Consider the following 54,830-nt stretch of genomic DNA (forward strand, 5'->3'; position numbering starts at 1 on the left):
GCCTTGGATTCCTCGGTGACCGCGGGGATATCGGCGACCCGGCGCGGGCGGCGGCGTCTGCCCGGCGTGAACGACCACAGCAGGGCGTCGAGCTCCCCGTCCAGCTCGAGCACCGCCCGCGCGTTCCCGATCGCCGCGTCGATCTTGGCCCGGTTGCGGACGATGCCCGCGTCGGCGAGCAGGCGCTCCCGGTCGGCGTCGGTGAACGCGGCCACCCGATCGGGATCGAATCCGGCGAACGCGGTGCGGAAGGCCTCCCGCTTGCGCAGGATCACCGCCCAGGAAAGCCCGGACTGAAAGGCTTCCAGACACAACCGCTCATACAGGGCCTGCTCGCCGTGCAGCGGGCGGCCCCATTCGGTGTCGTGGTACTCGGCCATGTAGCCGCCCTCGCCCGCCCAGCTGCAGCGCCGCAACCCGTCCTGGCCGGTCACCAGGTCAGCCATGGTGGGCGTCCTCCCTGCTCTGCTGCCCGGTGTTCTCCAGCTCCGCGCGCAGCTGGTCGACCTCATCGGCGAGCCTGCTGATCACCCAGTCCACTTCGGACATCCGGTAACCGCGCAGCGCCTGCTGAAAGCGCACCGCGCGGGCATCGGTCCCGGCGATCCTGTCCACCGGCAGCCTGGTCGGCGAGGATCCGGGCGGCAGCGGGGCGAGTTCCTCTCCCCTGCCGAACACGAACACCGCGATCAGATAGACGACGGCCGCCACGAGCAGCAGCACGAGCAGATAGATCAGCGCGGTGGTCATCGCAGCGGTCCCTTCCCGGATGGCTCGGTCTTCCCGGGTGGCACGGCGGTCATGGCTGGCACGGCGGTCATGGCGTCGATCGTGGCATGCCCGCGCGCAGACTCGCCATCGGCGGGCGCTCGGCGAGTTCGATCTCGGTGTGCTCGGCCAGCCATTCCCCGCCGAGCTGCACGAACTGCGGAAAGCTGACCGGGTCGACGCCGTGGCCCACCCTGGCCAGCGCGGTGCCGAGGATCTGCCGCGCGGTGATCCCGAGCTCCAGCAACGTCCGGTGCCTGTGCTTGCGCACCCCGAGGTTGACCTGGGCGATCCCGCTCAGCCCGTAGCGGGAGTGCGCGTCGAGCAGCAGCCCGATCTCCACTCCGTAACCGACCGCGAACGGAACCGCCTCGGCGAAATCCCTGCGCAGCGCGTACTCCCCGCCGAGTGGCTGCACGATCCCGGCGAGTTCCGGGCGCAGCGCGTGCAGCACTGGCCGGGCCAGCAGTTCGGTGACCCGCCCGCCGCCGGTGTCCTCCTCGTGGGTCTCCAGGCGCAGCGGACGCCGGTAGAAGCCCTTCACCAGGTGCACCTGGTCATCGGTGAACAGCGGGCCGAGCAGCGCGGGTACGAATGCCGGATCCGGATCCACCAGATCGGCGTCGAGGAACACGAGGAAGTCCCCACTGGTCGCCGCGAGCGAGCGCCACAGCGCCTCCCCCTTGCCGGGGAGCGGTTCCAGCTCGCCGAGTACCTCTTCGCGGCGCACCACGCGGGCGCCTGCCCGGGCGGCACGGGCCGCGGTCTCGTCGGTGGACCCGGAGTCGAGCACCACGAGCTCGTCCACGAGCGAGCCACACCACGGTGTGACGGCTGCAACAACTCCGGCGACGGTCTCCTGCTCGTCCAGCGCGGGAAGCACCACGCTCACGGTGCGATTCCCTTTATGGCGCAACAGTTCTTCCGGCGTCCACACCGGCCGCTGCCACGTGTGGGTCGCGAACCACTCGGTGTAGGGCACGGTTGCCGATAGTGCCACACTGGCCGGGTGCTGCAGTGGCTCATCCGTCATACGCTCCGCCCGCTCGCCCATGCCGTCTACCGGCCGCACATCAGCGGGGCGATCCCGCCGAGGGGTCCGGTGATCCTCGCCGCCAATCACCGCTCCGCCATCGACACCGCCGCGCTCTCGCTCGCCGTGCGCAGGCCGGTCGCTTTTCTCGGCAAGGCGGAGTACTTCGAGGGCACCGGGCTGCGCGCCAAGATGCTCGCCGCCTTCCTCGGCGCGCTCGGCTATGTACCGGTCGACCGGGGCAACGCGCACGCCGCACTCTCGGCGCTGAGCGCGGCGCGCACCGTGCTGGACAGCGGCGGCGTGTTCGGGATCTACCCGGAGGGCACCCGTTCGCTGGACGGAAAGCTGCATCGCGGGCACACCGGGGTCGCCTCGCTGGCGCTGGCCACGGGCGCGGTGGTCGTTCCGGTCGCGCTCAGCGGAACCGAAAAGGTGCAGCCGATCGGTACGAAGCTGCCCCGGCTGGCCAGGATCGGCGTGCGATTCGGCGAACCGCTCGACTTCGCCCGCTACGACGGTCTCGAGCAGTCACCGGCGATCCGGCGCGCGGTGACCGACGAGATCATGTACGCGATCCACGAGCTCTCCGGCCAGGAATACGTGGACTCGTACCACAAACTGCCCGACGCCGCCTGAGGGCGGTCAGGCGAATTTCCCCTCCGGCGGGGCGTAGTCGGTGAATTTGTCCACCAGCACTGCCGGATCGGGATCCACCAGCAGCATGTCGCGGTGTTTCTGCCGCAGGAAACCCTGCTCGACCATGTGATCGGCGAACCGCAGCAAATGCGTGTAGAAACCGTCCACGTCCACCAGGCCGATCGGTTTCTCGTGCAGCCGCAATTGCCCCCAGGTCCACACCTCGAAGAATTCCTCGAGGGTCCCGATTCCGCCGGGAAGGACCATGAATCCGTCGGAAAGCTCGGCCATGCGCGCCTTGCGCGTGTGCATGTCCGGCACCTGCTGCAGTTCACTGAGCCCGGGGTGCGAGATCTCCACGGACACCAGGTGGTCCGGGATCACCCCGATCACCTCGCCGCGCCCGGCGAGCGCTCCGTCGGCGACCGCGCCCATGGTGCCGATGGAAGCACCGCCGTAGACGAGGCCGATTTCCTTGGCGGCCAAGGTCTTCCCGAGTTCGGTCGCCACCTCGAGATAGCGCTCGCCGTTCCCGGCCGAGGAACCGCAGAACACACAGATCCGCATCAGTGCACGTCCTCCCACGCTTGGTATGACTCCTGCACGACGCGTACCGCGTCGTCGATCGAATCGGTAAGATACAGCAATCGCGCGTCCGCGTCACCGATTTTCCCGGCATCGAGCATCGTCGTGATTATCCACTCGTAGAGGCCGCGCCAGTATTCGCTGCCGAACAGCACGACCGGGAATTTTGTCACCTTTTTGGTCTGCACGAGTGTGAGCGCCTCGAACAATTCGTCGAGGGTTCCGAAACCGCCGGGAAGGCAGATGAATGCCTGCGCGTACTTCACGAACATCGTCTTGCGCGTGAAGAAATACCGGAAATTGACCCCGAGATCCACCCAGGGATTGAGCCCCTGTTCGAAGGGCAGCTCGATACCGAGCCCGATGGAGAATCCGCCCGCTTCCGAGCAGCCCCGGTTCACCGCCTCCATCGCCCCCGGCCCGCCGCCGGTGATCGCGGCGAACCCGGCCTCGGCGAGCGCGGCGCCCAGTTCCCTGCCGGTCTCGTACTCGGGGTGCTCGCGCTTGGTGCGCGCCGAACCGAACACAGTGACCGCGGCGGGCACCTCGGCGAGCGCGCCGAACCCCTCCACGAACTCCGCCTGGATGCGCAGCACCCGCCAGGGATCCGTGTGCACCCAGTCGGTCGGCCCGCGCGAGTCGAGCAGCCGCTGATCGGTGGTCGTCGGCTCGGCGTAACGCGAACGGCGCAGCGTCACCGGCCCGCGCTGGCGTTCGCGCGGTCGCTCGTCTTCGGATCCGTGTCCGTGTACAACTTCAGCCACGCCTGCCGAGTCTATTCTCCCCGGTCGCCGCTACCTTGCGCGCACACGCTGACACGGGAATGCGCACACGAATTCCCGGTGAACTCGGGCCTCAGCCGAAGCAGTACTCGCGCAGCACCCGCGCGCATTCGGTGATCTGGCTCGCGTACGCGTGCTCCTGTTTGGTGTGCGCGAGCGTGGGGTCACCCGGCCCGAAGTTCACCGCGGGCATGCCGAGCGCGGCGAACCGGGCGACATCGGTCCAGCCGAGCTTGGCGCGTGCCCCGCCCGCGGCCTCGACCAGTTCGGCGGCGGCGGGGGCGGTGAGCCCGGGCAGCGCGCCCGGTGAGACGTCCACAAAGGACAGTTCGTGCCCGGCGAACACCTCGCGCAGGTGGTTCTGCGCGTCCTGGACCCCGCGATCGGGGGCGAACCGGAAGTTCACCGCGAGCACGCACTCGTCCGGGACCACGTTGCCCGCGACCCCGCCGCCGATGCGCACCGCCTGCAACCCTTCCCGGTACTCGCAGCCGTCGATCTCCACGGTGCGCGCCCGGTAGTCGCGCAGCGTGGCGAGCACCTCCGCGGCGCCGTGGATCGCGTTGCGCCCCATCCAGCCGCGTGCGGTGTGCGCCCGTTCCCCGGTGAGCGTGATCTCGAAGCGCATGGTGCCCTGGCAGCCGGCCTCGATCACGCCGTCGGAGGGTTCGCCGACCACCGCGAGATCACCGTGCAGCCATTCGGGAAGTTCGCGTTCGATGCGGCCGAGGCCGTTGCGCGCGGCGTCGACCTCCTCGCAGTCGTAGAACACGAAGGTCAGGTCCCGCAGCGGGGGCCGCTCGGCGGCGAGCGCGGCCAGGTGCAGTAGCACCGCGTCCCCGCCCTTCATGTCCACGGTCCCGCAACCGTGCAGCACCAGGTCCTCCCCCGAACCGGTGCGGCGCACCGGAAGGTTCTCGTTGACCGGAACGGTGTCCAGGTGCCCGGCGAACACCGTGCGGCTGCCGAGCCCGAACGAAGTCCTCGCCAGTACCGCGTTCCCACTGCGGCGCACCTCGAGACCGGGCAGCTGCAGGGCGGCGTGCACCGCGTCGGCGATCTCCTCCTCCGCACCGGAGACGCTGCGAATGTCCACCAGTGCGGCGGTCAGGTCGACGGGATCACTGTGCGGGTCGAGGAAGGCCATATCGGGCAACCGTACTGGCATGCCGCGCGCCGGTACCCGGGCCCCGGTGCGTACCGTGGACCGCATCCGAAAGGAGTCCCACCCGATGCGTCGAGCGACCGTCTTCCTCGCGGGTCTCGCCCTGCTGCTCACCGGTTGCGGCGGCGTGGGCAGCGGCGGCACCGCACCGCACCAGCAGCACAACACCGATCCGGTCGCGCTGCGCGGCAAACTCGAGGCGATGATGGCCGACGAGTGCTTCACATCCGACCCACGCAAGGTCTACCCCGCGTGCAACAAGTTCTTCGTCGAACTGGTCGGGACCGCCAACGCGGTCAAGGACGCGCTGCCCGGGAAACCGGCCTCGGTGCGCGCCGCCTCGGACAAGCTCGGCAAAGGGATGCACGCGTACAACGCGAACCAGTGCGGTCCGGCGGACAAGCGGATCATCCCGAGCAAAACGGATGTCTGCGCGACGGCACTGCAGACCACCCGGGCTGGCATGCAGAACGTCTACGATCAGCTGTACCCGGCGCCGGGCAAGTAGGAGCACGCCTGGCGACCCCATGTCCTGTTGCGCGAGGCCAGGTCGGCGCCTCGCGGCGTTGTCGTCAGTCGCCAGAACCCCGCTGTGACTGCTTCCTCCACCTTGCCGATCTCGGGCGCGGGTGCCCCGTAGGACACCGCCGATCTGTGTCCCGTTCGCGACGGACGAGGGGCCCCAGACGCACTCCAGCCCAACCAGCTACCGTTTCCTACCGTGACTGCCGAAACTGCGAGCGCGCACGGCGTCGGCCTGGCCACCATCGCCGACGACGGTTCCGTGCTGGACACCTGGTACCCCGCACCCGCCCTCGGCGCCGGAGCGGACGCGAAGGCCGGGACCACCCGGCTCTCCCCGAGCGAGACCGAGAGCGAACTCGGCGCGGCGGGCGCGGGGCTGCTCGGCGAGGACACCTCCCGCGAGGTGACCGTGGTCGCGGTACGCACGGTGATCACGGATCTGGCCGCCGCTCCGGTGGACGCGCATGACGTGTATCTGCGCCTGCACCTGCTCTCGCACCGTCTGGTCGGCCCACGCACGATCAACATGGACGGGGTGTTCGGCAAACTGTCCAATGTGGTCTGGACGAACCACGGACCGTGTCCGGTGGACGGTTTCGAGGCGACCCGGCTGCGGCTGCGGGCCAAGGGCGCGGTGACCGTGTACGGAGTGGACAAGTTCCCGCGCATGGTCGACTACGTCACCCCGGCCGGGGTGCGGATCTGCGATGCGGACCGAGTCCGGCTCGGCGCGCACCTTTCCCCGGGCACCACGGTGATGCACGAGGGCTTCGTCAACTACAACGCCGGCACCCTCGGCGCCTCGATGGTCGAGGGACGCATCTCGGCCGGTGTCGTGGTGGGCGACGGTTCGGATGTCGGCGGCGGGGCCTCGATCATGGGCACCCTCTCCGGCGGCGGCAAGGAGGTCATCTCCATCGGGGAGCGCTGCCTCATCGGCGCCAACGGCGGGGTGGGCATCTCGCTCGGTGACGACTGCGTCGTGGAGGCCGGGCTGTACGTCACGGCGGGAACCAAGGTCACCCTCCCGGACGGCACCATCGTCAAGGCCCGTGACCTCTCGGGGAGCAACCTGTTGCTGCGCCGCAATTCCGCGAACGGCGCGGTCGAGGTCGTACACCGGGAAGGCGCCGTCGTGGAGCTGAACGAGGCCCTGCACGCCAACTAGACTGGCGGCCATGGACATCCGGACGGTGCGCGAGCGGCTGGGCGAACCGGCCGAGCAGACCAAACAGGCCGGGGTGCCCGGTCATGTCCACGCCACGCTGGACCGCAGGCTGCACGATCTGCTCGACCACGACCCGGGNACCAGGGACGGTTCGGATCCCGAGGACCTGCACCAGATGCGGGTCGCGGTGCGCCGGATGCGTTCGGTGCTCGGGGAGAACAAGGCGAGCCTCGACCCGGAGTGGACCGATGAGCTGCGCGCCGAACTGGGCTCGCTCGGCCGCGCACTCGGACCGGTCCGCGATCTCGATGTGCTCATCGAACGCTTCCGGGCGCACATCGCCGAGCTCCCCGAACCCGATCGGCGGCCCGCGCGCGCCCTGGTGACCAGGCTTTCCCGGCGCCGCGGTTCGGCACGGCGGCGGATGCTGGCCGCACTCGACGCGCCGAGCTACCCGGCCCTGCTCGCGAGGCTGGTGGACACGGTGAACACCGGGGTGCCCGTGCGCCAGGAGAAGAAGACTAAACCAGCCAAGGCCGTCACAGCCAAGGATGTACTCATCAGGCCACACCGCAAGCTGCGCCGCGCGGTCGACGCGCTCGGCCCCGAGTCGGCGGACGAGGACCTGCACGCGCTGCGCATCAAGGTGAAGAAACTGCGCTACGGCACCGAGATGATCCGCGCGACGGCGGGCAAGCCCGCGAAGCGCGCGGTCCGGGCGGCCGCCGAACTGCAGGACATCCTCGGCGAGCACCAGGACGCCTGCGTCGCCGAGGAGGAGATCCGCGCCTTCCTGCCGAACGCGGACCCGGCAGCCGCCTTCGCGGTCGGCCGGATCGCCGAGCGCGAGGAGGCGGGCAGGCGCGCCGCCCGGGACGCCTGGCATCCGGCCTGGCTCAAACTGGACGAGGCGACCCGGGTACTGCTGCGCTGACCGGCCGCTCAGCTCACCCGGATGGTGTGGTTGTGCCGGAACAGGTTCTCCGGATCATGGGCCGCCTTGAGCGCGGCGAGCCGCGCGTACCGGGCCCCGTACCCCGCGCGCACCGTGTCCTCGTCGAGCTCGTCGAAGGTGAACCCGAGCCCCGGCCCGAGCGCGGCGGACTCGAAGGGAGCGAGCGCGTCCCGGTGCATCGCGCGCACCGATTCGGCCTGCCCCGGCTCGACCGGGGACAGCACACCGAGCAGATACCTCGCCTCCCGGTGCGGAACCGCGTTGTCCACCGGCTCGGCGAGTGCCCCGCCGAGATGACGCAGCTGGGTCACACACATCACCGGCTGCTCGGGACCACTGAGCTCGGCCAGTGCCCGCGCCGCGGCCGGGTCGACCGCACTCAGCAAGCGGTTCGCCGAACGATACGCGTGCGGCTGACCGGGCTCGGCGAACACCGCGCCGGATTCGGTGTAGGGCAACTCGCGCACCGTGTCGAGCACCTGTCCCGGCAGCGCACGCAACGGCGCCAGGATCCGCTCAGCGTCCTCGGCCTCCTCCAGCAGCGCCAGCTGTAGCTGGGCGATCCGCTTGCCGCGCAACGGTTCCGGGACGCCGTCGAAGTCCGGGAAGGGCAGCATCGCCAGCGCGGAGGTGACGGTCCTCGGCACCGTCTCGGTCCAGCGAAGCCACTCCTCGATCACATCCGGGCTGTGTTCCAGATCCAGGTAGAGCACCCCGCCGTAGAGCCGGTGCACCGGCATCAGCCCGATCTCCATCGCGGTGATCACACCGAAGTTGCCCCCGCCGCCGCGCACCGCCCAGAACAGCTCATCGCCCTCGGTGAGGCGCAGCGCCGCACCGTCCGCGGTGACCAGTTCGACCGCGCGCACGTGATCGGCGGCGAACCCGTAACGGCGGGCCAGCAGGCCGATTCCGCCGTTCGCCGTGTAGGACACCGCGCCGACTCCGGGGAAGCTGCCGGACAGCGGGGCGAGCCCGTGCGGGGCGCTCGCCTCGATGACCTGCCGCCAGGTGACGCCCGCCCCGATCCGCGCGGTCCGGGTCGCCGGATCGATGCTGATCCCGGTCATCGCCCGGGTGCTGATCAGCACCGCGTCCTGAGCGGCCGAGGTCAGTCCGTGCCCGGTGGCCTGTACGGCGACGCTGAGCCCGTGCGCGCGGGCATAGCCGATGGCTTCCCGGACGTCCTGTTCCCCGTGCGCGGCGACGACGAGTTCCGGGCGGTGCGGGTCGAGCAGCTGGAAACCGGTGCGCTCTTCGTCGTAGCCCGGCTCCCCGGGATGCAGCACCGGGCAGGTCGTGGTCAGGTCTGTTTTCTCGGTCATATGGCCACGCTATGCCGACTTGCGGACAGAGAATGTCCGCAAGACTCAGGAATTCGGCGCGATCCAGCGCAGGTACTTGCCCGCCTCGTCCGCCGAAGTACCCACATAACCGAGGTAGCCGTCCGGGCGAACCACGAGCACCGCTCCGTGCTGCGCCGCATAGTGCGGGAGTTCGCCGTCCACGCGGTAGGCGTGCTCGCCCAGTGTGTCCACCTCCACTCCGAAGCCGAGCACGAGCGGATGCGGCCCGCGCAACGCGTCGAACAACCGCTCCCCGTGTTTGGTCACCAGCAGGCCATCCGGTGCCCGGTCGCCCCCGCGCAGTTCGCCGAGCGGAACACCGTGCTGCACCGACAGGACACTGTCCCGGTAGTCGAGCCCGAGCTGCTGCACATCCTCGCCGCGTTCGAGGGCGTCGTCCTCGCCGTTCTCGTACTTCGCCATGATCCCGGTGGACAGTTCGAGGACCTGGCGCGCGATCGGCAACCGCTCGGCCTCGTAGCTGTCCAGCAGGACCGGATCCGCGCCGGAGAGCACCGCGGCGAGTTTCCAGCCAAGGTTGTACCCGTCCTGTACCCCGGTGTTCAGGCCTTGCCCGCCGGTCGGCGGGTGCACGTGCGCGGCGTCCCCGGCCAGGAACACCCGCCCGTCCCGGAACCGCTCCGCCATCCGGATGTTCGGCCGCCACACGGTGCTCCAGGTCAACCCGGACAGTTCGGCCGTGCCACCCGCGGCGGCGAGCGCCTCGCGCAGCTGCTCGAGGCCCGGTTCGTCGACCTGGCGATCGAGCGGGGCGCCGAACTGGAACAACTCGGTGCCCGGCAACGGGGTGAGCGCGACCCCGCCCATCGGGTCCTCGGACGGGGCGAACCAGTACGCCGCCGAACGGTCCAGCCCTTCGGCGCGCACATCGCCGAGGAGCATCCGGAAGTCCTCCCGGGTCGTGCCCGCGAACCCGATGCCGAGCTGTTTGCGGACCACGCTGCGCCCGCCGTCCGCGCCGATGAGGTAGTCGGCCTCGAATTCCTCGCACTGTCCACTGTGTACAAGAACGGCCGAAACACCGTGCGGTGACTGGGAAAACTCCGTCAGCGCGGTACCGAACTCGACCCGCACCCCGAACTCGGCGAGCCGCTCGCGCAGGATCAGCTCGGTGTGGAACTGCGGGCAGAACCACCCGGTCGGATAGGGCAGCGCGGCGGTGGGCTCGCGCATCGGGAACAGCTCCTGCTCCCCGGTCAGCACGCCGCCAAGGTAGACGCGGGTGGGCAGCGGCGGCCCGCCCTCGGCCAGCACCCGCGGCGCCACCCCCAGATCGTCAAAGACCTCCAGAGTCCGCGGCTGCAGCCCGTCCCCGCGCGAACCGTTGAACGGACGCTCGGCCGCGTCCACGATCCGCACCGAACATCCGGTTCTGGCAAGGGAGATCGCCGCGGTGAGCCCGGTGGGACCGGCGCCGGCGATGAGAACCTGGGACACGTCAACTCCTAGTGAATCTATATTCAGTGAATTAATATTCAGCATGCCCGACTGCTAGGCTCGCGTCAAATGGAAAGCCGGAAGGTTCGGGCCGAGCAGACCGAGGCCGCACTGAAACAGGCCGCGCGGCGGGTGTTCGCCGAGCGCGGCTACCTCAACACCAAGATCACCGACATCACGGCGGCCGCGGGCCGCGCGGCGGGTTCCTTTTACAACCACTTCCGCGGCAAGGAAGAAGTGCTCTCGGCGCTGCTCACCGATCTGTTCGACGAGGGCGATGACCGGGTCCTCGATCCGGAATCCGGGCACAGCTCGGACTTCACCGATCCGGCGGCCATCCGCTGGCACATCGTGGCCTGGTGGGACTTCAGCGAGGCCAACGCGGACCTGCTCGCCGCGCTCGAGCAGGCCTCGCTGATCAACGAGGAGTTCGGGATCCGGCTGCGCGAACTCATCAGCGAGCAGCAGAGCGATCTGCTCGGCCACCTCGGCGCGGTCACCGCGGCGGGCGGCGAGTTGCCCGGGGAACCGACCGCGGTGATCAGCGCGATCTACGACATGTGCGCGCAGTTCCAGGAAAGCTGGCAGCGCAGCGCGGGATTCGGTGGCACGGTCTCCCGCGCCGAGGGGATCGAACTGCTCACCACATTCGTCCACCGCGGCCTGAACGCCCGCAGCACCGGCTAGGCTTTCCCGCCATGGGCCAGCCGAATCCGCAGCCGGGCAACCCGTACGACAACAACGCACCGAACCCGTACCAGCAGGCACCGCCGCAGCAGGGAACACCGGCCGGGCAGAACCCGTACGAGGCGCACTACGGCGGACGTGTTCCCACCCCGGTCCGGCCGCGCCATCCCGCCCGGGCCGTGCTCAGCAGCCTGCTCCCGATCGCCATCGGGATCGCCGCGCTCGTCTTCCTGGCCAAGGGTCAGGTCACCGGCGGCACGGAGGCCGAGTACGGGGTCGGCGTGTTCGGTGGCCTGTTCATCCTGATCGGCGTCGTGCTGATCGTCGTGGCCACCGTGCGCTACCGGCGCCGCTAGACAGCGCCGCTAGACCTGGCGCAGCGGCGCGAGCCAGGGATGGCCTGCGCCGTAGTTCGCCACGATGGCCCCGGCCAGCCAGCCCCGCGCGGCCGGGCCGAGCAATCCCGCGACCGCGGCGAAGTCGCTCTCGTCCCGTGCCCGTGGCCGCTGCGCCTTGTAGAACAGCCCGATTTCCGGGGCCAGATAGGGAATGCCCTGCGCGGTCCACGCGCCGAGCCTGGCACTGTTCCTGCGCAGCCGGGAATCCCGGCGGGAAACCCAGTCGGCGCCATCCGACTCGTCGAGCATGACCTGGATCCGCCATGGCCCGCCCGGACGGCGGCACCAGATGTCGTGCACTCGCGGGCCGAGCCACTCCCCTTCCCGCCACGGGCGCAGGGTTCCCGGCGGGTCGGCGGCGCAGAGCTCCCAGTCACCGAGCAGGCGAGGGAGTTCACTCTGATCGCGGCGCAGCAGGAGCACGTCGATGTCCCCGTGCGCGCGCAGCGGACGGCCCACGGCGAGCTCGATGCCGTAACCGCCCGCGATCCACCACGGCACCCGCAGCGGGCGCAGCAGCTCGGAGAGTTCCTCCGGGGTGCACGGTTCCCAGGGGCCGAAGGGATCGCTCAGGACAGCCGTCCGGCCGCGGCCTCGATGCGCTCATCGCTCGCGGTCAGGCTCACCCGCACGTGCCGGTCCCCGCTCGGCCCGTAGAAGGTGCCGGGCGCGACCAGAATGCCCAGTCCGGCCAGGCGCTCCACGGTCCGCCAGGCGTTCTCGTCCGCGCTCGCCCACAGGTACAGGCCCGCGGCCGAGTGTGTGATCTCGAAGCCCGCCGAGGTGAGTGCTTTCCACAGCCGCTCGCGGCGGGCCCGGTAGCGCTCCCGCTGTTGCGCGATGTGCTCATCATCGCGCAACGCGGCGAGCACGGCGTGCTGCACCGGATGCGGCATGATCAGCCCGGCGTGTTTGCGGATCTCCAGCAGCCGGGCGACCAGTTCCGGGTCCCCGGTGACGAACCCGGCCCGGTATCCGGCGAGGTTCGAGGTCTTGGACAGCGAATGCACGGCGAGCAGTCCGGTGTGGTCGCCACCGCACACCTCGGGGTGCAGCACCGAGACCGGTTCGGACTCCCAGGGCAGGCCGAGGTAGCACTCGTCGGAGGCGACGACCGCGCCGCGGTCCCGCGCCCAGTCCACGGCCGCCCGCAGTTCCCCGACGCCCGCGACCCGTCCGGTCGGGTTCGCCGGGGAGTTCAGCCACACCAGCGCGGGCCGTACCGCACCGAGCGCGGTGACGTCCTCGGCACGCAGCACATCCGCCCCGGCGAGGCAGGCCCCCACCTCGTAGGTCGGGTAGGCGAGCCCCGGGATCACCACGGCGTCGTCCGCGCCGAGCCCCAGCTGGGCGGGCAACCCGGCGACGAGCTCCTTCGAGCCGACCGTCGGGAGCACCGCATCTTGCCCGAGGCCGGTGATGCCGAACCGGCGCTGCAGCGCGGCTACCGCGGCCTCGCGCAGCTCGCGGGTGCCGTGTGTGGCCGGGTAACCGGGCAGGTTCGCCCCGGCCTGCAGGCCTTCCCGGAGCACCGCGGGCACCTCGTCGACGGGAGCGCCGACCGAGAGGTCGACGATCCCGTCCGGGTGCGCGGCCGCGGTGCGCTGGTGCGGGACGAGGCTGTCCCAGGGAAAGTCCGGCAGCCTCATTCGTCGTGTTCTTGCGGCGGGAGGCTCGTCACCGGCTCGACGTCCTTGTCCACCTTGCCGACCTTCGAGGCGCCGCCCGGGGAACCGAGCTCGTCGAAGAAGTCCACGTTCGCCTTGGTGTACGCGGCCCACTGGTCGGGCACGTCGTCCTCGTAGTAGATCGCCTCGACGGGACACACCGGCTCGCAGGCGCCGCAGTCGACGCACTCGTCCGGGTGGATGTAGAGCATCCGGGCGCCTTCGTAGATGCAGTCGACCGGGCATTCCTCGATGCAGGCCTTGTCGAGGAGGTCAACGCAGGGCTCGGCGATCACGTACGTCACTTGAACTCTCCTGCTTGTCGGGTTCGCACAGATGCGAGACTACGCGTCCGGTGCGAAGTCATACTCTCGTGGCTACCGCCTATTCAACTACGGTGCCCTGGCTCACAGTCGGTAAGGACCCCCTTCCAGGGCCGGACAACCGATCAGGAGCAGGACGAAGAGTGCACGCCGAGACCATCGAATCCGCCTGTGCCGACATGTGGCCCGCCGTTCAGGAACGCCCGCTCGGCCGGTGGCGGCTGCGCGCGGCGGGCGGATTCACCGGGCGGGCGAACACCGCGCTCGTCCTCGGGAGCCCTGGGATGCCCACCGGGGCAGCGCTGAAGCGGGTGCGCGCGTTCTACTCCGGGCACGGCCTCGCGCCGAAGCTCCAGGTGATCGCCGGCGCCGCGGTCGAACCCGAGCTGCGTGCCCTCGGCTGGCGCACCGACCCGGAGCACTGCGGGGACTCCGGGGTCGTGGTACTGCTCGGCCCGCTCAGCTCCGGTGCGGTCCTCGGCGGGGTACACCCGGAACCGCCGCGGACCTGGTGGCCGCTCACGATCGGTGCCACCGGACCGGATCCCGCGCAGCGGCAGGTGCTCACCGGCTATCCGCGCACCGGGTACGGGCTCATCGAGGACGGGGACGCGGCGCTGGCCGTGGCGCGCGCCGCGGTGCACGGCGAACTGCTGCACATCGCCCGGCTCGCGGTGGCGCCGGAGCAACGCCGCCGCGGACTGGCCAAGGGCCTGCTCGGCGCGCTGTACCGGTGGGGAGCCGAGCAGGGCGCGCGGCACTGCGTGCTCCAGGTGGACACGGCGAACACCGCGGCGCTGCGGCTCTACGGTGGTCTCGGTTACCACGAGCACCACCGGTACCGGTACTGGATACCCGCCGCCGCCTAGCCGTGTGGTTTCTTGGGCGGCGTGCGCAGGTCCCCGACGATGCGCATCCGCGGCGCGCCTTCTTTGCCCTGTTCGGTCTCCTCATTGTCGAAGAGTTCCTTGAGCTCCTTGACGGTGTCGCCGTTGTGCCGCTCGTCCTGTCGTTTGATGGACATACGCCAACACTAACCTGATCAGGCGTGATTGCGCTCGATCCAGCGCAGCGCCTTCCGGGAGGCCCGCTTGAGCCCGGAACGCTCGCCGAGATAGCCACCGAGCACCCCCACCACGGGGATGAGCCCGACGGCGCGGTGATACCAGCGGCCGCGTGGCCGGCGTTCGAGTTCGGCACCCGCAGCGAGCAGCGCGCGGCCCAGCCGGTAGACGGCGCGGGCCGCGGTACGCACCGGGGCACGGTGTTCGGTCCCCTCCCGCAGCTCCGCGGTGCGCTCGTCCTCGTCGTGCCGCTGCCCGCTGGCCAGTTCGGCACTGATCTCGCGGCCGAACAGCACCGAGCCGAGCAGCCGCACCCTGGTCGGGGTGTCGGTGATGCCGTGTTCCCCGGCGATCGCGCACAGCAGCAGCCCCTGCGAGGCGGCGCCGACCGCATCGGTGACCGGAAAGCGCTGCGCGAGCGCGCCACCGAGGCCCGGGATCGCCGCCACGATCGTGGTGAACCGGCCGACCCGGTTGACCCACCAGTCGGTACGCCGCCGCGGGGTCATCGCCCGCCAGGCCTCGGTGCCCGGCATGTGCACCCGCGCCAGCCGGTCGGCCACCCGGGCACCGAACGGGTCGGCCTCGCGCAGCCGGTCGATCAGCGGGGCGCAGGCGCGCACGAACGGGCGCAGTACCCCCACGATCGCGGCATCCGGGATCGCCTCAGCCACGAGCACGCACCGCGTTCCCGAGCGCCCCGCCGAGCGCGACGGCGGCGGGCAGCAGACCGAGGGCGAGCAGCGCGAGGGCGCGCCAGTCCTGGATGAGCACCCGGTCCCCGCCCGGACCGGTGAGCCCGACACCGAGCACCACGCCCAGCCACACCAGCAGCGGGGCGGCGGCGCCGACCGTGGTCGGCACCAGGGCTGCGGCCCTGCGCACCAGCAGCGGCAGGGTCACTGCGGCGAGCAGCGCGGTCACCGGCAGCGGGATCACCCCGGCGCGCAGCGGCAGGAAGAACAGTTCGAGCAGGGCGAGCAGCACGGAGTCGAGCAGCAGCAGGCCGAACTCGAACCGGACGGCGAGCTTCTCGCTCATGACAGGCCACCGAACAGGTCACCGTCCAGTCCCGCGCGGTCTCCCTTGGCGAGCACGTAGAACTCCGAACCGAGCACCGGCGCGGCGATCCCGTTGGACAGGGCGTAGCTGCACTCCCCTGCCCCACTGCCCTGCCACACCGAGACCTGGGTGGCGTGTGCCCGCAGCGCGGACAGTTTCGCCGGAATGTGGTTGGTGACGTCCACCGCCACGTCGATCCGCTCGTCCTCGGTGAGGTGCAGTTCGTCCTCGGCCGGCAGACGGTACGGCAGTCCGGCCAGTTCGCGCAGCCCGCGCAGCCCCGCCTCGGTCTCCGCGCGCGAGTTCACCGTGTGGAACACTCGGGCCACCCCGGATTCCTCCCCGGTCGCGGCCATCGCGATCTCGCTGGCGCGGATGTGGTCCGGATGCCCGTAACCGCCGATCGCGTCGTAGCCGATCACGACCTGCGGGCGCAGTTCGGCGATCACCTCGGCGAGCGCGGCGGCCTGCTCGTCGAAGGAACCGCGCACGAAACACCGCGGATGCTCGTTCGCCGGATCCCCCACCATGCCCGAATCCCGCCAGCGCCCGATCCCGCCGAGGTAGCGGTGCTCGGTGACGCGCAGCGCGGCACAGGCCGAGCGCAGTTCGCCCATGCGGTAACCGCCGAGCTGATCGGCCCGGTCCGCGGCCAGACCGGCGAGGGCGTCCGGGATGATCTCGCCCTCCTCACCGAGCGTGCAGGTCACCACGGTGACGTGCGCACCTTCGGCGGCGTACTTGGCGATCGTGCCTCCGGTCCAGATGCTCTCGTCATCCGGGTGCGCGTGCACCAGCAGTAGTCGTCTCGGATCGGTCAAGGTCACGCCGCAAGCCTACTGCCCGTGACCACTCCGGCGTCGGCGTGCCCGCGATCTCAGCGCCGGCTGCGCTTCCAGTCCGGCGCGCTCGGGAACGGCGCGACCGCGGCCGGATCGGTTCCCACGTTCTCGATCCCGGACCGGATCGCGAGCAGATCGGTCACCTGGAACAGCGGGATCGCCAGGGCTCGCTGCCAGATCCCCTTCTCGATCCCGGGCAGCGCATCGGCGAGCAGTTCGTCCCCGCGCACCACCTTGTCGATCCGCGGCTGCAGATCACGCAGGCAGACCTGTCCGGGGTTGTCCGGGTACGGCGTGTTCGTGCCCGGCTGGTTCCCCGGGCAGCCGTACCAGCCGGCGAGGGCACTCGCCGGGTCGCTGCCGGTGGTGCGCGGGGCGACGAGCAGCTGCGCCTGATCCTTCTCGTCCGCGGCCTGCAGCGAACCGTAGAGCTGCTCGGCGCCCGGGGTGCTCAGCTTCGCCGGGATACCCGCCTTCTCGAGTTCGCTGACGGCCTCCTTGGCGATGCTCAGATACGGCTCGGTACCGGCGGCGGCGACCACGGTGATCGTGGGCAGCGACCAGGTCCCGGAACCTTCGCGGTACCCGGCCGAGCTCAGCTTGCTGCGCACCGTCGCGTACGCGGGCCGCGCCCCGGGGGCGTCCCCGGGCATGGTCGAGCGGTATCCGGGCTGCGAAGGGGCGAGGGTGAGCGCATCGGCGCGGGCCGAACGGTCCCCGCCGCCCGCCTTGATCAGCTTCGTCCGGTCGAGCGCCGCGGCGACGGCGGTGCGCACCCGCTCATCGGCGAGCGGGCCGACCGGGCGCAGGTCGATCTGGGCGACCGCGTCCCTGGGCAGCGCCACGGTGCGGGCCGTTGATCCGAGTCCGGCCAGTGCCTTCGCGGTACCGCTGTCCGAACTCACCGCTGCCAGCTGCGAGTCGTCGGTGCGCAGCGCGCTCACCGCGTCGTCGATGCCCGAACGGCGGATCATGATGTGCCCGATCCCGGACGGGCGAGCCCAATAGCGGTCGTTGCGGTCCAGCATGATCTCGCCGCGGCCCCGATCCAGGCTGCCCAGCATGTACGGGCCCGCCGATGCCGGATAACCGTCGCTGAGCGCGGAATCCCAGCCGCCCGGCGCGTCTTTGAGGATGTGCCCGGGCAACAGGTTGTCGAACAGCGAACGCCAGCCGGGATAGGGCTTGGCGAACCGCACCCGGACCACCCGGCCGCCGTCCTCGGTGCCGATATCGGTGATCAGCCGGTACCCCTCGGGGTTAACCACACCGGGCTGGCTGATCATCTGGTCGCGCAGATAGAGGAAGTCCTCGGCGCGCACCGGAACCCCGTCGGACCAGGCGGCGTCGGTGCGGATCGTGTAGGAGACGGTGAACGGATCGGCCGAGGTCACCTCCGCCGACTCCATGACCGTGCGGTCCAGTTGCGGGCTGCCGTCCGCGGCCGGGCGGAACACCGACGGCAGCATTCCCGTGGCCAGCGCGGTGGTCAGCGTGGACTGATCGGCGATCCGGTGCGGGTTGAACCCCTTGCCGAACCGGTCCACCCCGAAGACCACCTGGTCCAGATCGGTCGGTTCGGCCGCGCTGTGCTGTTTCGGCGGAGCGGAGACCAGGGGCGGTGGTGGGTAGTTCGTGCACGCCGCGAGCAGGCCGAGCACGGCGAACAACACGCACGCCACGCGTAGCCTCGATCTGCGGTGCCCGGTTCTCATCGTGTTCGAAGCCTGCCAGAGCGCGTGTACGGCCGCCGCCTCGGCCCGTGCGTAGCCTGCACGGCATGCGCATCGACGAGTTTCCCCGCCACCCCTTGTTGTTCGGACCGTCCCCGGTGCACCGGCTCGACCGGCTCAGCGATCACCTCGGCGGGGCCCGGATCTGGGCCAAGCGGGAGGACTGCAATTCCGGGATCGCCTACGGCGGCAACAAGACCCGCAAGCTCGAGTACCTGCTCGCGGACGCGCTCGCCAAGGGCTGCGACACGCTGGTCTCGATCGGCGGGGTCCAGTCCAACCACACCCGTCAGGTCGCCGCGGTCGCCGCGCATGCCGGGCTGAACTGCGTTCTGGTGCAGGAGCAGTGGGTGGACTGGCCGGACGCGGTCTACGACAAGGTGGGGAACATCCTGATCAGCCGGATCGCCGGGGCGGATGTGCGGCTGGTGCGGGCCGGTTTCGACATCGGCATCCGGGAGAGCTGGCAGCAGGCGCTGCGTGAGGTGGAGGACTCCGGCGGGGTCCCCTACGCCATCCCTGCCGGTGCCTCGGATCATCCGCTCGGCGGTCTCGGATTCGCCAACTGGGCGGCCGAACTCGCCGGGCAGGAACGCGAGCTCGGCGTCTTCTTCGACACGATCGTGGTGTGCTCGGTGACCGGCAGCACCCAGGCCGGGATGCTCGCCGGGTTCGCCGCGCTCGGCGGACCGCGGCGCCGGGTGATCGGCATCGACGGCTCGGCCAAACCGGAACAGACCCGCGCGCAGATCACCCGGATCGCCGAGGACACCGCGACGCTGCTGGACACCCGCCTCGAGCAGGAGGTCGTCCTGGATGAGCGCTACCACGCGGGCACCTACGGCATCCCGGACGAAACCACCCTGGAGGCGATCCGGCTCGCGGCGCGCACCGAGGGGATGCTCACGGATCCGGTCTACGAGGGGAAGTCCATGGCCGGGCTGATCGAACTGGTGCGCCGCGGCGAGATCGGGCCGGACAGCACGGTGCTGTACGCCCACCTCGGTGGTCAGCCCGCGCTCAACGGGTACTCCGGGCTGTTCGACCGCTGAGCCACCGCCCGGGTGCCGCCGCGCACACGCAGCCACCCACCGAGCGCGGCGGCGCCCGGGCCGAACACCGCGAGCAGCAGGAAACACCAGGAGTACAGCGCGGCGGGCTCCCCCATGTTCTGCAGCGGGGCGAGTCCCACCGGCTGGTGCACGGTGAAGTAGGCGTAGGCCATCATGCCCGAGCAGAGCACCGCGGCCGGGCGGGTCGCCAGGCCGATCCCCAGGAGAACCGCGGTGACCAGCTGCACGAGGATCACCCACCAGTCGAAGGTGAACGCCTCGATCGCGCCGCCGTGGCCGTCCACGCCGCCGAACAGACCGAACAGGCCGAGTAGCGCGTGCAGCAGGTACAGCAGCGCGATGACCACGCGAAACGCGGCGAGCACCCAGCTCCGCGCATCCGGTCCGGTCGCCTTCTCCCGCAGAATCCCGATATCCATCCTCATGCTCCGTTCATCCGGTTCCGGTCACTGTTACCGGTGCGTCGAACGGAGCGGCAGAGGATCGACACCCCGCGTGGGGGAGTTTCGCGCGTTGACCGTTAACCCTGCTTCGAGCGGGAGCGGGCCTTCGCGCGTTCGGTCGCGGGCAGGATCACCTTGCGCACCCGGATCACCTCCGGGCCGACCTCGACGCACTCGTCGCCGGAGCAGAACTCCAGGGCCTCCTCGAGGCCGAGCTTGCGCGGCCGGGCGAGGCGCTCGAGCTCATCGGCGCTCGAGGAACGCATGTTCGTGAGCTTCTTCTCCCGCGCGATATTGATGTCCAGGTCCTCGGCCCGCGGGTTCTCCCCGACCACCATGCCCTCGTAGGCCTGCCAGCCGGGTTCCACGAAGAAGGAGCCGCGGTCGGCGAGCTGCATCATCGCGTACGCCGTGATCTGGCCCGCCCGGTCGGCGACCAGCGAGCCCGAGTGCCGGGTGCGGAACTCGCCCGCCCATTGCCGGTAGGAGTCGAACACGTGGTTGGCGATCCCCGCGCCACGGGTCTCGGTGAGGAATTCGGTGCGGAACCCGATCAGCCCGCGCGCCGGGATCACGTACTCGACCCGCACCCGCCCGGACTCGTGCCCGCCCATGGTCTCCAGCTGCCCCTTGCGCGCGGCCACGAGCTGGGTGATCGCGCCCAGGTACTCCTCCGGGGCATCGATGGTCAGGTACTCGTAGGGCTCGTGCCGCTTGCCGTCGATGATCCGCTCGACCACCTGCGGCTTGCCGACGGTGAGCTCGAAACCCTCCCGGCGCATCTGCTCCACGAGCACCGCGAGCGCCAGCTCCCCACGCCCGCGCACCTCCCAGATGTCCGGGCGCTCGGTGGGCAGGACCTGCACGCTGACGTTACCGATCAGTTCCTGATCCAGCCGCGCCTTGACCATCCGCGCGGTCAGCTTCTTGCCGCCGCCCTTCCCGGCCAGCGGCGAGGTGTTCACGCCGATGGTGACCGAGATCGCCGGCTCGTCGACGGTGATGCGCGGCAGCGGCTTCGGGTCCTCCGGATCCACGAGGGAATCCCCGATGGTGATATCCGGGATCCCGGCGATGGCCACCAGGTCACCCGCACTGGCCTGCTCGGCGGGCACCCGGTCGAGCGCCTCGGTGACCAGCAGTTCGGAGATGCGCACCCGCTGGGTGGAGCCGTCCGCACGGGACCAGGCCACCGACTCGCCCTTGCGCAGGGTCCCGGCGTAGATCCGGCACAGCGCGATCCGGCCGAGGAAGTTCGACGCGTCCAGGTTGGTGACCAGCGCCTGCAGCGGAGCGTTCGCGTTCCCGCGGGGGGCGGGCACGTGCTCGAGCAGCACCTCGAACAGCGGGTCGAGGTTCTCGTTGTCCGGCGCATTGCCGTCCTCGGGCGCCTCGAGGCTCGCCCTGCCTTCCCGGGCCGAGGCGTAGATCACCGGAAGGTCGAGCACCGCGGCCACGTCGATGCTGCCGGCACCTTCTGTGTTCTCGCTCTCGGCGGCCAGTTCGAGCAGCAGGTCGTGGGTTTCCTCGACCACCTCGGCGATGCGCGCGTCCGCCCGGTCCACCTTGTTCACCACGAGCACCACCGGCAGGTTCGCGGCCAGCGCCTTGCGCAGCACGAACCGGGTCTGTGGGAGCGGCCCCTCGGAGGCGTCCACGAGCAGCAGCACCCCGTCCACCATGGACAGTCCGCGCTCCACCTCACCGCCGAAGTCGGCGTGCCCCGGGGTGTCGATGACATTTATCACCACGTCACCCTGCTCGGTGACGCGGCGGACCGCGGTGTTCTTGGCGAGGATCGTGATCCCCTTCTCCCGCTCGAGCTCACCGGAGTCCATGACCCGGTCGACCGGTTCGGTGCGCGCGGAGAAGGCACCGGACTGGCGCAGCATCGCGTCGACGAGCGTGGTCTTGCCATGGTCGACGTGCGCGACGATGGCGACATTGCGCAGGTCGGTGCGGATGTCGGCATCCGCTGCCTGGTGCGCGGTGGACACGGTTGCTGTGGACACGCGAGTACTCCCCGGTGAATTCGCTGGCTTACTCAGAAATTTCGGACGATGGCCTGCCCCCACGGGGTGGCCCCACTCAGTATACGTGCCGATCACCACTCATCTCCGGCCACACTGGCCAGGTTAGCCTTACCTATGCCATCCTCTCGGTGAAACGCGGCCGATCACCCGAGGGATTGAGGAGTCGAGCCGATGGGCAAGAAGAAGCTCGGCGCCACGCCGCAGGAGACGGTGAGGCTCTGGACCAAGGCAGGCAAGGTCAAGAAGAAATGCTGCCGGTCCAAGTCGCGCTGCAAGAAGTGCCCGGTGCTCGCGCTGAAGAAGGCCCGCAAGGAGCTCGCCAAGGCGGCCTGAGCAGCGGAGTCACCCCCTGCCGAGCTGGCGCAGCAGCGCACAGGCCGCCTCATGGGTGCGCGGCAGGCGTTCCTGCCACACCCGCGGCTGCCGGTCCCGCAGATGCGGATCCACTCCGAACCGGTCCGCGGCCAGCCAGCGCACGCTCGCCGCGTTCAGCGAAAGCCGCTCGTCCCTTCTGGCCAGGGCGGCGACCGTGCACGGGCCGAGTACCGCGAGGGTCTCCCCGCCGTCGAACACCCCGCGCAGCACATCGGCGAGCAGGATCAGCGCGGCGAACCGGGACCAGCCCTCGGTGCCGTCCAGTTCCACCCCGACGAGCACCAGCACGTAGTCCCCGGTCACCGTGCTCCCGTGCAGTTCGCACTCGGCGTACACCTCGCGCAGCCTGGTGCGCAGATAGGCCGGGGTGGCCAGGCCGGTGAGCCCGTCGCACACCTCGATGCTGGTCGCCTCGCGCACCGCCACATCCGCCCAGGCCACCGCGGTCGCCCGGAGCAGTCGAGTGGGCAACTCGTCCGGATCGACCTCGAGATCCACGTCGAGCCCGCCAGGGGCACGCAGCACCGTGTGCAACGCCGCCAGGTCGGAGAGCGTCTCGGCGAGTCCGGCCCCCGTGTTCGCCCGCGCCCGGGCGAACTCAGCTGCCGGGCCGAGCAGATCCTCGTCCTTGCTCGCCGCGACACAGAGCTTGTCGACCTCGGGGAGCGCCCATTCACTGGGAAACGGCCAGCCCGCCGCGAGGCTGGTCGTGCGCCAGTGCGAACGCAATGTGCGCACGATTGCGGCCAGGCCGTCGCGTGAAGGCCGCGGGCCCGCTTCGCGCAATCCCACTTGTGTTCTGTCCTCCCCATCGTGTCCACGGAGCTCCGTGGCCGGTGTCGTTCGCGAAAGGGTGACGCACGACGGTGTTGATCATGACGCGGGTCCGCTGAAAAGAATTCACTCACGTTCGGGAGAACTTTGCGAGGTGGCGTGACGGAGCACGAACTCGTCCGTCACACTGTTGCCCACAGTGGAACGCAGTAGAGGAGAACCGTGTCGACCGTTCCGGCCCAGGCCAGCGGCCCGAGCGATGCCGAGCTGATCAACTCGGTCCGCCATGGGTCCACCACGGCCTATGGCGAGTTGTACCAGCGGCACGTCGCTGCCGCCTACAACCTGGCCAGGCAGGTTTCCCGCTCTCCGGCCGAGGCCGACGACCTGGTGTCCGAGGCGTTCGCCAAGGTGCTCGACACGCTGCGCGCGGGCAACGGCCCGGACACGGCGTTCCGCGCCTACCTGCTGACCTCCCTGCGGCACACCGCCTACGACAAGACGAGGCGGGACCGCAAGGTCGAGTACACCGACGACGTCACCACGAGCGGAGCACCCGCGGACTCGATCAGCGTGCCCTTCTCGGACACCGCGGTCGCCGGGCTGGACCGCTCGCTCGCCGCGCGGGCCTTCGCGCGGCTGCCCGAACGCTGGCAGACCGTGCTCTGGCACATGGAGGTGGAGGGTTCCTCGGCCTCCGAGGTGGCCACCATCCTCGGGATCTCCCCGAACGGCGTCTCCGCGCTCGCCTACCGCGCCCGGGAGGGATTGCGGCAGGCCTATCTGCAGGTGCATCTCGCCGAGACCGGTGAGGACCGCTGCCGCGCCACCGTGGACCGGCTCGGTGCCTGGACGAGGGGCGGGCTGGCGAAACGGGAGACCGCCCAGGTCGAGGCGCATCTCGACGAATGCGAGCAGTGCCGGGCGCTCGCCGCCGAACTCGCCGATGTCAACGGCGCACTGCGCGCGGTGCTGGCCCCGCTCGTGCTCGGCGGAGCGGCCGCGGGCTACCTGGCCGTCGCGGGCAGCACGACCGCCCATGCCGCGACCGCGGTCGGCGCGGCCTCCAGCGCCGGCGGGGCAGCCGGTGCCGCGGCCGCCATGCCGCGCCAGTTCATCGGGGTCGGCGTGGGTACCGCCGCGGTGGCCGCTGCCGTCGCGGTGGCCATGACCGCGGGTTCGGGTCCGCAGCAGATCCCCACGGCGGCACCCGCCCAGCAGCCGCCGAAACCGGCCGCGCCCGCGGCACCGAACCCCCCGGCACCACCCGCGCCACCGGCACCTCCCGCGGCCCCTCCGGCACAGCCACCCGCCGCCCCGCCACCCGCGCAACCACCGCAGGCACCCCAGCCGCCCGCGGCGCAACCGCCCGCACAGCAGCCACCACAGCAACCCGCTCCACCGGCGCAGCCGCCGAAACCGGGCGAGCCGAAGGTCACCGCGGCCGGCCCGGGCGCGGACATCTCGCTCGAACCGGGCGGTCCCGCGGTGGATGTGCCGATCACCGTGACCAACACCGGTGCGGGCAAATCCGAACCGGTGGACACGAAGCTGAACCTGCCGCCAGGGGTCCGCGCGATCGGCGGCGGCCAGGGAGCGGGCGGACCGAAGGCCTTCGCGCTCGACGCGCCCGCCAAGGACGATTCGACGGTGCACTGTCCCGGCGGGACGGGCACGGTCGAGTGCACCACGCAGCGCGGACTCGAGCCCGGCGAGAAGGTCACCATGCTGTTCCGGCTCACCGCGGACCGCGATGCCAAGGGCGGAGTGGTGACCGGAACGGTGAACTCGGGCACCACGGTTCCGGTCAAGGTGCGGGTCCCGGTCAAGGTCAAACCGCTGCCCGAGGACGGCGTCGAACTGCGTATGCGCCAGCTCGACCTCGACCCCCTGCGGCTGCCGATCGTCGCGATGCGGGTGACCAACACCGGGGAGACCACCAAGCACGGGTACCTCCGCTACGACAAGGGCAGCCTGCGCCCGCTGCAGCTCGGCTCGATGCACTGCGATTCGGGGCTCACCCAGACCGTCTGCGTGACCAGGGACGAGCTGCGTCCCGGCGAGTCCGCGCGGATGACCGTGCTGGTGCCGTTCGCGGTGCTGCAGACCGTGGTGATCAACGGCAAGGCACGGATCGGCCAGGCCACCGACACCGCGCGGGTCTACGTGCACCGGCCGCTGGATCCGCCGGTGTGGCCGATCCCCTCGGAGCCCCCCGAGCCCACCAAGCCCACGCACCCCCCGGAGCAGACGCCGGATCCCACCCCGGGACCCTCGTCGAGCACCGAGCCGACCCCGCCGAGCACCACCCGGCCGGACAAACCGAGCACCACCCGGCCCTCGGAGAGCTCCGCGCAGCGGCCACAGCACCCATCGCACCCGCAGCGGCCGACGACACACCCGGCGACTCCCCCGTCGAGCGCCCCGGCACGCCCCACGCCGACACCGAGCCCGAGCAGCGCGCCGAACGCCGGCGGGAACTACGTGACGGTGCCCGGACACACGGAATAACCGGAGGTGCGTGCGCGCCCGGATTCGCTGGCGGATACGCTGTCCGGCGTGGCTTTCGTGGAAACCGTTCTCGCCAAGACGCCGCAACCGCTGCGCTCACTGCTCATCAAGCACCGTGAGCTGCTGAAATTCGCCATTGTCGGCGGGATCTGCTGGGTCATCACCATGGTCGTGTGGTACGGCCTGAAGTGGACGATCCTGGCGACCAAGCCGGTCACCGCACAGGTGATCGCCGTGATCGTGGCCACGATCGTGTCCTATGTGCTCTCCCGCGAATGGTCGTTCCGCACCAGGGGCGGCCGGGACCGGCACCACGAGGCGGCCCTGTTCTTCATCATCGCGGGCTTCGCCGTCGCCCTCACCGTGGTTCCGACACTGTTCTCCCGGTACGTGCTGCACCTCGAGACGCCGTACGTGTCCATGCCGACCCAGGAAGTGGCCGACTTCATCTTCGGCGGGATCCTCGGCACGATCATCCAGACGATCTTCCGCTTCTGGGCCTTCCGCAAGTGGGTGTTCCCGCAGGAGGGCGCCCGCGCCCGCAAGGGCAACGTCTCCGCGCTGCGCCCGGAGGACTCCCCGCACGTGCGTGCCGACGACGAGGTCGCCTGACGCCGCCGTATCGTCGTGTCGCTGGTCTCCGCGCTGCTGCGGCGAATACCCCAGCCGTTGCGCGTGGTACTGCTCAAACACCGTGAACTGCTGAAGTTCGGTGTGGTCGGCGCGACCACCTTCCTCATCGACACCGCGATCTTCTACTTCCTCAAGACCACGGTGCTGGCGCCGAAACCGGTGACCGCGAAGATCGTGGCGACGCTGGTCGCCACCATCACCTCCTATGTGCTCAACCGGGAATGGTCCTTCCGCACCAGGGGCGGCCGGGAACGCCACCACGAAGCCTTCCTGTTCTTCCTGGTCAGCGGGCTCGCACTGGCCTTGAACACGGCGCCGCTCTGGATCTCCCGCTACCTGCTCGACCTACAGGTGCCCGATACGAGCCGGGTCGCCCAGGAACTCGGCGACTTCATCTCCGCGCAGGTGATCGGCACCCTGATCGCCATGGTGTTCCGGTACTGGGCGATGCGCCGGTTCGTGTTCCCCGAGCCGGAAGCGCGCGATTAGAGCACCTCTGACAACTCATGTCCTGCCGCGCGGGGCCCGCTCGCGACGGGAGTCATCAGACGCACTCTCGGCGCGAGTCACCGCGGCGCGGTCCGCCAGGCCTGTGGTTCCGGTGGCGGCGGCGGGGCAAGCAGGAACAGCGAGAAGGTGGCCGGCCTGCGCACGGACAACTCCAGGCGCCCACCGTCGGCGTCCACCAGTGCTCTGGCCAGCGCCAGCCCGACCCCGCTCGATCCGCCCCCGGAGACCCCGCGCTCGAACATGTGCCTGGCGAACTCGTCCGGCACCCCGGACCCGCCATCGCTGACCTGGACCACCACGGTGGACTCCTCCTGGCGAACGGAGAGCCGCACCTTTCCCCCGCCGTGCTTGACCGCGTTGTCCAGCAGCACTCCGATCGCCTCGCGCAGCCGCGAAGGGGTGGCCACCGCACGCAGCCCGTCGGGGATCCGCAGTTCGAGCGAACCGCCGCAGGCCCGCACCACGGGCCGCCACTCCTCGGCGATCGCGCGCAGCTGTTCGGAGAGCTCGACCGGGCGCGCCTCGTTCGCCCGTGCCGCCCGGGATTCGGCGAGCAGGTCGTCGAGCACCTTGCCGAGCTTGTCGGCCTGTTCCATGGCCGCGCCCGCCTCCGCCGCGGTGTCCTCGTCCGGGGAGTCGACGAGTCCCTCGATCCGCAGCTGCAGCGCGGTCAGCCTGCTGCGCAGCTGGTGCGAGACATCCCCGACCAGGTTGCGCTCACGCTGCACGAGACGGTTGAGCGCGGTCGCCGCGGTGTCCAGGGCACCGGCGACCATGTCCAGCTCGGCGACCCCGTAGCGCTGGTTCTCCGGCCGGAAATCCCCCGCGCCGAGCCGGTCCGCGCGTTCGGCGACATCCCGCAGCGGCCGGGAAAGGCGCCGCGCGGTCACGCTGGCCACCAGGGTGCCGATGGCCAGCGAACCGACCAGCACGAGGACCACGAACAGTCCCATCCGCACCTGCTCGTCCCGTGTCGGCCCGGACGGCGCGATCAGCCGCACCGAGCCGCCGCGCACCAGGGGAATCCGTTCCTCGATCGGATCGGCCCCGGGGTCGGCCCCGAATTCGAGCGTGCGCGCCTGCGTCCGGACCACGATCCGCCCGCCGTCCGGCGCGCCGTACTGGAACTTGGCCAGGTTGAGCGGGCGCCCGTCGGCGAGATCGTCGTCCAGGGTGGTGGCGATCTGCTGAGCCTTGCTGGCCAGCTGCTGGCGGGAGATCGTCTCCACGACGGTGACCATGCTCAGGGTGAGCGGAATACCGAGTGCGAGCCCGGTCACCGCGACCGTGAACAGGGTGGCGAGCAGGATCCGTCGGCGCATCAGTCCGCGTTGAACCGGAATCCGACGCCACGGACGGTCGCGATCCGCCGCTCGGCAGAACGCGGGTGCCCGTCCCCGAGTTTGCGGCGCAGCCAGGACATGTGCATGTCCAGGGTCTTGGAGCCCTTGAGTTCGGGCGCGTGCCACACCTCGGTGAGGATGTCTTCGCGCGGGACGACCTGTCCGGCGTGCGTGAGCAGCACCCGCAACAGCTCGAACTCCTTGTTCGCGAGGTTGATCTCCTCCCCGTCCACGGTGACCCGGCGCGCGGAGAGATCCATGCGCACCCCGTTGGCCTCGATCGTCTCCGGTGCCCTGCGGCGCAGCAGGGCCCGGATGCGCGCCATCAGTTCGGCCAGCCGGAACGGTTTGGCCACGTAGTCGTCCGCCCCGGCGTCCAGGCCGACCACGAAGTCCACCTCGTCGGCGCGCGCGGTCAGCATCAGCACCGGAATCCCCACGCCCGCCGAGCGCAGGCTGCGGCACACCTCGAGGCCGTCCACACCCGGCAGCCCGAGATCGAGGATGAGCAGGTCGATCCCACCGCCGGAGGCACGGTCCAGTGCCACGTCTCCCTCGGTGACCACCTCCGGCTGGTACCCCTCCCTGCGCAGCGCGCGGGCCAGGGGTTCGGCGATCGCCGGATCGTCCTCGGCGAGCAGTACGACACTCATGACGTCGTTCCCGGAAGTGCGCTCACGCCTGCGATCGTAGCCCTGCGAGGATTGCCCTCATGTCAACCGCTGACCTGACCCTCGCCCTGGAGCTCGCCGAGGCCGCGGACGAGCACACTCTCGCCCGGTTCGCCGCCGTCGACCTGCGTGTCGAGACCAAACCGGACCGGACCCCGGTCACCGATGCGGATATCGCGGTCGAGGACCTGATCCGGGCACGGATCGCCGAGCGCCGTCCCGGTGACGGGGTGGCGGGCGAGGAACGCGGCGGCACCGTCGGCACCGGCCGCTGCTGGTTGGTCGACCCGATCGACGGAACCAAGAACTTCTCCCGGGGCGTCGGCGTGTGGGCGACCCTGATCGCGCTGCTCGAGGACGGCGAACCGGTCGTGGGCGTGGCCAGCGCCCCCGCGCTCGGCCGCCGCTGGTGGGCGGCGAAGGGACAGGGCGCCTTCGTGCGCGATCACCGTGGCACCCGGCGGATCACCGTGTCCGGGGTCGGCGCGCTGGCCGATGCCTACCTGTCCACCACCGAATTCACCACCTGGCGCGAACACCACAGCCTCGCCGCCTACCAACGGCTCTCCGGGGCGTGCTGGCAGAGCAGGGCACTCGGGGACTTCTGGTCGCACTGCCTCGTCGCGGAGGGGGCCATCGACCTCGCCGCGGAACCCATCGTGAACCCCTGGGATCTCGCCGCGCTGTTCGTGATCGTCACCGAGGCCGGTGGCCGGTTCACCGATCTCTCCGGGCAGCCGCGCTACGACAACGGCTCGGCCCTGTCCAGCAACGGCCTGCTGCACGAGGCCGCGCTCGGGGAGCTCGACCGGCAGGACTGAGGGCCGGAATCGACCGAATCGCCGGGTTCCCGCAGGCGCCCGGCGCCGGCACCCTATGCTGCGATCATGACGTGGGGTGACCAGCAGGGAAATCAGCAGCAGGGCGGCTACGGGGGCGCATACTCGGATCCGATCACCGGAGAACCGAGGGGGTACCCGGAACAAGCCGGTACACCGCAGCCGTATTTGCAACAGCCCTACCCGCAGCAGCCGTGTCAGCAGCAGCCCTACCCCCAGTCCGGATTTCCCCAGTCCGGATATCCCCAGCCCGGATTCCCGCAGCCGCAGCCGGGCTTCGCGCCACCGCGGCGCGGGATCCGCCCCGGCGTGCTCGTCTCGGTCGTCGCGGTGGTCGTGGCCGCCGCGATCGCGGTGGGCGTGGTCTTCCTGATGCGCGGATCGACCGGCGAGGGGGAACGGCAGCGGGCACTCCCGGCGCCGAGTTCCTCGGCCACATCCCCGCCGTCCTCGTCCTCCCACGCGCCCGCGAACGTGGCGCCGGTGGTACCCGGTTGGCAGGTGGTCGCCTCGACCAAGAAGGGGCTCGCCTACGACGTCCCGCCGGGCTGGACGGTGGAGAGCCCCGGCACGGTCATCGGCTACGAGCGGCCGGACCCGAAGGGACCGTTCGGCTACAAGCCCTACGTGGCCGGGTCCGGGGCGGCACAGTTCGCCGGGGACTGCACGGCCAAGGACAGTCACCGTGCCCAGGTCGCCATCCTCTCCGCGGGCGAGGCGAAACCGGACGTCGGGGCCCGGGGCGGGGTCGCGCTCTGGCTACAGGGTGCGGCGATGGACAAGAAGGGCACCATCACCAAGGTCGAGCCGGACCCGGTGACCGAACGCCGGATCGCCGATGGCTCGGCCGCCTCGAGTTCCTCGGCGAGCGTGGATCTCCCCGCCGATCAGCAGAGCGGTCCCTGCGCGGCGAAGAAGGTGCACGCGATCTCGGTCGCCGTCAGCGTGGCGGGCAAGACCAGGGTGCTGATCGTCGAGGCCGATCAGGCGGGCAAGACCGTGGACGGCGCCACCATGGACAAGATCGCCGCTAGTCTTCGTCCGCTGCACTAGCCGCATCGACACCGGCAGCCTCGATACCGGTGACGTCGACCCGGTGGCGCCCGGTGTCCTCGGCGTCGACGAGGCCGACCGCACCACGCGTCACCTGTGCCCAGGCCAGCCGCCCGAACAGGTAGTGGCAGGCCACGGCTTCCTCCTCGAAGCTGCTCCAGTCGTAGCGGCTGCCCTGTTCCCGCCAGAACACATCCCAGTGCCCGGACTCGTCGGTGACGAGACACCACGCCTCGTCCCGTTCGGCCCCGATGCTCACCAGTTCGGCGGGGATACCGAGGGTGGTGAGGCAGCCGGAAAGCGATTCGGCCTTCACGGGGGCTCCTTCCCATGTCGTCGGGGTCTCGGGAACCGGAAGCTGGCGGCCGGGCCCCGCACACGGGCGGGGCATGTGCCCGATCGGGAACAGATGGCTGCGGAACAGTGCGACCGAACCGGCCGTGGAATGCGGGGGTTTCCCCGAGGAGACCGCTTTCGTCCGGTCGGTGCGCGGATCCCGGAGCGGCAGCGGGCCGGTTTCCGGCTCACGCGCGGGACTGCGCGCGTACTTCGGCAAGCGCAACGGCGTGGTGTGCGGATCCTGTGCCAAGTCCCCTCGTCCCTACGTCGTTTCCAGTCCTGCGCGGATCGCGCGGTAGACCGCACGCGCCAGCGGGGCGCCGATCGCCGAGCGCGGGCCGCCATAGACCTGTTCCGGGCCTTCCCGGCCGCACCATAGCGCGACCGCGTCGGTGCAGGTTCCGGTGCCCGGGACCCCCGCATCGGCCAGTGCCTGGGTCTTCGCCTCGGTCGCGGTGGCCACGGCATTGATCATGCCCGCATCCGAGACTCGCACACCGAGCGAACCGAGAATGTTGATCGTGCCGACCCGTTCCCCGGTGACCGCGGTGCCGCCGAATTCCGCGGCATAGGTGGGCTGACCGACCCCGGTGGTCACGGTGACCCGCACCGGCCCGTCGGTCACGGTGACCGCCCCGGTGACGTCGACCGCGGTCATCAACGCGGTGCCATGGCCCGCACAGCCGAGTTCCCCGGCAAGTGTGCGCAGATATCCGACCGGATCACCGTCGTAGTAGGCGCGCACCGAGGCGTTCAGCACCCAGGCGCGTTCCCCGAGCCCGCCGCCGTAGGGACCGGAGGAGATCAGCCGCACGGGTTCGGCGAACCGCCAGACCAGCGCGGGAAATCCCTGTGCGACAACGAGTTCGGGTTCGGTCGCTGCGGGTTCAGCCGGTGAGCGCACGGACCACCCGGGATGGGCTCTGCCTGCCGAGCTCACCGGCGAGCCAGGCACTCGTCTGCGCGAGAACACCGAGCTCCACCCCGTGTTCGATGCCCAGCCCGTCGAGCATCCACACCAGATCCTCGGTGGCGAGATTGCCGGTCGCCGATTTCGCGTAGGGGCAGCCACCGAGCCCACCCGCCGAAGAGTCCACGCACGCCACTCCGAGGCGCAGCGCGGCGAGGGTGTTCGACAGCGCCTGACCGTAGGTGTCGTGGAAGTGCACGGCGATGTTCGCCAGGCTGGGGAACTCGGCGAGCACGGCGGCGACATGACCAGGAGTGGCCACGCCGATGGTGTCACCGAGCGAGACCTGCGCGCAGCCCATATCCAGCAGCCGCCGCCCGACCGTGCCGACCGCGGCCGGATCCACCGCACCCTCCCACGGGTCGCCCCAGCACATCGAAACGTATCCGCGCACCCGCATCCCGGCCTGAAGTGCTTGCCGCACAACGGGCTCGAACATCGCGAACTGACCATCCACGGTGTTGTTCAGGTTCCGCGCGGCGAAGGTCTCGGTGGCGCTGGCGAACACCGCGATGTCGGTCACCCCGGATTCGAGCGCCCTGGCCAGTCCGCGCTCGTTCGGCACGAGCACCGGATAGCGCACCCCGGCGCGCTGTTCCAGGCGGGCGAGCAATTCCTCGGCATCGGCGAGCTGGGGAACCCATTTCGGCGAGACCATGCTCGTCGCCTCGATCACGGTCAGTCCCGCCGTCGCGAGCCGGTCCAGGAATTCGAGTTTCACCGCGAGATCGACGATGTTCTTCTCGTTCTGCAGGCCGTCGCGCGGGCCGACCTCCCAGATCGTCACCCGTTCCGGCAGTTCCCCATCGGCCACCGTCATCGGCAGGCCGAGCTCGAGTACGCTCATCGCCAGTCGCCTTCCCGGTATTCCTCGCGGGCGAAATCGTCCTCGGGATTGTCGTTGATTTCCCGGTACAGCACCATGTGCACCCGCTCGACCTCGGGAATATCGTCGAATTCGAGCGGTTCCTCGGAGGCGGACTCGATGACCAGGGTGCCGCAGCGGAACAACCGGTCGATGATGCCGTGCCGGAACTGCACCGAGTTGATCCGGCTCAGCGGAATGTCGAGGCCGGTCCGCTTGATCACCCCCCAGCGCGACATCACGCGGTCGGTGGTGACGATGAAGTGCGTGGTGCGCCAGCGGAACAGCGGGCCGACGGTGAACCACAGGATCAGCACCACCCCGACAACGGCCAGCCCGATCCAGGCGTACTGATGCCAGGAAAGGCCCGCCGCAAGCGCCGCGAGGTAGCTGAATGCCCCGACCACGACGAGGAACACCAGCACCGGGACGACCAGCATCTTCCAGTGCGGGTGCTTGTGCAGCACGATCTGCTCGCCGGTGGTGAGCAGGTTCTCCGGATACGCCACGGCGACCAGGGTACCGAGGCTCGCTAAAATGGAATGCATACCCACTTTTTTGGAGTGTTTCGAGCATGAGCCGACTGAGTCAGTCCGTCGATCGCGCCCGCGCGCTGCTGCGCGATGCCGACCTCGCCGCCGAGGCGAGTGTGCGCGAGCTGCTGGCCGAGACGACCTATCGGCGCGGCATCGACCTCTCCGATCTTTCCCCCGCCGAGCAGGCCGAGCTGATCGGCGCCCGGACCCAGCAACTGCACCCCTCCACCCAGGCGCTGACCGAGCGGATCGCCAAGGCAGCCAAGGAAGCTCGCCCGTTCGTGGCAAAGCTGGGTATCGATCCCACCGGGGCGGAGGTACATCTGGGCCACGCGGTGCCGATGATCATGCTCGGCCGGTTCGAGCGAATGGGCCATGACGCCGTGCTGATCGTCGGCGACATGACTGCCACCATCGGCGACCCGTCCGGCCGCTCCGACGAGCGACCGACGCTGACCGAGGCGGACATCGAACGCAACCTGGCCACCTACCGCGAGCAGGTCGGCCCGTTCTTCGATTTCGAACGCGCGAAACTGCGCCGCAACGGGGATTGGCTGCGCCGGATCACCCTGCCCAGGATCATCGAGATCACCTCACAGATCCCGGTGTCCATGTCCCTGCAACGCGAGGACTTCCGCACCCGGCTCGACGCCGGACACGGGCTGTCCGTTTCCGAACTGCTGTACTCCGTGGTGATGGCGCTGGACTCGGTGGAGATCCATGCCGATGTGGAGCTCGGTGGAATCGACCAGTTCCTGAACATGCAGATGGGCCGCAAGGTGATGGAGATCTGCGGGCAGGCACCGGAAGTCGTCGCGGCGACCTCGCTGATCGAGGGCACCGACGGCACCGGGGCGAAGATGTCCAAGTCCAAGGGCAACTACGTACCGCTGACCGCGCCCGCCGGTGAGGTATTCGGCAAACTCATGTCCATCCCGGACCGGCTCGTGGCGCCCTACTTCCGGGCGCTGTCCGAATGGCAGGACAGCGAGCTCGCGCTGGTCGAGGAACGGCTCACCGCGGGCGCCCTGCACCCGATGGACCTCAAGAAGGTCCTCGCCGGTGAGGTCACCGCGGCCATCCACGGGGTGGAGGCGGCGATGACCGCACGGAAGGAGTTCGTCGCCCGGTTCTCCAAGCAGAGCTTCGCCGGGGCCGGTGAGCTGCCCGCGGTCGCCGACCTCGGGGTCACGGTGGCCGAGGCGCTGCGCGAACTGGGCTTCGCCAAGAGCAACGGCGAGGTGCGTCGGCTCGCCCAGCAGAACGGGCTGCGCCTGGTCGCCGAGGCCGACGGCGGGGAACAGCACCAGGTGACGCTCTCCGCCGACGACATCCGGGAGCCGCTCGAGAGCCTGCGCACCGAACGGCTCGGCGCCGGGAAGCACTACCTCAAAGCGGGCCGCAAACTAGCCACGCTAAATTAGTCCGCTTTTCTTCTGCGGCGGAGCCGCTTCTACCACCCACGCAGCCCGCATCGCCACCGGATCCGCCACGCAAGCCAACCCCGACGATTCTCCGCTCAGCGCCAGCGGAGGTGCACCACATCCCCGGCGGAAACGGCGCGCCCATCGTCGAGCACCAGCTGGCCGATGGCATCCACATCGACCGCGGTCGCCTCGATGGTGTCGCTCGCCCGCTCGACGCGCACCCGCTTGCCGATGGTGTGACAGCACCGCCGGTATTCCTCGAGGAGTCCGCACGCCGCGAGGTCGCCACCCGCCGCACGCCAGGCTCGTTCCACCGTGTCGAGCTCGGTGAGCAGCCGGACGGTGACCTCCTCATGGTCGGTGCTGTCCGCACCCGCGTCCTCGAGCGAGGTGTGCCGCAACCCGCCCGCTCCACTGGGGATGTCCGGGGGCAGCGCGGTGATGTTGAGCCCCATGCCGAGCACGACCGCATCGCCCGAGGCTTCGGCCAGCACCCCGCACAGTTTCGCCTCACCGTGCAGCAGATCGTTGGGCCACTTCAGGTGCGCGGTCACGCCGAGGTCCGCGCAGGCACGCACGAGCGCGATCCCGGCGACCACGGTGAGCGTGCCCAGCCGATCCCTCGGCACCCCGGCGGGACGCAGCAGCACGCTGCAGTAGAGCCCGCCGCCCGGCGAGACCCAGGACCGGTCCCGCCGCCCACGCCCGGCGGTCTGCGCCCTGGCGATCAGCACCGTCCGATCACCCGCTCCTTCCGCTGCCGCCGCACTCAGATCGGCATTGGTGGAGCCGGTGCGCTCCACCACGGTCAGTGCGGAATACGGCGGGACGAGGCGATCAGTCAGCATGCATCAGACACTATCCGCCCAGTGCCCCGGTGAGCTCCGGCAGCCGCCCCATCGCCGCCGCCATGCGCGCGTGGTCGTGATAGTCCCGCGAGGACACGATCTTGCCCGCGCGCACCCGCGCCACGATGAGGTTCGCCGCACGGAATTCGTTGCCCGCGCCCGTGGTGCCCTCGTACACCCATTCCGCGACGACCACCTCGGGATCGGTGGTCTCGTGCACGACCAGATCGTGCGCGGTCATCCGGAGCCCGCTCGTGCCCGCGGAGCCGAAGTGCTCGCGAACCTGTGCGGCCCCCTCCCAGCGGAACGGTTCGGTCACCCCGAAAACGTGCTCGACCACCGCGTCCTCGGCATAGAGGCCGGGCAGCTCGGCGAGATCACCGCGACAGATTCCGTCGATCAACCGCTCGATCACCTCGCGCGGGGTCATGAGAGTGCTTCCACGAGCCCGGGCAGCGCGTCGTTGGCCGCGGCGAGCCGCAGGTGGTCGTGATAGTCGCGGGAGTGCACGATCCTGCCCCCACGCACCCGCGCCACGAGCAGGTTCGCGGCCTTGAACGGCTTGCCCACAGCGGAGACACCCTCGGTGTCCCATTCCACGATCGCCACCTCCGGGTCGGCCCCCTCGTACAGGACCACGTTGCGCACGTGGAATTCCCGCGCGGTGCTCGGGCCGGCGTTCGCGAGGTGCTCGAGCAGCGCCCGCTTGCCCTCCCATCTGGACGGGTCGGCGATGCCGAAGGCGTGCTCGACGACCACGTCGTCCGCGTAGTAGCGCTCGATCGCTTCGGTGAACTGCCCCTGCTCCAGCAGTTCGACGCAGTTCCTCAGTACCTGACCGGCGTTCGGTGTGTTGGACATAAGGTCTCCGTGAGTTCGGTAACGGTATTATCGGAGTACCAACTCCGGTTGAAGACGATACGGAGTGTTTACTCCGTTTGTCAATGGAGGTGTCAGCATGCGCGCGGACGCGCGAAGAAACCGGCAGCGGCTGCTCGAAGTCGCCGAGGAGGTGTTCGCCGAGCACGGGGCGGGCGCCTCGACCGAAGCGATCGCCAGAGCGGCCGGGGTCGGCATCGGCACCGTGTTCCGCCACTTCCCCACCAAGGAAGAGTTGCTGCGCGCGGTGTTCGCCGAGCATCTGCGCAAGTTCACCGAGGAGGTGGAGTCCCTCACCCGCGCGGCGGATCCGGGCGCGGAATTCTTCGCGTTCTGCCGTCGCTTCCTGGACAGCGCGCAGCGCAAGAAGGCGCTCACCGAGGCGCTCGCGGATGCCGGGATCGAGGTCGACGGGGAGAGCAGGCCGGCGAAGGAACAGTTCCGGCAGGCCATGGACGAGCTGGTGGTACGGGCACAGCGAGCCGGAGCGCTGCGCCCGGATATCGACGGCACCGATGTCCTCGCCCTGCTCGTCGGAGCGGCGAAGGCGGCCGAGCAGTTCGGCAAACGCGGGCTCGAAGTGATCATCGACGGGCTCCGGTGTGACGAATGCGGCACTCGACCTGGCCCGAGCGCTAGTTAGAGTGGCTGGTCATGAGCGAGCAGCTGAGGCGAATCATCGTTTCTCATGCCCGCCAGCACGAAAACCCGGACGCCTGACAAGGAGTAATGCGGGCATGAGCAGCGCTACCGAGCCGATCGGCCCCGTGCCGGACGACGAGCCCGATATCCACACCACCGCGGGCAAGCTCGCCGAGCTGTACCGCCGCGACAACGAGGCGGTACACGCCGGTTCCGACCGCGCCATCGAACGCCAGCACGCGAAGGGCAAGAAGACCGCGCGGGAGCGTATCGAGGAACTGCTCGATCCGGGCTCCTTCGTGGAGATCGACGAACTCGCCAGGCACCGCTCCACGAACTTCGGCCTGGAGCGCAACCGCCCGTACGGGGACGGCGTGGTCACCGGGACCGGCACCGTCGACGGGCGCGCGGTGTGCGTGTTCTCCCAGGACGTGGCCGTGTTCGGCGGCGCGCTCGGCGAGGTGTACGGCGAGAAGATCGTCAAGATCATGGACCTGGCGATCAAGACCGGCAGCCCGATCATCGGCATCAACGAGGGCGGCGGCGCCCGCATCCAGGAGGGCGTGGTCTCGCTCGGCCTCTACGGGGAGATCTTCCGCCGCAACACGCACGCCTCCGGGGTGATCCCGCAGATCTCCCTGATCATGGGGGCCAACGCGGGTGGGCACGTCTACTCCCCCGCCCTCACCGATTTCGTGGTCATGGTGGACAAGACCTCACACATGTTCATCACCGGCCCGGACGTGGTCAAGACCGTCACCGGCGAGGAGGTCAGCTTCGAGGAGCTGGGCGGCGCCCGCACGCACAACACCAAGTCCGGCAACGCGCACTACCTGGCCTCGGACGACGACGACGCGATCAACTACGTCAAGGAACTGCTGTCCTTCCTGCCCTCGAACAACCTGGACGATCCGCCGGTCTTCGAGTCCGAGGACCTGCAGACCGGTCCGGTCGCCGAGACGCTCACCGAAGAGGACACCGAGCTCGACACGCTCATCCCGGACTCGGCGAACCAGCCCTACGACATGCACGAGGTCATCCGGCGGGTGCTCGACGAGGACGAGTTCCTCGAGGTGCACGAGCTGTTCGCGCCGAACGTGGTGGTCGGCTTCGGTCGGGTCGAGGGGCACGCGGTCGGTGTGGTCGCCAACCAGCCCACCCAGTACGCCGGCTGCCTGGACATCGACGCCTCGGAGAAGGCCGCCCGGTTCGTGCGCACCTGCGACTCGTTCAACATTCCGGTGCTGACCTTCGTGGACGTGCCCGGCTTCCTGCCCGGCACCGACCAGGAATGGGACGGCATCATCCGCCGGGGCGCCAAGCTCATCTACGCCTACGCCGAGGCCACCGTCCCGCTGGTCACGGTGATCACCCGGAAGGCCTTCGGCGGGGCCTACGACGTGATGGGCTCCAAGCACCTCGGCGCGGACATCAACCTGGCCTGGCCCACCGCGCAGATCGCGGTCATGGGCGCACAGGGCGCGGCGAACATCGTGCACCGCAAGCGGCTCGCCACTGCCGCGGACAACGGCGAGGACATCGAACAGCTGCGCGCGGAACTGGTCGAGGAGTACGAGGACACCCTGCTCAACCCGTACATCGCGGCCGAGCGCGGCTATGTGGACTCGGTGATCCCGCCCTCCTACACGCGTTCCTACGTGGCCCGTTCGCTCCGCCTGCTGCGCGAGAAGCGCGAGTCCCTTCCGCCGAAGAAGCACGGCAACATCCCGCTGTGACGGAGGAACTGTGAGCGAGGAAAACCCCACGCCCGAGAAGCCGATGCTGCGCGTCGTCCGGGGCACCCCGGACGACGCCGAGCTCGCCGCCCTGACCACGGTGCTCGCCGCCGCCGGGGCATCGAACCCCGCGGGCGAGGCGAAGCAGCGCCGCTCCCGCTGGGCCGATCGCGCCGCATTGCTGCGCAAGCCGCTGCATCCGGGTCCGGGTGCCTGGCGCGCCTCTGGCATGCCCCGGTGATCGGCCCCGCGCTGGACGACACCGCCCCGGACGAACGGACCGGTCTCGAGGCGTTTCTCGATGAGCAGCGCCTCGAGCTCGTCGCCCGGGTCTCCGGGGTCTCCGAGGAGCAAGCCCGCCGTGCGCTGGTGCCGAGCGCGACCACCCTCGGCGGCCTCGTCAAACACCTCACCTGGGTGGAGCGGGTGTGGTTCAGCCTGCACACCGCGTGCGTCCCCCGCGAGCGCTGGCCCTGGCCGTGGCCCCAGGAGGACCATCCCGATGCGGGGTTCCGGATGCCCCGGGACGAGACTATGCCCGGGCTGCTGGAGGCCTACCGGACGGAGTGCCTGCGGTCCAAGGAGAACGCCGTGCGGCACTCGCTGGATGCGGTGTTCCCCGACGAGCGGTTCGGCAGCCGGGTCTCGTTGCGCTGGATCTACCTGCACATGATCGAGGAGACCGCGCGGCACGCGGGGCACGCGGACATCCTGCGCGAGCAGCTGGACGGGGTCCGGGGCGAGCCCTGACACATCCCGGTTGAGCTTCGCTCGGAAACTAGCGTATATTCCAGATGGAATAATCCTGACGAACCATCTGGGACCGTGCATATGTCCACGAAGTTGACCCCCATGGCGATCGCCGTGCTCGAACTGCTGCACGAGCGCCCCATGCACCCCTACGAGATGCGGCGCCTGCTGCGCGAACGCGGCGCCGAGCTCCGGGTCAAGATCTCCGCGGGCGCGTTGTACCGCACCGTGGAACGGCTCACCGGGGACGGCGTGCTGGAGATCGTCGAGACGAGCAGGGATGGCAACCGCCCGGAGCGCACCGTATACGCGGTCACCGGAAAGGGCAGGGACCTGTTCGCCTCGAGCACCCTGGACATGCTCGCCGTACCCGCCGAGGAATACCCGCAGTTCGCCCTGGCCATCGACGTGATCGCGGATCTGGAACCGGAAGCGGTCCGCGCCGCACTGAACATGCGCCTGATGTACCTGGACAACAAATTGGCGAGTATGTCCGTGGTGGACCGATACACCACTGAGGGAAAAACACATCGAATGTTCCTGCTCGATCACGAATACCGCATCCACATGTGGCGGGCCGAGCGCGAATGGACGAGAAACCTGCTCGACGACCTCGAAACCGAACGGCTGACCTGGCCGGAGAACAAACTGGGAAAAAGCAATGAGAACTGAGAGCGAGAGAAGTCCGTGGCCCGCGCTCGCGGCACTGTGTCTCGGCTTCTTCATGATCATGATCGACACCTCGATCGTGATGGTCGCGATCCCCGACCTGATGCGCGAGATCAACGCCAGCCTCAACGAGGTGACCTGGGTGACCAGCGCCTACGTGCTCGGCTGGGCGGTGCCGCTGCTCGCCTCCGGGCGCCTCGGTGACCGGTACGGGCGCAGGCGGATCTTCCTCGCCGGGATCGTCGTGTTCACCCTCGCCTCGGCGTGGTGCGGACTGTCCGGGAATCCGGAGATGCTGATCGCCGCGCGGGCCGCGCAGGGCATCGGCGCCGCGCTGATCACCCCACAGACCCTGTCGTTCATCACTCATCTGTTCCCTGCGGGAAAACGCGGCGCGGCGATGGGCGTGTGGGGCGCGGTCGCCGGGCTCGGCAACATCGCGGGCCCGCTGCTCGGCGGGCTGCTGGTCGGCTCGCTCGGCTGGGAATGGATCTTCTTCGTGAACCTGCCGATCGGCATCGTGTGCGTACTCATGACGCTCGCGCTCGTCCCGCCGTGGCGCCCGGGAACCAAGCATTCCTTCGACCTGACCGGTATCGCGCTTTCCGGAGTGGGGCTGTTCTTTCTCATTTTCGGTATCCAGAACGGCCAGCAGTACGAATGGGGAACCGTTTTCGCCGGAATCACGATCACCGAGATCATCGCGGCCGGTGTCGTACTGCTGATCGCGTTCGCGATCTGGCAGCACTTCAACAAACGCGAACCACTCGTCCCGCTCGGTCTTTTCCGGTCCCGTAATTTCGCGATCGGCAATCTCGCCCAGATCATGCTCGGCATCTGCCTCGCGGGCGCCATGCTGCCGCTGGTGATCTACCTGCAGGCGGTGCTCGGGCTGACTCCCTTGCAGGCCGGGCTGATGCTCGCCCCCTCGGCACTCATGTCCGGGATCATCGCCCCGTTCATCGGCAAGCGCACCGACGGGCCTGCGGCGAAGTACATCGGCGCCTTCGGGTTCGCCGCGATGGCCGCCGGTTACGCGATCGTGGCACTCATCGCCGCCCCGCAGAGCTCGCCATGGGCGCTGATCCCGGGGATCGTGGTGCTCGGTGTCGGGCTCGGCTGCGTGTTCACCCCGCTGACCAACCTGTCGATCAGCACGGTCCCGCCGCATCAGATCGGTTCGGGCTCCGGGGTGTTCAACGCCTTCCGCCAGGTGGGCACCGTACTCGGCACGGCGTCGGTCGGGGTCCTGCTGCAGGCCCGGCTGGTCGCCTCGATGCACAGCACCGCGACGCAGGCGGCCGGTGCCCTCCCCGCGGGCGAACGCGCCGGGTTCATCGCCGGGATGGACAAGGCGGCCCAGGCGGGCGCGGATGCCGGGGCCGGTGGCGGCGGCCCCGCGGGCGGGATCGGCGGCCAGGTGTTCGGCACGGCGTTCACCGAAGCCGCGACCAGCTCGCTGTGGCTGCCGATCGGCGCGCTCGCGCTCGGCGCGGTGCTGTGCCTGTTCTTCGGGGCACGCCAGCCCGTCTCCCCCGCTGCGGCTCCCCCACGTGTCGAGCACGCGGACGTCGCCTAATCTTCCGCGGGTGGAGTCCGCACCACCCGCCTTCGCCCGCCGCCCCGTGCTGTTGCTCGCCGGGGCGGCGGGTCTGTTGCTGCTCGCGGTCAGCTGGCGCTTCGGGTACTTCGGCGACGAGCTGTACTTCCTCGCCTCCTGGCGCTATCACCTCTCCTGGGGCTACGCGGACAATCCGTGGCTGCTCCCGCTGCTCGCCCGCGCCATGGACGCGATCACTCCCGGTTCACCGCTGGCCGGGCACGTACTCGCCGCGCTGCTGCACGTCGGGGGCATCCTGTGCACCGCGCTGCTGGCCCGCGAGTTCGGTGGCGGGAAGCGGGCCCAGTTGCTCGCCGGGACCGCGTACGCGATTTCGCTGCAACTGCTCGCCTCCGGGCACATCCTCGCCTCGTCCACGGTGGATCCCTTCCTGTGGACCCTGATCTGCCTGCTGCTCGTGCGCTGGGTACGGGTGCGCAACGAATGGCTGCTGTTCGGCGCCGGACTGGTCACCGCGGTCGCCATGCAGGGCAAGTGGCTGATCGTGTTCTTCTGGATCACCGTCGCGATCGGCGCGCTCATCCTCGGCCCGCGCGATCTGGTGCGCAGGACGGGGCTGCTATCCGGCGCGCTGATCACCCTCGCCGCCACCGTGCCCACGATCATCTGGCAGGTGCGCAACGGCTGGCCGTACTTCGCCATGGCGCAGGCGGCGCAATCGGCGAACGACGCGCTGTTCGGCGGCCGGCTCTCGATCCCGGTGATGGCGATCGTGTTCGCCGGGGTGCTGCTCGGCGCGTTCCTCGCCTGTCACGGAACCTGGCAGCTGCTGCGCGACCGCCGGTACGCCGACTACCGGTTCCTCGGGCTCGCCGTGGTGCTGCTCGTGGTGCTGTTCACCGTGATGTCCTCCCGGTACTACTACGTGGCCGGGGTGTATGGCCTGGTGTTCGCCGCCTCCGCCGCCCGGGTGGAACGGGTGCGCCCGGCCGCGTGGTGGCGGTGGGTGCCGACCTGGCCGGTCGCCGCGCTCTCCGCGCTGATCACCATCCCGCTCACGATCCCGGTGCTGCCGCTCGCCTGGAGCACCGGCCTGCAGTTCTCGGTGAGCGGCACCATCGGCTGGCCCGAGGTCGCCGCGACCACGGCCACCGCCTACCGGCAGCTGCCATCCGAGCAACGCGCGCGGACCTCGGTACTCGCCGAGACCTACTGGCAGACCGCCGCGCTCGAGATCTACGCGCACGATCGGCTGCCCCGGATCCACGGCGTCGAGCGCGGCTACTGGTACTACGGCAGCCCGGCCAGGCCCGGCCCCGTGCTCTACGTCGGCAAAGAGGCCACCCGGCAGTACCTGTCCCGGTTCTTCACCGGAGTGCGCGAGGTCGGGGTGACCCGGCTCGCGGCCCCGGCGAGCAACATCAATCAGGGGGTCCGGGTGTGGCTGTGCACCGGACAGCGCGCGCCCTGGCCGCAACTGTGGAACCAGCTGCACCGCTACTGAGACCCGCACGAGATCGTGTACTCCGGCCGCCATCCCGAGGGCGATCCGAACGAGAATTCCTTCGCAGGATGTGCCCCGGCACGGTCAGAGTGAAGATACAGACGGTGCCGCCTTGGGGACGAGTACCGGAAACGCACCCCTCGATCCTTCGGGTAATCGCCGTTCATCCGGCGGCCTACCCGTGCCTGTCGAGGATGGCCTGCGCCAGGTGTTCGGGCTGCTCGACTGCCCTGTCCGCAATAGCTTCGTCACCTTTGCCGCCTCCGGCGCCAGCGTGACCCACATTCCCAGCGCGGCCGCAACCATCGGCCAGGGGGCCGATGGTCGGATTTCGACGGTCTCGATCCGGACGCTTTCCACGATGTAGGTACGGAGGAGCTCCGGGTCGCGCAGGTCCTCGACAAGATCGTCCCAGAGCTGGGAACGCGTCGTGTCCATGGCTCTGCGGCAAGGGCGTGCCGAATCGACGGGTACCGCGCTCGTTAGAGTCACCGCATGCGTTTCATTCTCGCCTCCGCCTCGCCGGGGCGGCTCGGTGTCCTGCGTGCCGCCGGTATCGATCCGATCGTGCGAGTATCCGGGGTGGACGAGGACGCCATCACCGCACGACTCGGCGAGGCCGGTCCCGCCGAGGTGGTCGCGGAGCTGGCCAGGGCGAAGGCGGCCGCGGTCGCGGACTCGGTACGCGCGGAGCTCACCGACGGGGTCGTGGTCGGCTGCGATTCCATGCTGCACGCGGGCGGACAGCTGCAGGGCAAACCGCATGAGCCCGAGATCGCCGCGGCCCGCTGGACCGAGCTCGCGGGCACCGAGGGCCGATTGCTCACCGGGCATTGCGTGATCCGGCTCGCCGACAATTCGGTCGCGGCCGGTACGGAATCGACGACGGTGCGTTTCGGAAAACCGACCGACGCGGAGCGCGACGCTTATATCGCAACCGGTGAACCATTGCATGTTGCCGGGGGATTCACCCTGGACGGATACGGCGGCTGGTTCATCGAATCCGTGGACGGGGTGCCCTCGAGCGTGATCGGTATCAGTCTCCCGTTGACCCGGCGCCTGCTCGGCGAACTCGGTGTCAGCGTCACGCGATTCTGGGGTTAACGAGTCCCGCGTTCCGGTTATTCCCCGACGTCCAGAATGTAGACGGCGTGGTCCCCGTACCGGGTGAGCCGGAAGAATCAGGACCATGACCGTCCTGCGCAATTACACGAAGCCGAAGGTGTTCGGCACGATCGTCGTTTCCGCGCTCGTGCTCGGCGCCGTGCTCGGTTTCGTCGCCAAGGTGACCGAGGCGAGCTGGCTGACCGACACGCTCGACACGATCGGCACCATTTTCACCAGCCTGCTGCAGTTCACCGTGGTGCCGCTGGTGTTCACCGCGATCGTCGTCGGGATCACCAGCCTGCAGAAACTCGGCGGGGCGCGGGTCGCAGCCCGGCTCGGCGGCAAGACGGTCATGTGGTTCGCGATCACCTCACTGATCGCGGTGGTGATCGGGCTCGCGATCGGGCTGATCGGGCACCCGGGCGCGGGTGTGCACATCGCCCCGGACGCGGCGAGCACGAGCAAGGTCGCCGGAAAGGAACACGGTTCCTGGACCGCGCTGCTCTCCGGAATCGTGCCGGACAATTTCTTCTCCGCGTTCAGCGAGGGAAACATTCTCCAGGTCGTGTTCCTCGCCCTCGTCGTGGGAATCGCCTGCTTCGCCCTCAAGGAGAAGGCGGCCCCGTTCATCAATCTGAACCAGGCCGTTTTCGACATCATCCAGAAAATCCTGCGCTGGATCATTCTGCTCGCCCCGATCGGCGTGCTCGGTCTCATCGGGAACGCGTTCGCCACCTACGGGAACAAATTCCTGCAGCCGCTGCTCTCGCTGATCGTCGCGGTTTATCTGGGCTGCGCGATCGTGCTGTTCGTGGTGTACCCGATCCTGCTGAAATTCGTCGGCAAGATCAGCCCGCGGCGGTTCTTCGCGCAGACCTGGACCACGCTGCAGTTCGCGTTCGTTTCCCGATCATCCTCGGCCTCGCTCCCGCTGGCCCGCCAGGCCGCGGTCGACCTCGGCGTCGAGCAGGGCTATGCCGGGTTCGCCGTGCCGCTCGGCAGCACCACCAAGATGGACGGCTGCGCGGCCGTGTACCCGGCCATCGCGACGATCTTCATTGCCAACATCCTCGGCGTGCAGCTGGCCGTGTGGCAGTACGTCATCATCGCCGTGGTGGCCATCTTCGGCGCGCTGGCCACCGCGGGCACCACCGGCTGGTTCACCATGCTGACCCTGACCCTCGGTGCCGCCGATCTGCCGCCCGCAGTGGTCGCCACCGGGCTCGCGATCGTGATCGGCGTCGACCCGATCATGGACATGATGCGCACAGCGACGAACGTGGCCGGCCAGATCACCGTTCCGGTACTGGTGGCCAGGGGCGAGGGCCTGATCGAGGAGAATCCCGGGCAGGCACCGTCTCCGCAGCCGCGGGACGGCAAGCAAGAGATCAGCGCCTGAACCACCGCTGAGTGGTCCCCTGTACCGGGGGCGACTCAGTTGTCGGTGCAGGGGTGCAGCTGATAACCGCGCGGGGCCACGTCCGGCCAGCTCGGCAGCGAGTACTTGGAGCCGTAGGTCTCCGTGCAGCCCAGATCACGCCCGCCGACCGCGAACACCTGCGCATACACCCTGCTGCTCTGGCAATCCTCGGAACGGCACCCGCGCTGCACAGCGACCACCGCGTTCCGCCCGTCGATCGCCCGCAGCCGGAGGATCCCGCTCGAGGCCACGTAGGGCCGGTCCACCCGGTCCCAGCTGGCCTGTTTGTATACGAACACCTCGCCGACCCGGCCCTGCGGCGAGTCCCCGGCGACCAGGCAGGTCGCCCCGACCGTGCCGTCTCCCGGCACACAGGACAGCGAGTCCTTCGCCAGCCGGGCGCCCACATCGGTCACCGTAATCCGCAGCGCACTCTCCGCCCCGGGCACCTCGAGCGCGCCCTGCTCGCCGTCGGCGGTCGCGTGCAGCCGCACGGCCCCGGCCACACTGTCCGCCGAGACCAGCACCGGGCAGTCGGTGCGAACACACCTGTCGTTGCGCCCGGAACCCGGGGAGTCCGCGGAGGCGGCATCCTGCTGAGTGGGAAGCCGCAGTTGCCAGGCACCGAACAGGGCTGCCAGGGTGACCAGCACGGCGAGTACCGCGATGATCGGCACGGAGAGGGAAGCACGGGCTCGGGGTGGTTCACTCACGACGACTCCTCGCCACCGATCGTCGTCATCGCCCGTGACGCTGCTGTGCTTCCGGGTTCGCTCGCAAGCTCGCTCACTGACCCTGCTCCTCGCTCATACTCGTATACGTGAGGTGGCTCTCGCTCAGCGTGCCCGAACACTCGCCTAGACTCATTGTGCACTGGCAAAGCCCACGAGCGAGCTGCCCCACCGAACGGAGGTAAAGGCGTGCCGGATCTGTCCGATCAGCTAAGCACGAGCGTGTCCAAGGTGCTCATCGCCAACCGCGGCGAGATCGCCGTCCGGGTGATCCGCGCCTGCAAAGACGCCGGAATCGGCTCGGTCGCCGTGTACGCCGACCCCGACCGGGACGCACCGTTCGTGCGGCTCGCCGACGAGGCCTTCGCGCTCGGCGGGGCGACCGCGGCCGATTCGTACCTGGTCATCGAGAAGCTGGTCGACGTGGCGAGCCGCGCCGGCGCGGACGCGGTGCACCCCGGCTACGGCTTCCTCTCCGAGAACGCCGACTTCGCGCAGGCGGTCATCGACGCGGGCCTGAACTGGATCGGCCCCTCCCCGCAGGCGATCCGCGACCTCGGCGACAAGGTCACCGCGCGGCACATCGCCACGCGCGCCGGTGCCCCGCTGGTGCCCGGCACCAAGGAGCCGGCCAAGGACGCGAACGAGATCGTCGAGTTCGCCGAGGAGCACGGGCTGCCGGTCGCGATCAAGGCCGCCTTCGGTGGCGGCGGCCGCGGGCTCAAGGTCGCCCGCACCATCGAGGAGATCCCCGAGCTGTTCGACTCGGCCACCCGCGAGGCGGTCGCCGCCTTCGGCCGCGGTGAATGCTTCGTGGAGCGCTACCTGGACAAGCCGCGCCACGTGGAGGCCCAGGTCATCGCCGACCGGCACGGCAACGTGATCGTGGCGGGCACCCGCGACTGCTCCCTGCAGCGCCGCCACCAGAAACTGGTCGAAGAGGCCCCCGCCCCGTTCCTCACCGAGGACCAGCGGGCCCGGATCCACGAGAGCGCCAAGGCCATCTGCAAGGAGGCCGGCTACTCCGGGGCGGGCACCGTGGAATACCTGGTCGGCCTGGACGGGACCATCTCGTTCCTCGAGGTCAACACGCGACTGCAGGTCGAGCACCCGGTCACCGAGGAGACCTCGGGCATCGACCTGGTCCGGGAGATGTTCCGGATCGCCCGTGGCGAGAAGCTCCGGTTCACCGAGGATCCCACTCCGCGCGGCCACTCGATCGAGTTCCGCATCAACGGTGAGGACGCGGGCCGCAACTTCCTTCCCGCACCCGGTACCGTGACCAGGTTCGCCGCACCGGACGGCCCGGGCGTGCGCACCGACTCCGGCGTCGATTCGGGCAGCGTGATCGGCGGGCAGTTCGACTCCCTGCTCGCGAAGCTGATCGTCACCGGGTCGGACCGGCAGCAGGCCCTCGAGCGCTCCCGGCGCGCCCTGGACGAGATGGTCGCCGAGGGCATGGCCACCGTGCTGCCCTTCCACCGGGTGATCGTGCGCGATCCGGCCTTCGTCGCCGAGCAGTCCTTCGACGTGCACACCCGCTGGATCGAGACCGAGTTCGAGAACACCATCGAGCCGTTCACCGACGGCGCACCTGCCGAGGAGGACCAGGGCGAGCGGCAGAATGTGGTCGTCGAGGTCGGCGGGCGCCGCCTCGAGGTCTCGCTGCCCGCGGGCTTCTCCGTCGGCGGCGGCGCGGACAGCGGCGCGAAGGCCAAGCCGCGCAAGCGGACCGGCGGCAAGGGTGGGGCCTCGGCCTCCGGTGACGCGGTCACCGCGCCGATGCAGGGCACCATCGTCAAGATCGCCGTGGAGGACGGGCAGACCGTCGAGGCGGGCGAACTGCTCGTGGTGCTCGAGGCCATGAAGATGGAGAACCCGGTGAACGCGCACAAATCGGGCGTGATCACCTCCCTCGGAATCTCCGGCGGCGATTCGGTCACCCAGGGCGCGGTGCTCTGCGAGATCAAGGGCTGACCTTTTCCGGTCATCCCGCAACCACGGCGCGACCGAGTGCGTCAGACTCTGCGGTGGACGCGAATCGGAGGGGACGGACATGACACTGTTCGCCGACCTGCTTGGAGTCAACGTGACTGAACCGATGATGATCTCGGCGCTCGAGTTCGACGTGTTGTGGGAACATCTGCGGCTCGAGGACATGCCGGTGGTTCTGCGGGTCGACTCCCCCGGTGGCACCGAGGGTGAACGCCAGCGGCTCGTGCAGGCCGCGTGGACCTCACTGGAGAACAAGGGCTATGGGCGGCCGGTCGGTCTGGATCCACGGCTGGCCCGCATGCTGCGGGTGCTCGAACGGCCGGATTCGGAGATCGACGCCCGGCTCTGGCTGGACAAGCACGTGCGGGTGCTCGTCGCCGCCGTCGAGGACTACGCGGTGCACGCCTCGCTCATCGACAACAACCTCGTGCTGCGCGAGGCCTCGCTGACCGGGCTGCCACGAGAGGCGCTGGCCGGGATGCCCGAGCTGCCCGCGGGCCCCGGCGAATCGGTCAACCTGCGCTCGGCCGACTTCGAGGCCGCCGCGCTCACCGCGCTGAGCAAGGGCCAGTTCACCGGCGCGCTCACCGCAGCCGGGGTGCACGAGCGGGACGTGGACTCACTGCAACGGATGGTCAGCGACATCATCGGCCAGGGCCAGTTCGGCGCCGCGGCCCGCGATCGCTGGGGGCACCGGATCCGCACCGACCACGTGGTCAGCTTCTTCGACACCGAAGCCGGCCGTTACGTGCAGGTCAGGCGGCCCTCGAACGGGGCGGACTGGTCCACCATCGCCCCCGTGGACGGGCGGCGCATGCACCAGCACATTTCCAGCATGTACGAAGAGGTATGCCGCCGCGCCACCGAGGCTTGAAATATGTCTCTGGTTGGCTTGCATGGCGGAATCTCAGGCGCCCCTCGCTCCGGGATCGGCCTGCTCATGTACGCCCATCGCGTGGTTCACCGGGGCTCGGCAGCACACCTCACCCCGGCGAACCATCCGCTCAGCCTGCGGGGCTGCTGATCTTCGGCCGGGATTCCGGGGCCACGGCGCGCTTGGCGGTCGCGGCCTCGTCGTCGTTCTGGGTCTGCGAGACCCGCTCGGCCTCGACCCGGGCCGTGTAGTTCTCCACCTCGGCGTTGATCCGCTGCTGGTCCCAGCCGAGCACCCCGCCCATGAGTTCGGCGACCTGCAGCGCGCACTCGGTGCCGCGGTGGGCGTACTCGATGGAGATCCGGGTGCGCCTGGTGAGCATGTCCTCCACGTGCAGCGCACCCTCGTACTCGGCGCCGTACACGATCTCGGCACCCAGGTAGTCGGGCGCGGCCGCGAGTGGTTTGAGCAGTTCGGGATTGCCCTCGGCGACCCCGAGCACCTCGTGGATCATCGAGCCGTACCGGTTGAGCAGGTGCCGCACCCGGTAGGGGTGCAGCCCGTACTGCTCACCGACTTGATCGGCCTGGTTGACCAGTGCGTGGTAGCCGTCCGCACCGAGCAGCGGCACCTTGTCGGTGATCGATTCCTGCAACCGCCCGGACAGGTCGGCACCCGCGGAGTCCACGGCGTCCGCGGCCATCACCCGGTAGGTGGTGAGCTTGCCGCCGGCGATGGCGAACAGACCCGGCGTGACCCGCGCGACGGCGTGCTCCCTGGACAGTTTGGACGTGCTGTCGCTCTCCCCGGCGAGCAGCGGGCGCAGTCCCGCGTACACGCCTTCGATGTCCGCGTGGGTGAGCGGGGTGGCCAGCACCGTGTTCACGTGTTCGAGGATGTAGTCGATATCGGCCTTGGTCGCCGCGGGGTGGGCGAGGTCGAGGTTCCAGTCCGTGTCGGTGGTTCCCACGATCCAGTGGCTGCCCCAGGGGATCACGAACAGCACGGATTTCTCGGTGCGCAGGATCAGCCCGGTCTCGGCGACGATGCGATCGCGCGGCACCACGATGTGCACGCCCTTGGAGGCGCGCACCTTGAACCGGCCCCTGCTGCCGGAGAGCGCCTGCAGCTCGTCGGTCCACACCCCGGTGCAGTTGATCACCACTCCGGCGCGGACCTCGGTCTCCCGGCCGTCCTCGACATCGCGCACCTTCACCCCGGCGACCCGGTCGGCCTCCTTGACGAAGCCCACCACCTGGGTGGAGGTGCGGACCACGGCCCCGTACCGGCCCGCGGTCCGCGCCACGGTCAGGCTGTGCCGGGCATCGTCGGCCTGCGCGTCGTAGTACCGGATCCCGCCGATGAGCGCATTGCGCTTGAGCGCGGGGAAAATACGCAGCGCGCCCGAGCGCGTGTAGTGCTTCTGCGCGGGCACCGAGCGGGCTCCGCCCATCGTGTCGTACATCGCCATACCGGCGGCGGTGTAGGGCCGTTCCCAGACGCGGTGCGAGAGCGGGTAGAGGAAGCTGACCGGCTTGACCAGGTGCGGGGCGAGCCTGGTGAGCATCAGCTCGCGCTCCCGCAGCGCCTCGCGCACCAGACCGAACTCGAGCTGCTCCAGGTAACGCAGTCCGCCGTGGAAGAGCTTCGAGGACCGGCTCGAGGTGCCGCTGGCCAGGTCACGCGCCTCGACGAGGGCGACCTTGAGCCCGCGGGTCGCCGCGTCCAGCGCGGCACCGGTGCCCACCACGCCGCCGCCGATCACGACGACATCGAAGGTCTCCTCGGAAAGACGGCGCCACGCTTCCTCACGCTGCGCCGGTCCCAACCGTGCTGTCACGTCGTCCCGCCTCCACTCGGTCTCGCGAACAGTGCTCCCGTCGCCCATGCTACGTGCTCGTCCGATTACGCACCCGTTCAGCACGCGCACGGCCCGGTCGTGGACTTCTGGACGCGAGCGAACTAGGTTTTGCGGAACCGTCAGCGTGGAGGTGGTCTTGAATCCGAATTACGGGGAAATCGTCGTCTGGGAGCTCATCGGTACCGCGGTGCTCGTTCTGCTCGGTACCGGTGTGGTCGCCAATAATATGTTGCGCAATACCGGTGGTCGTGGTGGCGGCCCGCTGTTCATCAACATCGGCTGGGGTTTCGCGGTGTTCGCCGGTGCGAGCCTCGCCGACAAGACCGGCGCGCACCTCAACCCGGCCGTCACCATCGGAAGCGCCATCGCGGGCAAAACCCCGTGGGATCAGGTTCCGTTCTATTTCATCGGCCAAATGGCGGGCGGAATTATCGGCGCGATGCTGTGCTGGGCCACCTACAAGCTGCAATTCGACAAACACGACGAGCCACAGAACACGCTCGGCATTTTCTCCACGATCCCGCAGATTCCGAACAAGCCGTGGAACCTGGTGACCGAGATCATCGGCACCTTCGTGCTGGTGGCCTGGGTGCTGCTCTCCCCCGCCGCCGACGTCGCCAAGGACGGGGTTCCGGTGCTCGGCAACTCCGCGCTCGGCTATGCGGGTGTGGCGTTCGTGGTGCTGGTCATCGGCACCTCGCTCGGCGGCCCGACCGGGTACGCCATCAACCCCGCACGTGATCTCGGCCCGCGCATCGCGTACGCCTGGCTGATGCCGGTGAAGGGCAAGGGAAAGCCACAATGGGGCTATTCCTGGGTTCCCGTGCTCGGCCCGTTGGTCGGCGGCGCCCTCGCCGCGCTGCTCTACCTCGCCGTCTCCTGACCGTCTAGAAAGGACACTTGCCGTCATGGCCGACTACATCGCAGCGATCGACCAGGGCACGACCTCCACGCGGTGCATGGTCTTCGACCACTCCGGACAAGTGGTCGCGGTGGACCAGAAGGAGCACCGCCAGATTTTCCCGCAGGCAGGCTGGGTGGAGCACGATGCGGCGGAGATCTGGGCCAATACCCGTTCGGTGACCGCGGGTGCGCTCGCGAACGGCGATCTCACCCCGTCCGATCTCGCCGCGGTCGGTATCACCAACCAGCGCGAGACCGCACTCGTCTGGGAGAAGGCCACCGGGAAACCGATCTACAACGCGATCGTGTGGCAGGACACCCGCACCGACAAGATCGCCGAGGAGCTCGGCGCGCTCGGCGGCGGGCAGGAACGCTACCGGGACCGCACCGGGCTTCCGCTTGCCACGTATTTCTCCGGTCCCAAGATCCGCTGGATACTCGACAACGTCGAGGGCGCCCGCACCCGCGCCGAGAACGGCGAGCTGCTGTTCGGGAACATGGACACCTGGACGATCTGGAACATGACCGGCGGGCCGGATGGCGGGGTGCACGTCACCGATCCGACGAACGCCTCCCGCACCCTGCTCATGGATCTGGACACGCTGTCCTGGGATCCGGAGATCGCCGAGGACATGGGAGTACCGCTGGCGATGCTTCCCGAGATCAAGTCCTCCTCCGAGGTCTACGGCACGGTACGCGAGCGCGGCACGCTGGCCGGGGTGCCGATCGCGGGCATCCTCGGCGATCAACAGGCCGCGACCTTCGGACAGGCCTGCCTTTCCCCGGGTGAGGCCAAGAACACCTACGGCACGGGAAACTTCGTCCTGCTCAACACCGGCACGGAAAAAGTCATGAGCCGCAACGGTTTGCTCACCACAGTCTGCTACAAGATCGGTGAGCGGGACACCGTGTACGCCCTCGAAGGCTCCATCGCGGTGACCGGTTCACTGGTGCAGTGGGTGCGCGACAACCTCGGGCTGATCGGTACCGCACCACAGATCGAGGACGAGGCGCGCGCGGTCGAGGACAACGGCGGCTGCTATTTCGTGCCCGCTTTCTCCGGCCTGTTCGCTCCCTACTGGCGTTCCGATGCGCGCGGCGCCATCGTGGGGCTCACCCGTTACGTCAACCGCGGCCACATCGCCCGCGCGGTGCTCGAGGCGACCGCCTTCCAGAGCCGCGAGGTGATCGACGCGATGAACGCGGATTCCGGGGTGGAGCTCACCGCACTGAAGGTGGACGGCGGCATGGTGCTCAACGAGCTGCTCATGCAGTTCCAGGCCGACATCCTCGGGGTTCCCGTCGTGCGCCCGGTGGTCAACGAAACCACCGCGCTCGGTGCCGCCTATGCCGCCGGTCTCGCGGTCGGATTCTGGTCCGGTGAAGAGGACATCCGGCGCAACTGGGCCGAGGACAAGCGCTGGCAGCCGCAGATGCCCGGGGACGAGCGCGCGCGGCAGTTCGCGAACTGGAAGAAGGCGGTCACCAGGACCTTCAATTGGGTCTCCTGAGCCCATGGCCCCGATTCGCGCCGCCGGTGGCGCGGATGCCGGACGGCTCGCCGGGATCCTCGGTGCCGCGTTCGCCGAGGATCCCGTGATGCTGTGGATGTTCCGGGAACGCCAGGACTGCACCCACGCGGTCACCATCCTGTTCCGTGCCCTGCTGCAGGCGCACTATCTGCGCCGCGGGGTCTGCGCGCTCACCGAGGGCGGGGCCGCGGTCTGGACCATGCCGGGCGCACACGAGTTCGGCGCGCTCGGCGAATTGCGCCTAGCGCCCGGCGTGCTGCATGCTGCCCGCCTGCGGATCGACCGGCTACTCGCCTTCGACTCCCTCAGCAGGAAACACCAGCCCCGCGAACCGCACTGGTACCTGCACCTGCTCGGGGTGGAACCGCATGCGCGCGGCAAGGGTATCGGTGGCGCACTGCTCGAGAAGCAGCTCGCGGTGATCGACGAGGCCGGGTTGCCCGCGCATCTGGAGAGCACGAACGAACGCAACGTCCCGCTCTACGAACGGCATGGCTTCACCGTCACCGCGCAGGTGCGCATCCGGTCCGGTTCCCCCGAGTTCTATCCGATGTGGCGCCCTGCGGGCGGCCCGGGCTGAACGTGGACGGCGGGTGCGGATACCCTCCCGAATCCGCACCCGCACGACTCCCCCGGTCGCACCTGGTGTTCCGGCGCTCAGCGGCGCACCCGGTGGAAGGCGGCCGCCCCGGTCACCCCACCGAACAGGGTCGCTGCGATGCCACCCCCGATCAGCCAGCCGGTGTCCGGGCGCCCGGGCACACCGTCGAGATCCGTGTACCCCACCGTGGCCCCGTCGCCGGCTTCCGCCGCACCGTGCGGTTTCGGAGCGACCTGTTGCGCGGAATCCCCGTTGGCCCGGTCCCCGTCCTCCGGCTGCGCCACGTTTCCCTGCTGGTGCGGCGTTTCCTGCTTGTGCAGGGAAATCTGCACCGAGCGTGCCGAATCATGTTGCGGCACAACAGTTTCCGCAATCGCCGGCGCGGTGAGCAAGGCGCCGAACGCGAACGCGGCGGCCACCGTGCACAGGCGTCTAGCCGCCTTGGACATGCGTTGTTTCCCCTTCACCGGCCGTGGTTCCCGAATCCCTGTACAGACAAAGACGTCCGTACCCGGATTCGGTTGCCTCTAACCGCGGAAAAGATCTGCGTAGACGATGACGTTGTCCCGATAGCTGCGCTCCGCGCGGTTGAAGGAACCGCCGCAGGTGATCAGCCGCAGCT

The 54,830-nt window shown here is 69.5% G+C and carries 62 protein-coding genes (2 of these 62 running past the window's edge); 30 read left to right on the plus strand and 32 right to left on the minus strand.

Translation table 11 applies throughout. The annotated features are described in order from the left end of the window. The 3 genes from A37U_RS0119990 to A37U_RS0120000 all read right to left on the minus strand — a co-directional run. On the minus strand, positions 1-446 hold the 5' portion of the coding sequence (locus A37U_RS0119990; RefSeq protein ID WP_020498443.1) for a DNA-3-methyladenine glycosylase I. It extends 124 nt beyond the left edge of the window; only the first 446 of its 570 coding nucleotides appear in the window; its start codon is at positions 444-446; the stop codon falls past the left edge of the window. Continuing rightward, positions 439-750 carry a DivIVA domain-containing protein gene (locus A37U_RS0119995; protein ID WP_020498444.1) on the minus strand — a complete coding sequence of 104 codons (312 nt, stop codon included), beginning with the start codon at positions 748-750 and terminating at the stop codon, positions 439-441. The genes A37U_RS0119990 and A37U_RS0119995 overlap by 8 nt, the downstream gene beginning before the upstream one ends. Before the next feature lie 67 nt (positions 751-817). Next, the gene (locus A37U_RS0120000) at positions 818-1,801 is read right to left on the minus strand and encodes a glucosyl-3-phosphoglycerate synthase (protein WP_063712810.1); all 984 of its coding nucleotides are present in this window, start codon (positions 1,799-1,801) and stop codon (positions 818-820) included. Here A37U_RS0120000 and A37U_RS0120005 point away from each other — a divergent pair. Then, positions 1,778-2,440 (plus strand): lysophospholipid acyltransferase family protein, encoded by a 663-nt coding sequence (locus tag A37U_RS0120005; protein ID WP_020498446.1) that lies wholly within the window; start codon positions 1,778-1,780, stop codon positions 2,438-2,440. The genes A37U_RS0120000 and A37U_RS0120005 overlap by 24 nt on opposite strands. A gap of 6 nt (positions 2,441-2,446) precedes the next feature. On the opposite strand, the gene A37U_RS0120010 is transcribed toward A37U_RS0120005, so the two are convergent. The 3 genes from A37U_RS0120010 to dapE all read right to left on the minus strand — a co-directional run bounded on the left by A37U_RS0120010 (position 2,447) and on the right by dapE (position 4,954). Continuing rightward, entirely contained in the window at positions 2,447-3,007 is a 561-nt protein-coding gene (locus A37U_RS0120010) for an LOG family protein (protein WP_020498447.1), read from the minus strand. Further along, positions 3,007-3,789 (minus strand): LOG family protein, encoded by a 783-nt coding sequence (locus tag A37U_RS0120015; protein WP_026197403.1) that lies wholly within the window; start codon positions 3,787-3,789, stop codon positions 3,007-3,009. The genes A37U_RS0120010 and A37U_RS0120015 overlap by 1 nt, the downstream gene beginning before the upstream one ends. A 91-nt stretch (positions 3,790-3,880) precedes the next feature. Continuing rightward, positions 3,881-4,954, minus strand: coding sequence for a succinyl-diaminopimelate desuccinylase (gene dapE / locus A37U_RS0120020; RefSeq protein WP_020498449.1), 1,074 nt, complete (start codon positions 4,952-4,954; stop codon positions 3,881-3,883). 85 nt (positions 4,955-5,039) lie between these two features. Between dapE and A37U_RS0120025 the strand changes: the two genes are divergently transcribed. From A37U_RS0120025 to A37U_RS0120035, 3 genes are all read left to right on the plus strand, one after another. Beyond that, a complete protein-coding gene (locus A37U_RS0120025) occupies positions 5,040-5,480 on the plus strand; it encodes a hypothetical protein (RefSeq protein ID WP_157182901.1) in 441 nt (146 codons plus the stop codon). A gap of 213 nt (positions 5,481-5,693) precedes the next feature. Further along, positions 5,694-6,665 (plus strand): 2,3,4,5-tetrahydropyridine-2,6-dicarboxylate N-succinyltransferase, encoded by a 972-nt coding sequence (gene dapD, locus A37U_RS0120030; RefSeq protein ID WP_020498451.1) that lies wholly within the window; start codon positions 5,694-5,696, stop codon positions 6,663-6,665. A 10-nt stretch (positions 6,666-6,675) separates the two neighbouring features. After that, positions 6,676-7,599, plus strand: coding sequence for a CHAD domain-containing protein (locus A37U_RS0120035; protein WP_020498452.1), 924 nt, complete (start codon positions 6,676-6,678; stop codon positions 7,597-7,599). Positions 7,600-7,607: 8 nt separating this feature from the next. Here A37U_RS0120035 and A37U_RS0120040 read toward each other — a convergent pair whose 3' ends face one another. After that, positions 7,608-8,945: an FAD-binding oxidoreductase gene (locus tag A37U_RS0120040; RefSeq protein WP_020498453.1), complete on the minus strand. Its 1,338-nt coding sequence runs from the start codon at positions 8,943-8,945 to the stop codon at positions 7,608-7,610. Between the two features lie 45 nt (positions 8,946-8,990). Beyond that, positions 8,991-10,424 (minus strand): FAD-dependent monooxygenase, encoded by a 1,434-nt coding sequence (locus A37U_RS0120045; RefSeq protein ID WP_020498454.1) that lies wholly within the window; start codon positions 10,422-10,424, stop codon positions 8,991-8,993. A 69-nt stretch (positions 10,425-10,493) separates the two neighbouring features. Here A37U_RS0120045 and A37U_RS0120050 point away from each other — a divergent pair, with 69 nt between their 5' ends. After that, complete coding sequence (locus tag A37U_RS0120050) at positions 10,494-11,111, plus strand: TetR/AcrR family transcriptional regulator (protein ID WP_020498455.1); 618 nt, start codon at positions 10,494-10,496, stop codon at positions 11,109-11,111. A gap of 11 nt (positions 11,112-11,122) precedes the next feature. Next, positions 11,123-11,467: a YidH family protein gene (locus A37U_RS0120055; RefSeq protein WP_020498456.1), complete on the plus strand. Its 345-nt coding sequence runs from the start codon at positions 11,123-11,125 to the stop codon at positions 11,465-11,467. A gap of 9 nt (positions 11,468-11,476) precedes the next feature. Here the strand turns inward: A37U_RS0120055 and A37U_RS0120060 are convergent, their stop codons facing one another. Genes A37U_RS0120060 through fdxA form a run of 3 tightly spaced genes read right to left on the minus strand, consistent with a single transcriptional unit; the run spans position 11,477 to position 13,481 of the window. Continuing rightward, positions 11,477-12,082: a nucleotidyltransferase domain-containing protein gene (locus A37U_RS0120060; protein WP_026197404.1), complete on the minus strand. Its 606-nt coding sequence runs from the start codon at positions 12,080-12,082 to the stop codon at positions 11,477-11,479. Beyond that, the gene (dapC, locus tag A37U_RS0120065) at positions 12,079-13,158 is read right to left on the minus strand and encodes a succinyldiaminopimelate transaminase (RefSeq protein WP_020498458.1); all 1,080 of its coding nucleotides are present in this window, start codon (positions 13,156-13,158) and stop codon (positions 12,079-12,081) included. The genes A37U_RS0120060 and dapC overlap by 4 nt, the downstream gene beginning before the upstream one ends. Continuing rightward, positions 13,155-13,481 (minus strand): ferredoxin, encoded by a 327-nt coding sequence (gene fdxA / locus A37U_RS0120070; protein WP_020498459.1) that lies wholly within the window; start codon positions 13,479-13,481, stop codon positions 13,155-13,157. Before fdxA ends, dapC begins: the two co-directional genes overlap by 4 nt. A gap of 161 nt (positions 13,482-13,642) precedes the next feature. Between fdxA and A37U_RS0120075 the strand changes: the two genes are divergently transcribed. Then, positions 13,643-14,368, plus strand: coding sequence for a GNAT family N-acetyltransferase (locus A37U_RS0120075; RefSeq protein WP_020498460.1), 726 nt, complete (start codon positions 13,643-13,645; stop codon positions 14,366-14,368). Here A37U_RS0120075 and A37U_RS51665 read toward each other — a convergent pair. The 5 genes from A37U_RS51665 to A37U_RS0120100 are packed head-to-tail and all read right to left on the minus strand — an operon-like array spanning position 14,365 to position 18,149. Further along, a complete protein-coding gene (locus A37U_RS51665; protein WP_020498461.1) occupies positions 14,365-14,523 on the minus strand; it encodes a hypothetical protein in 159 nt (52 codons plus the stop codon). The genes A37U_RS0120075 and A37U_RS51665 overlap by 4 nt on opposite strands. A gap of 18 nt (positions 14,524-14,541) precedes the next feature. Continuing rightward, positions 14,542-15,237, minus strand: coding sequence for a hypothetical protein (locus tag A37U_RS0120085; RefSeq protein ID WP_026197405.1), 696 nt, complete (start codon positions 15,235-15,237; stop codon positions 14,542-14,544). Then, the gene (locus A37U_RS0120090; RefSeq protein ID WP_020498463.1) at positions 15,230-15,604 is read right to left on the minus strand and encodes a hypothetical protein; all 375 of its coding nucleotides are present in this window, start codon (positions 15,602-15,604) and stop codon (positions 15,230-15,232) included. Before A37U_RS0120090 ends, A37U_RS0120085 begins: the two co-directional genes overlap by 8 nt. Beyond that, positions 15,601-16,452 carry an N-acetyl-1-D-myo-inositol-2-amino-2-deoxy-alpha-D-glucopyranoside deacetylase gene (mshB, locus tag A37U_RS0120095; protein WP_020498464.1) on the minus strand — a complete coding sequence of 284 codons (852 nt, stop codon included), beginning with the start codon at positions 16,450-16,452 and terminating at the stop codon, positions 15,601-15,603. The genes A37U_RS0120090 and mshB overlap by 4 nt, the downstream gene beginning before the upstream one ends. 50 nt (positions 16,453-16,502) lie before the next feature. Continuing rightward, a complete protein-coding gene (locus A37U_RS0120100; protein ID WP_020498465.1) occupies positions 16,503-18,149 on the minus strand; it encodes an ABC transporter family substrate-binding protein in 1,647 nt (548 codons plus the stop codon). Between the two features lie 98 nt (positions 18,150-18,247). Between A37U_RS0120100 and A37U_RS0120105 the strand changes: the two genes are divergently transcribed. Continuing rightward, a complete protein-coding gene (locus A37U_RS0120105; RefSeq protein WP_020498466.1) occupies positions 18,248-19,252 on the plus strand; it encodes a 1-aminocyclopropane-1-carboxylate deaminase in 1,005 nt (334 codons plus the stop codon). On the opposite strand, the gene A37U_RS0120110 is transcribed toward A37U_RS0120105, so the two are convergent. Together A37U_RS0120110 and typA are read right to left on the minus strand one after the other, a co-directional pair. Next, on the minus strand, positions 19,210-19,692 hold the full coding sequence (locus A37U_RS0120110) for a DoxX family protein (RefSeq protein ID WP_020498467.1): 483 nt from the start codon (positions 19,690-19,692) through the stop codon (positions 19,210-19,212). The genes A37U_RS0120105 and A37U_RS0120110 overlap by 43 nt on opposite strands. A gap of 101 nt (positions 19,693-19,793) precedes the next feature. Then, positions 19,794-21,728 (minus strand): translational GTPase TypA, encoded by a 1,935-nt coding sequence (gene typA, locus A37U_RS0120115; RefSeq protein ID WP_205622959.1) that lies wholly within the window; start codon positions 21,726-21,728, stop codon positions 19,794-19,796. Positions 21,729-21,920: 192 nt separating this feature from the next. Between typA and A37U_RS52640 the strand changes: the two genes are divergently transcribed. Beyond that, a complete protein-coding gene (locus A37U_RS52640; protein ID WP_020498469.1) occupies positions 21,921-22,082 on the plus strand; it encodes a hypothetical protein in 162 nt (53 codons plus the stop codon). A gap of 9 nt (positions 22,083-22,091) precedes the next feature. Here the strand turns inward: A37U_RS52640 and A37U_RS0120125 are convergent, their stop codons facing one another. Then, positions 22,092-22,916 (minus strand): hypothetical protein, encoded by an 825-nt coding sequence (locus tag A37U_RS0120125; protein ID WP_020498470.1) that lies wholly within the window; start codon positions 22,914-22,916, stop codon positions 22,092-22,094. 204 nt (positions 22,917-23,120) lie between these two features. Between A37U_RS0120125 and A37U_RS44375 the strand changes: the two genes are divergently transcribed. The 3 genes from A37U_RS44375 to A37U_RS0120140 are packed head-to-tail and all read left to right on the plus strand — an operon-like array spanning position 23,121 to position 26,531. Beyond that, positions 23,121-25,409, plus strand: a complete 2,289-nt coding sequence (locus A37U_RS44375; protein WP_020498471.1) for a sigma-70 family RNA polymerase sigma factor — start codon at positions 23,121-23,123, stop codon at positions 25,407-25,409. A gap of 48 nt (positions 25,410-25,457) precedes the next feature. Next, positions 25,458-26,021 (plus strand): GtrA family protein, encoded by a 564-nt coding sequence (locus A37U_RS44380; protein WP_240437617.1) that lies wholly within the window; start codon positions 25,458-25,460, stop codon positions 26,019-26,021. A 15-nt stretch (positions 26,022-26,036) separates the two neighbouring features. Then, positions 26,037-26,531: a GtrA family protein gene (locus tag A37U_RS0120140; protein ID WP_020498473.1), complete on the plus strand. Its 495-nt coding sequence runs from the start codon at positions 26,037-26,039 to the stop codon at positions 26,529-26,531. A 77-nt stretch (positions 26,532-26,608) separates the two neighbouring features. Here A37U_RS0120140 and A37U_RS0120145 read toward each other — a convergent pair whose 3' ends face one another. Both A37U_RS0120145 and A37U_RS0120150 read right to left on the minus strand, forming a co-directional pair. Continuing rightward, positions 26,609-27,874: an ATP-binding protein gene (locus tag A37U_RS0120145; protein ID WP_020498474.1), complete on the minus strand. Its 1,266-nt coding sequence runs from the start codon at positions 27,872-27,874 to the stop codon at positions 26,609-26,611. Further along, positions 27,874-28,548: a response regulator transcription factor gene (locus tag A37U_RS0120150; protein WP_020498475.1), complete on the minus strand. Its 675-nt coding sequence runs from the start codon at positions 28,546-28,548 to the stop codon at positions 27,874-27,876. The genes A37U_RS0120145 and A37U_RS0120150 overlap by 1 nt, the downstream gene beginning before the upstream one ends. Before the next feature lie 59 nt (positions 28,549-28,607). Between A37U_RS0120150 and hisN the strand changes: the two genes are divergently transcribed. Together hisN and A37U_RS48410 are read left to right on the plus strand one after the other, a co-directional pair. Continuing rightward, positions 28,608-29,387, plus strand: a complete 780-nt coding sequence (gene hisN, locus A37U_RS0120155; RefSeq protein WP_020498476.1) for a histidinol-phosphatase — start codon at positions 28,608-28,610, stop codon at positions 29,385-29,387. 66 nt (positions 29,388-29,453) lie between these two features. Then, complete coding sequence (locus A37U_RS48410) at positions 29,454-30,458, plus strand: DUF8017 domain-containing protein (protein ID WP_157182902.1); 1,005 nt, start codon at positions 29,454-29,456, stop codon at positions 30,456-30,458. On the opposite strand, the gene A37U_RS49820 is transcribed toward A37U_RS48410, so the two are convergent. The 4 genes from A37U_RS49820 to A37U_RS0120180 form a co-directional block, all read right to left on the minus strand. After that, on the minus strand, positions 30,436-30,774 hold the full coding sequence (locus A37U_RS49820; RefSeq protein WP_240437630.1) for a hypothetical protein: 339 nt from the start codon (positions 30,772-30,774) through the stop codon (positions 30,436-30,438). The genes A37U_RS48410 and A37U_RS49820 overlap by 23 nt on opposite strands. Before the next feature lie 285 nt (positions 30,775-31,059). Next, positions 31,060-31,701 (minus strand): adenosylcobinamide amidohydrolase, encoded by a 642-nt coding sequence (locus A37U_RS0120170; protein ID WP_020498479.1) that lies wholly within the window; start codon positions 31,699-31,701, stop codon positions 31,060-31,062. Next, positions 31,685-32,614: a hydroxymethylglutaryl-CoA lyase gene (locus A37U_RS0120175; protein WP_020498480.1), complete on the minus strand. Its 930-nt coding sequence runs from the start codon at positions 32,612-32,614 to the stop codon at positions 31,685-31,687. Before A37U_RS0120175 ends, A37U_RS0120170 begins: the two co-directional genes overlap by 17 nt. Beyond that, the gene (locus A37U_RS0120180; protein ID WP_020498481.1) at positions 32,611-33,180 is read right to left on the minus strand and encodes a PH domain-containing protein; all 570 of its coding nucleotides are present in this window, start codon (positions 33,178-33,180) and stop codon (positions 32,611-32,613) included. The genes A37U_RS0120175 and A37U_RS0120180 overlap by 4 nt, the downstream gene beginning before the upstream one ends. A gap of 26 nt (positions 33,181-33,206) precedes the next feature. Between A37U_RS0120180 and tyrS the strand changes: the two genes are divergently transcribed. Continuing rightward, positions 33,207-34,592 carry a tyrosine--tRNA ligase gene (tyrS, locus tag A37U_RS0120185; RefSeq protein ID WP_020498482.1) on the plus strand — a complete coding sequence of 462 codons (1,386 nt, stop codon included), beginning with the start codon at positions 33,207-33,209 and terminating at the stop codon, positions 34,590-34,592. 95 nt (positions 34,593-34,687) lie between these two features. On the opposite strand, the gene A37U_RS0120190 is transcribed toward tyrS, so the two are convergent. Genes A37U_RS0120190 through A37U_RS48420 form a run of 3 tightly spaced genes read right to left on the minus strand, consistent with a single transcriptional unit; the run spans position 34,688 to position 36,304 of the window. Continuing rightward, the gene (locus A37U_RS0120190; protein ID WP_020498483.1) at positions 34,688-35,443 is read right to left on the minus strand and encodes a biotin--[acetyl-CoA-carboxylase] ligase; all 756 of its coding nucleotides are present in this window, start codon (positions 35,441-35,443) and stop codon (positions 34,688-34,690) included. 10 nt (positions 35,444-35,453) lie between these two features. Continuing rightward, complete coding sequence (locus A37U_RS48415) at positions 35,454-35,873, minus strand: nuclear transport factor 2 family protein (RefSeq protein ID WP_020498484.1); 420 nt, start codon at positions 35,871-35,873, stop codon at positions 35,454-35,456. Next, the gene (locus tag A37U_RS48420) at positions 35,870-36,304 is read right to left on the minus strand and encodes a nuclear transport factor 2 family protein (protein ID WP_020498485.1); all 435 of its coding nucleotides are present in this window, start codon (positions 36,302-36,304) and stop codon (positions 35,870-35,872) included. Before A37U_RS48420 ends, A37U_RS48415 begins: the two co-directional genes overlap by 4 nt. A 97-nt stretch (positions 36,305-36,401) precedes the next feature. Here A37U_RS48420 and A37U_RS44400 point away from each other — a divergent pair, with 97 nt between their 5' ends. The 10 genes from A37U_RS44400 (at position 36,402) to A37U_RS0120245 (ending at position 45,690) form a co-directional block, all read left to right on the plus strand. Next, positions 36,402-36,965, plus strand: coding sequence for a TetR/AcrR family transcriptional regulator (locus tag A37U_RS44400; RefSeq protein WP_020498486.1), 564 nt, complete (start codon positions 36,402-36,404; stop codon positions 36,963-36,965). A 94-nt stretch (positions 36,966-37,059) separates the two neighbouring features. Continuing rightward, the gene (locus A37U_RS0120205) at positions 37,060-38,700 is read left to right on the plus strand and encodes an acyl-CoA carboxylase subunit beta (RefSeq protein ID WP_020498487.1); all 1,641 of its coding nucleotides are present in this window, start codon (positions 37,060-37,062) and stop codon (positions 38,698-38,700) included. Between the two features lie 10 nt (positions 38,701-38,710). Continuing rightward, positions 38,711-38,941 carry an acyl-CoA carboxylase subunit epsilon gene (locus A37U_RS0120210; protein WP_020498488.1) on the plus strand — a complete coding sequence of 77 codons (231 nt, stop codon included), beginning with the start codon at positions 38,711-38,713 and terminating at the stop codon, positions 38,939-38,941. Beyond that, a complete protein-coding gene (locus A37U_RS0120215) occupies positions 38,938-39,450 on the plus strand; it encodes a DinB family protein (RefSeq protein WP_020498489.1) in 513 nt (170 codons plus the stop codon). The genes A37U_RS0120210 and A37U_RS0120215 overlap by 4 nt, the downstream gene beginning before the upstream one ends. An 81-nt stretch (positions 39,451-39,531) precedes the next feature. Continuing rightward, positions 39,532-40,122, plus strand: a complete 591-nt coding sequence (locus tag A37U_RS0120220) for a PadR family transcriptional regulator (RefSeq protein ID WP_026197409.1) — start codon at positions 39,532-39,534, stop codon at positions 40,120-40,122. Next, positions 40,112-41,698, plus strand: coding sequence for a DHA2 family efflux MFS transporter permease subunit (locus tag A37U_RS44405; protein ID WP_083933654.1), 1,587 nt, complete (start codon positions 40,112-40,114; stop codon positions 41,696-41,698). Before A37U_RS0120220 ends, A37U_RS44405 begins: the two co-directional genes overlap by 11 nt. 10 nt (positions 41,699-41,708) lie before the next feature. After that, complete coding sequence (locus A37U_RS0120230) at positions 41,709-43,184, plus strand: ArnT family glycosyltransferase (protein WP_020498492.1); 1,476 nt, start codon at positions 41,709-41,711, stop codon at positions 43,182-43,184. Positions 43,185-43,365: 181 nt separating this feature from the next. Then, complete coding sequence (locus A37U_RS51670; protein WP_026197411.1) at positions 43,366-43,551, plus strand: hypothetical protein; 186 nt, start codon at positions 43,366-43,368, stop codon at positions 43,549-43,551. Positions 43,552-43,679: 128 nt separating this feature from the next. Further along, on the plus strand, positions 43,680-44,288 hold the full coding sequence (locus A37U_RS0120240; protein WP_020498494.1) for a Maf family protein: 609 nt from the start codon (positions 43,680-43,682) through the stop codon (positions 44,286-44,288). A gap of 85 nt (positions 44,289-44,373) precedes the next feature. Continuing rightward, positions 44,374-45,690, plus strand: coding sequence for a dicarboxylate/amino acid:cation symporter (locus A37U_RS0120245; RefSeq protein WP_020498495.1), 1,317 nt, complete (start codon positions 44,374-44,376; stop codon positions 45,688-45,690). Between the two features lie 35 nt (positions 45,691-45,725). Here A37U_RS0120245 and A37U_RS0120250 read toward each other — a convergent pair whose 3' ends face one another. Further along, the gene (locus tag A37U_RS0120250) at positions 45,726-46,424 is read right to left on the minus strand and encodes a hypothetical protein (RefSeq protein WP_157182903.1); all 699 of its coding nucleotides are present in this window, start codon (positions 46,422-46,424) and stop codon (positions 45,726-45,728) included. A gap of 207 nt (positions 46,425-46,631) precedes the next feature. On the opposite strand from A37U_RS0120250, the gene A37U_RS0120255 reads away from it, so the two are divergent. Both A37U_RS0120255 and A37U_RS0120260 read left to right on the plus strand, forming a co-directional pair. Further along, positions 46,632-48,419, plus strand: a complete 1,788-nt coding sequence (locus A37U_RS0120255; RefSeq protein ID WP_020498497.1) for an acetyl/propionyl/methylcrotonyl-CoA carboxylase subunit alpha — start codon at positions 46,632-46,634, stop codon at positions 48,417-48,419. Between the two features lie 112 nt (positions 48,420-48,531). Further along, positions 48,532-49,311 carry an ESX secretion-associated protein EspG gene (locus A37U_RS0120260; RefSeq protein WP_240437618.1) on the plus strand — a complete coding sequence of 260 codons (780 nt, stop codon included), beginning with the start codon at positions 48,532-48,534 and terminating at the stop codon, positions 49,309-49,311. A 130-nt stretch (positions 49,312-49,441) separates the two neighbouring features. Here the strand turns inward: A37U_RS0120260 and A37U_RS0120265 are convergent, their stop codons facing one another. After that, on the minus strand, positions 49,442-51,199 hold the full coding sequence (locus A37U_RS0120265) for a glycerol-3-phosphate dehydrogenase/oxidase (RefSeq protein ID WP_020498499.1): 1,758 nt from the start codon (positions 51,197-51,199) through the stop codon (positions 49,442-49,444). A 109-nt stretch (positions 51,200-51,308) separates the two neighbouring features. Between A37U_RS0120265 and A37U_RS0120270 the strand changes: the two genes are divergently transcribed. The 3 genes from A37U_RS0120270 to A37U_RS44410 are packed head-to-tail and all read left to right on the plus strand — an operon-like array spanning position 51,309 to position 54,187. Beyond that, complete coding sequence (locus tag A37U_RS0120270) at positions 51,309-52,055, plus strand: MIP/aquaporin family protein (protein WP_040588254.1); 747 nt, start codon at positions 51,309-51,311, stop codon at positions 52,053-52,055. A 25-nt stretch (positions 52,056-52,080) separates the two neighbouring features. Further along, positions 52,081-53,586: a glycerol kinase GlpK gene (gene glpK / locus A37U_RS0120275; RefSeq protein WP_020498501.1), complete on the plus strand. Its 1,506-nt coding sequence runs from the start codon at positions 52,081-52,083 to the stop codon at positions 53,584-53,586. A gap of 4 nt (positions 53,587-53,590) precedes the next feature. Further along, positions 53,591-54,187 carry a GNAT family N-acetyltransferase gene (locus A37U_RS44410; RefSeq protein ID WP_020498502.1) on the plus strand — a complete coding sequence of 199 codons (597 nt, stop codon included), beginning with the start codon at positions 53,591-53,593 and terminating at the stop codon, positions 54,185-54,187. A gap of 77 nt (positions 54,188-54,264) precedes the next feature. Here A37U_RS44410 and A37U_RS0120285 read toward each other — a convergent pair whose 3' ends face one another. Both A37U_RS0120285 and A37U_RS0120290 read right to left on the minus strand, forming a co-directional pair. Next, on the minus strand, positions 54,265-54,657 hold the full coding sequence (locus A37U_RS0120285) for a hypothetical protein (RefSeq protein ID WP_157182904.1): 393 nt from the start codon (positions 54,655-54,657) through the stop codon (positions 54,265-54,267). A gap of 78 nt (positions 54,658-54,735) precedes the next feature. Continuing rightward, on the minus strand, positions 54,736-54,830 hold the 3' end of the coding sequence (locus A37U_RS0120290; protein WP_020498504.1) for a class F sortase. Its footprint extends 505 nt past the window's final position; only the last 95 of its 600 coding nucleotides appear in the window; its start codon lies off the right edge, out of view — the gene reads right to left on this strand; it ends in the stop codon at positions 54,736-54,738.

This window comes from Sciscionella marina DSM 45152, assembly GCF_000379465.1.
In the GTDB taxonomy this organism is placed as follows: Bacteria; Actinomycetota; Actinomycetes; order Mycobacteriales; family Pseudonocardiaceae; genus Sciscionella; species Sciscionella marina.

Excerpts from the sequence above, each read along its gene's own strand:
- dapC (WP_020498458.1), bottom strand. The coding sequence starts at position 13,158 with ATGAGGCTGCCGGACTTTCCCTGGGACAGCCTCGTCCCGCACCAGCGC.
- A37U_RS0120145 (WP_020498474.1), bottom strand. The coding sequence starts at position 27,874 with ATGCGCCGACGGATCCTGCTCGCCACCCTGTTCACGGTCGCGGTGACC.
- A37U_RS0120110 (WP_020498467.1), bottom strand. The coding sequence starts at position 19,692 with ATGGATATCGGGATTCTGCGGGAGAAGGCGACCGGACCGGATGCGCGG.
- A37U_RS52640 (WP_020498469.1), top strand. The coding sequence starts at position 21,921 with ATGGGCAAGAAGAAGCTCGGCGCCACGCCGCAGGAGACGGTGAGGCTC.
- A37U_RS0120000 (WP_063712810.1), bottom strand. The coding sequence starts at position 1,801 with ATGACGGATGAGCCACTGCAGCACCCGGCCAGTGTGGCACTATCGGCA.
- A37U_RS0120040 (WP_020498453.1), bottom strand. The coding sequence starts at position 8,945 with ATGACCGAGAAAACAGACCTGACCACGACCTGCCCGGTGCTGCATCCC.
- A37U_RS0120240 (WP_020498494.1), top strand. The coding sequence starts at position 43,680 with ATGCGTTTCATTCTCGCCTCCGCCTCGCCGGGGCGGCTCGGTGTCCTG.
- A37U_RS0120285 (WP_157182904.1), bottom strand. The coding sequence starts at position 54,657 with ATGTCCAAGGCGGCTAGACGCCTGTGCACGGTGGCCGCCGCGTTCGCG.
- A37U_RS44405 (WP_083933654.1), top strand. The coding sequence starts at position 40,112 with ATGAGAACTGAGAGCGAGAGAAGTCCGTGGCCCGCGCTCGCGGCACTG.
- tyrS (WP_020498482.1), top strand. The coding sequence starts at position 33,207 with ATGAGCCGACTGAGTCAGTCCGTCGATCGCGCCCGCGCGCTGCTGCGC.
- hisN (WP_020498476.1), top strand. The coding sequence starts at position 28,608 with ATGTCAACCGCTGACCTGACCCTCGCCCTGGAGCTCGCCGAGGCCGCG.
- A37U_RS0120205 (WP_020498487.1), top strand. The coding sequence starts at position 37,060 with ATGAGCAGCGCTACCGAGCCGATCGGCCCCGTGCCGGACGACGAGCCC.
- A37U_RS0120150 (WP_020498475.1), bottom strand. The coding sequence starts at position 28,548 with ATGAGTGTCGTACTGCTCGCCGAGGACGATCCGGCGATCGCCGAACCC.
- A37U_RS0120025 (WP_157182901.1), top strand. The coding sequence starts at position 5,040 with ATGCGTCGAGCGACCGTCTTCCTCGCGGGTCTCGCCCTGCTGCTCACC.
- A37U_RS0120010 (WP_020498447.1), bottom strand. The coding sequence starts at position 3,007 with ATGCGGATCTGTGTGTTCTGCGGTTCCTCGGCCGGGAACGGCGAGCGC.
- A37U_RS0120245 (WP_020498495.1), top strand. The coding sequence starts at position 44,374 with ATGACCGTCCTGCGCAATTACACGAAGCCGAAGGTGTTCGGCACGATC.
- A37U_RS44400 (WP_020498486.1), top strand. The coding sequence starts at position 36,402 with ATGCGCGCGGACGCGCGAAGAAACCGGCAGCGGCTGCTCGAAGTCGCC.
- A37U_RS48420 (WP_020498485.1), bottom strand. The coding sequence starts at position 36,304 with ATGTCCAACACACCGAACGCCGGTCAGGTACTGAGGAACTGCGTCGAA.
- dapE (WP_020498449.1), bottom strand. The coding sequence starts at position 4,954 with ATGGCCTTCCTCGACCCGCACAGTGATCCCGTCGACCTGACCGCCGCA.
- A37U_RS44410 (WP_020498502.1), top strand. The coding sequence starts at position 53,591 with ATGGCCCCGATTCGCGCCGCCGGTGGCGCGGATGCCGGACGGCTCGCC.
- A37U_RS0120190 (WP_020498483.1), bottom strand. The coding sequence starts at position 35,443 with ATGCTGACTGATCGCCTCGTCCCGCCGTATTCCGCACTGACCGTGGTG.
- A37U_RS0120175 (WP_020498480.1), bottom strand. The coding sequence starts at position 32,614 with ATGAGCGTACTCGAGCTCGGCCTGCCGATGACGGTGGCCGATGGGGAA.
- A37U_RS0120180 (WP_020498481.1), bottom strand. The coding sequence starts at position 33,180 with ATGCATTCCATTTTAGCGAGCCTCGGTACCCTGGTCGCCGTGGCGTAT.
- A37U_RS0120105 (WP_020498466.1), top strand. The coding sequence starts at position 18,248 with ATGCGCATCGACGAGTTTCCCCGCCACCCCTTGTTGTTCGGACCGTCC.
- A37U_RS0120265 (WP_020498499.1), bottom strand. The coding sequence starts at position 51,199 with ATGGGCGACGGGAGCACTGTTCGCGAGACCGAGTGGAGGCGGGACGAC.
- A37U_RS48415 (WP_020498484.1), bottom strand. The coding sequence starts at position 35,873 with ATGACCCCGCGCGAGGTGATCGAGCGGTTGATCGACGGAATCTGTCGC.
- A37U_RS48410 (WP_157182902.1), top strand. The coding sequence starts at position 29,454 with ATGACGTGGGGTGACCAGCAGGGAAATCAGCAGCAGGGCGGCTACGGG.
- A37U_RS0120220 (WP_026197409.1), top strand. The coding sequence starts at position 39,532 with ATGTCCACGAAGTTGACCCCCATGGCGATCGCCGTGCTCGAACTGCTG.
- A37U_RS0120055 (WP_020498456.1), top strand. The coding sequence starts at position 11,123 with ATGGGCCAGCCGAATCCGCAGCCGGGCAACCCGTACGACAACAACGCA.
- A37U_RS0119995 (WP_020498444.1), bottom strand. The coding sequence starts at position 750 with ATGACCACCGCGCTGATCTATCTGCTCGTGCTGCTGCTCGTGGCGGCC.
- glpK (WP_020498501.1), top strand. The coding sequence starts at position 52,081 with ATGGCCGACTACATCGCAGCGATCGACCAGGGCACGACCTCCACGCGG.
- A37U_RS51665 (WP_020498461.1), bottom strand. The coding sequence starts at position 14,523 with ATGTCCATCAAACGACAGGACGAGCGGCACAACGGCGACACCGTCAAG.
- A37U_RS0120050 (WP_020498455.1), top strand. The coding sequence starts at position 10,494 with ATGGAAAGCCGGAAGGTTCGGGCCGAGCAGACCGAGGCCGCACTGAAA.
- A37U_RS0120090 (WP_020498463.1), bottom strand. The coding sequence starts at position 15,604 with ATGAGCGAGAAGCTCGCCGTCCGGTTCGAGTTCGGCCTGCTGCTGCTC.